The organism is Mangrovicoccus algicola (genome assembly GCF_014903745.1).
GTDB classification, from domain to species: domain Bacteria; phylum Pseudomonadota; class Alphaproteobacteria; order Rhodobacterales; family Rhodobacteraceae; genus Mangrovicoccus; species Mangrovicoccus algicola.
On the sequence record NZ_JACVXA010000022.1, the window covers coordinates 1 to 54,052 of the forward strand.

57 protein-coding genes are annotated in these 54,052 nt (G+C 69.5%); 23 read left to right on the forward strand and 34 right to left on the reverse strand.

Annotation, left to right across the window (positions count from 1 at the left end; all coding sequences use genetic code 11):
• From ICN82_RS09215 to ICN82_RS09235, 5 genes are all read right to left on the reverse strand, one after another.
• The coding region (locus tag ICN82_RS09215) for an aspartate/glutamate racemase family protein (RefSeq protein ID WP_193181926.1) at nt 1–618 on the reverse strand (618 nt) is incomplete at its 3' end.
• Between the two features lies 1 nt (nt 619).
• Entirely contained in the window at nt 620–1,456 is an 837-nt protein-coding gene (locus tag ICN82_RS09220; RefSeq protein ID WP_193181928.1) for an ABC transporter permease, read from the reverse strand.
• 2 nt (nt 1,457–1,458) lie between these two features.
• Nucleotides 1,459–2,319, reverse strand: a complete 861-nt coding sequence (locus tag ICN82_RS09225; RefSeq protein ID WP_193181930.1) for an ABC transporter permease — start codon at nt 2,317–2,319, stop codon at nt 1,459–1,461.
• Nucleotides 2,320–2,500: 181 nt separating this feature from the next.
• Nucleotides 2,501–3,763, reverse strand: coding sequence for an ABC transporter substrate-binding protein (locus tag ICN82_RS09230; protein WP_193181932.1), 1,263 nt, complete (start codon nt 3,761–3,763; stop codon nt 2,501–2,503).
• A 40-nt stretch (nt 3,764–3,803) separates the two neighbouring features.
• Complete coding sequence (locus tag ICN82_RS09235) at nt 3,804–4,775, reverse strand: ABC transporter ATP-binding protein (protein WP_193181934.1); 972 nt, start codon at nt 4,773–4,775, stop codon at nt 3,804–3,806.
• Between the two features lie 266 nt (nt 4,776–5,041).
• On the opposite strand from ICN82_RS09235, the gene ICN82_RS09240 reads away from it, so the two are divergent.
• Together ICN82_RS09240 and ICN82_RS09245 are read left to right on the forward strand one after the other, a co-directional pair.
• Nucleotides 5,042–5,707, forward strand: a complete 666-nt coding sequence (locus ICN82_RS09240; RefSeq protein ID WP_330998981.1) for a GntR family transcriptional regulator — start codon at nt 5,042–5,044, stop codon at nt 5,705–5,707.
• Complete coding sequence (locus ICN82_RS09245; protein WP_193181939.1) at nt 5,704–6,540, forward strand: GNAT family N-acetyltransferase; 837 nt, start codon at nt 5,704–5,706, stop codon at nt 6,538–6,540. The genes ICN82_RS09240 and ICN82_RS09245 overlap by 4 nt, the downstream gene beginning before the upstream one ends.
• 10 nt (nt 6,541–6,550) lie before the next feature.
• Here ICN82_RS09245 and ICN82_RS09250 read toward each other — a convergent pair whose 3' ends face one another.
• Nucleotides 6,551–7,681, reverse strand: coding sequence for an AI-2E family transporter (locus ICN82_RS09250; protein WP_193181941.1), 1,131 nt, complete (start codon nt 7,679–7,681; stop codon nt 6,551–6,553).
• Nucleotides 7,682–7,881: 200 nt separating this feature from the next.
• Between ICN82_RS09250 and ICN82_RS09255 the strand changes: the two genes are divergently transcribed.
• The 4 genes from ICN82_RS09255 (at nt 7,882) to argE (ending at nt 12,322) form a co-directional block, all read left to right on the forward strand.
• Nucleotides 7,882–8,799, forward strand: a complete 918-nt coding sequence (locus tag ICN82_RS09255; RefSeq protein WP_193181943.1) for a formate/nitrite transporter family protein — start codon at nt 7,882–7,884, stop codon at nt 8,797–8,799.
• Between the two features lie 40 nt (nt 8,800–8,839).
• Nucleotides 8,840–9,778 carry a putative zinc-binding metallopeptidase gene (locus tag ICN82_RS09260; RefSeq protein ID WP_193181945.1) on the forward strand — a complete coding sequence of 313 codons (939 nt, stop codon included), beginning with the start codon at nt 8,840–8,842 and terminating at the stop codon, nt 9,776–9,778.
• Nucleotides 9,779–9,988: 210 nt separating this feature from the next.
• Nucleotides 9,989–11,173: a M24 family metallopeptidase gene (locus tag ICN82_RS09265; protein ID WP_193181947.1), complete on the forward strand. Its 1,185-nt coding sequence runs from the start codon at nt 9,989–9,991 to the stop codon at nt 11,171–11,173.
• Nucleotides 11,174–11,176: 3 nt separating this feature from the next.
• Nucleotides 11,177–12,322: an acetylornithine deacetylase gene (gene argE, locus ICN82_RS09270; RefSeq protein ID WP_193181949.1), complete on the forward strand. Its 1,146-nt coding sequence runs from the start codon at nt 11,177–11,179 to the stop codon at nt 12,320–12,322.
• A 72-nt stretch (nt 12,323–12,394) separates the two neighbouring features.
• On the opposite strand, the gene ICN82_RS09275 is transcribed toward argE, so the two are convergent.
• From ICN82_RS09275 to ICN82_RS09315, 9 genes are all read right to left on the reverse strand, one after another.
• Nucleotides 12,395–13,450, reverse strand: a complete 1,056-nt coding sequence (locus tag ICN82_RS09275) for a TRAP transporter substrate-binding protein (RefSeq protein WP_193181951.1) — start codon at nt 13,448–13,450, stop codon at nt 12,395–12,397.
• A 25-nt stretch (nt 13,451–13,475) separates the two neighbouring features.
• Complete coding sequence (locus ICN82_RS09280) at nt 13,476–14,768, reverse strand: TRAP transporter large permease (protein ID WP_193181953.1); 1,293 nt, start codon at nt 14,766–14,768, stop codon at nt 13,476–13,478.
• A complete protein-coding gene (locus ICN82_RS09285) occupies nt 14,765–15,355 on the reverse strand; it encodes a TRAP transporter small permease (RefSeq protein ID WP_193181955.1) in 591 nt (196 codons plus the stop codon). The genes ICN82_RS09280 and ICN82_RS09285 overlap by 4 nt, the downstream gene beginning before the upstream one ends.
• A 90-nt stretch (nt 15,356–15,445) precedes the next feature.
• Complete coding sequence (locus ICN82_RS09290; RefSeq protein WP_193181957.1) at nt 15,446–16,336, reverse strand: aldo/keto reductase; 891 nt, start codon at nt 16,334–16,336, stop codon at nt 15,446–15,448.
• Between the two features lie 170 nt (nt 16,337–16,506).
• On the reverse strand, nt 16,507–17,328 hold the full coding sequence (gene folK / locus ICN82_RS09295) for a 2-amino-4-hydroxy-6-hydroxymethyldihydropteridine diphosphokinase (RefSeq protein WP_193181959.1): 822 nt from the start codon (nt 17,326–17,328) through the stop codon (nt 16,507–16,509).
• Nucleotides 17,325–18,185 carry an aminotransferase class IV gene (locus ICN82_RS09300; protein WP_193181961.1) on the reverse strand — a complete coding sequence of 287 codons (861 nt, stop codon included), beginning with the start codon at nt 18,183–18,185 and terminating at the stop codon, nt 17,325–17,327. The genes folK and ICN82_RS09300 overlap by 4 nt, the downstream gene beginning before the upstream one ends.
• Nucleotides 18,169–18,765, reverse strand: a complete 597-nt coding sequence (locus ICN82_RS09305; protein WP_193181963.1) for an anthranilate synthase component II — start codon at nt 18,763–18,765, stop codon at nt 18,169–18,171. Before ICN82_RS09305 ends, ICN82_RS09300 begins: the two co-directional genes overlap by 17 nt.
• Entirely contained in the window at nt 18,762–20,147 is a 1,386-nt protein-coding gene (gene pabB / locus ICN82_RS09310) for an aminodeoxychorismate synthase component I (RefSeq protein ID WP_226898394.1), read from the reverse strand. Before pabB ends, ICN82_RS09305 begins: the two co-directional genes overlap by 4 nt.
• Nucleotides 20,148–20,238: 91 nt before the next feature.
• Entirely contained in the window at nt 20,239–20,850 is a 612-nt protein-coding gene (locus ICN82_RS09315) for a TetR/AcrR family transcriptional regulator (RefSeq protein ID WP_193181965.1), read from the reverse strand.
• Between the two features lie 141 nt (nt 20,851–20,991).
• On the opposite strand from ICN82_RS09315, the gene ICN82_RS09320 reads away from it, so the two are divergent.
• From ICN82_RS09320 to ICN82_RS09355, 8 genes are all read left to right on the forward strand, one after another.
• Nucleotides 20,992–21,480 carry a (2Fe-2S)-binding protein gene (locus ICN82_RS09320; protein ID WP_193181967.1) on the forward strand — a complete coding sequence of 163 codons (489 nt, stop codon included), beginning with the start codon at nt 20,992–20,994 and terminating at the stop codon, nt 21,478–21,480.
• Complete coding sequence (locus ICN82_RS09325) at nt 21,477–22,535, forward strand: FAD binding domain-containing protein (protein ID WP_193181969.1); 1,059 nt, start codon at nt 21,477–21,479, stop codon at nt 22,533–22,535. The genes ICN82_RS09320 and ICN82_RS09325 overlap by 4 nt, the downstream gene beginning before the upstream one ends.
• The gene (locus tag ICN82_RS09330) at nt 22,528–24,774 is read left to right on the forward strand and encodes a xanthine dehydrogenase family protein molybdopterin-binding subunit (RefSeq protein ID WP_193181971.1); all 2,247 of its coding nucleotides are present in this window, start codon (nt 22,528–22,530) and stop codon (nt 24,772–24,774) included. The genes ICN82_RS09325 and ICN82_RS09330 overlap by 8 nt, the downstream gene beginning before the upstream one ends.
• Nucleotides 24,775–24,882: 108 nt before the next feature.
• Nucleotides 24,883–25,257, forward strand: a complete 375-nt coding sequence (locus tag ICN82_RS09335; protein WP_193181973.1) for a response regulator — start codon at nt 24,883–24,885, stop codon at nt 25,255–25,257.
• A gap of 92 nt (nt 25,258–25,349) precedes the next feature.
• Complete coding sequence (fliF, locus tag ICN82_RS09340; protein ID WP_193181975.1) at nt 25,350–26,999, forward strand: flagellar basal-body MS-ring/collar protein FliF; 1,650 nt, start codon at nt 25,350–25,352, stop codon at nt 26,997–26,999.
• 2 nt (nt 27,000–27,001) lie between these two features.
• Nucleotides 27,002–27,580, forward strand: coding sequence for a hypothetical protein (locus ICN82_RS09345; protein ID WP_193181977.1), 579 nt, complete (start codon nt 27,002–27,004; stop codon nt 27,578–27,580).
• A gap of 1 nt (nt 27,581) precedes the next feature.
• Entirely contained in the window at nt 27,582–27,863 is a 282-nt protein-coding gene (locus ICN82_RS09350; protein ID WP_226898395.1) for a FliM/FliN family flagellar motor switch protein, read from the forward strand.
• Nucleotides 27,853–28,572: a flagellar type III secretion system pore protein FliP gene (locus tag ICN82_RS09355; RefSeq protein WP_193181979.1), complete on the forward strand. Its 720-nt coding sequence runs from the start codon at nt 27,853–27,855 to the stop codon at nt 28,570–28,572. The genes ICN82_RS09350 and ICN82_RS09355 overlap by 11 nt, the downstream gene beginning before the upstream one ends.
• Nucleotides 28,573–28,858: 286 nt before the next feature.
• On the opposite strand, the gene ICN82_RS09360 is transcribed toward ICN82_RS09355, so the two are convergent.
• Nucleotides 28,859–29,392, reverse strand: a complete 534-nt coding sequence (locus ICN82_RS09360) for a YqaA family protein (RefSeq protein WP_193181981.1) — start codon at nt 29,390–29,392, stop codon at nt 28,859–28,861.
• Between the two features lie 26 nt (nt 29,393–29,418).
• On the reverse strand, nt 29,419–30,150 hold the full coding sequence (locus tag ICN82_RS09365; protein WP_193181982.1) for a Crp/Fnr family transcriptional regulator: 732 nt from the start codon (nt 30,148–30,150) through the stop codon (nt 29,419–29,421).
• 87 nt (nt 30,151–30,237) lie between these two features.
• Here ICN82_RS09365 and ICN82_RS09370 point away from each other — a divergent pair, with 87 nt between their 5' ends.
• Both ICN82_RS09370 and ICN82_RS09375 read left to right on the forward strand, forming a co-directional pair.
• Nucleotides 30,238–30,642, forward strand: coding sequence for a hypothetical protein (locus tag ICN82_RS09370; protein ID WP_193181984.1), 405 nt, complete (start codon nt 30,238–30,240; stop codon nt 30,640–30,642).
• 77 nt (nt 30,643–30,719) lie between these two features.
• On the forward strand, nt 30,720–30,893 hold the full coding sequence (locus tag ICN82_RS09375; protein ID WP_193181986.1) for a DUF1328 domain-containing protein: 174 nt from the start codon (nt 30,720–30,722) through the stop codon (nt 30,891–30,893).
• 474 nt (nt 30,894–31,367) lie between these two features.
• Here ICN82_RS09375 and ICN82_RS09380 read toward each other — a convergent pair whose 3' ends face one another.
• Nucleotides 31,368–32,171, reverse strand: a complete 804-nt coding sequence (locus ICN82_RS09380; protein ID WP_193181988.1) for a response regulator — start codon at nt 32,169–32,171, stop codon at nt 31,368–31,370.
• A 79-nt stretch (nt 32,172–32,250) separates the two neighbouring features.
• Between ICN82_RS09380 and ICN82_RS09385 the strand changes: the two genes are divergently transcribed.
• The 6 genes from ICN82_RS09385 (at nt 32,251) to ICN82_RS09410 (ending at nt 36,822) form a co-directional block, all read left to right on the forward strand.
• Nucleotides 32,251–32,415 carry a NepR family anti-sigma factor gene (locus tag ICN82_RS09385; RefSeq protein WP_226898396.1) on the forward strand — a complete coding sequence of 55 codons (165 nt, stop codon included), beginning with the start codon at nt 32,251–32,253 and terminating at the stop codon, nt 32,413–32,415.
• Nucleotides 32,412–32,969: an RNA polymerase sigma factor gene (locus ICN82_RS09390; RefSeq protein WP_193181990.1), complete on the forward strand. Its 558-nt coding sequence runs from the start codon at nt 32,412–32,414 to the stop codon at nt 32,967–32,969. The genes ICN82_RS09385 and ICN82_RS09390 overlap by 4 nt, the downstream gene beginning before the upstream one ends.
• Nucleotides 32,970–32,982: 13 nt before the next feature.
• Nucleotides 32,983–34,752 carry a sensor histidine kinase gene (locus ICN82_RS21615; RefSeq protein WP_193181992.1) on the forward strand — a complete coding sequence of 590 codons (1,770 nt, stop codon included), beginning with the start codon at nt 32,983–32,985 and terminating at the stop codon, nt 34,750–34,752.
• A 76-nt stretch (nt 34,753–34,828) separates the two neighbouring features.
• On the forward strand, nt 34,829–35,755 hold the full coding sequence (locus ICN82_RS09400) for an amidoligase family protein (protein ID WP_193181994.1): 927 nt from the start codon (nt 34,829–34,831) through the stop codon (nt 35,753–35,755).
• A 13-nt stretch (nt 35,756–35,768) separates the two neighbouring features.
• The gene (locus ICN82_RS09405; RefSeq protein WP_193181996.1) at nt 35,769–36,500 is read left to right on the forward strand and encodes a gamma-glutamyl-gamma-aminobutyrate hydrolase family protein; all 732 of its coding nucleotides are present in this window, start codon (nt 35,769–35,771) and stop codon (nt 36,498–36,500) included.
• A gap of 121 nt (nt 36,501–36,621) precedes the next feature.
• Entirely contained in the window at nt 36,622–36,822 is a 201-nt protein-coding gene (locus ICN82_RS09410; protein WP_193181998.1) for a CsbD family protein, read from the forward strand.
• 90 nt (nt 36,823–36,912) lie between these two features.
• Here the strand turns inward: ICN82_RS09410 and ICN82_RS09415 are convergent, their stop codons facing one another.
• From ICN82_RS09415 to ICN82_RS09465, 11 genes are all read right to left on the reverse strand, one after another.
• On the reverse strand, nt 36,913–37,620 hold the full coding sequence (locus ICN82_RS09415; protein WP_193182000.1) for a hypothetical protein: 708 nt from the start codon (nt 37,618–37,620) through the stop codon (nt 36,913–36,915).
• 127 nt (nt 37,621–37,747) lie between these two features.
• Nucleotides 37,748–38,668, reverse strand: coding sequence for a YihY/virulence factor BrkB family protein (locus tag ICN82_RS09420; protein ID WP_193182002.1), 921 nt, complete (start codon nt 38,666–38,668; stop codon nt 37,748–37,750).
• Nucleotide 38,669: 1 nt separating this feature from the next.
• Nucleotides 38,670–38,858, reverse strand: a complete 189-nt coding sequence (locus ICN82_RS09425) for a PLDc N-terminal domain-containing protein (protein WP_193182004.1) — start codon at nt 38,856–38,858, stop codon at nt 38,670–38,672.
• A 102-nt stretch (nt 38,859–38,960) separates the two neighbouring features.
• Nucleotides 38,961–39,590: a DUF3618 domain-containing protein gene (locus tag ICN82_RS09430; protein WP_193182006.1), complete on the reverse strand. Its 630-nt coding sequence runs from the start codon at nt 39,588–39,590 to the stop codon at nt 38,961–38,963.
• 24 nt (nt 39,591–39,614) lie between these two features.
• Nucleotides 39,615–39,989, reverse strand: coding sequence for a phage holin family protein (locus tag ICN82_RS09435; protein WP_193182008.1), 375 nt, complete (start codon nt 39,987–39,989; stop codon nt 39,615–39,617).
• Between the two features lie 8 nt (nt 39,990–39,997).
• A complete protein-coding gene (locus ICN82_RS09440; RefSeq protein WP_193182010.1) occupies nt 39,998–40,888 on the reverse strand; it encodes an alpha/beta fold hydrolase in 891 nt (296 codons plus the stop codon).
• 86 nt (nt 40,889–40,974) lie between these two features.
• Complete coding sequence (locus tag ICN82_RS09445; RefSeq protein ID WP_193182012.1) at nt 40,975–42,225, reverse strand: PRC-barrel domain-containing protein; 1,251 nt, start codon at nt 42,223–42,225, stop codon at nt 40,975–40,977.
• Nucleotides 42,226–42,384: 159 nt separating this feature from the next.
• Nucleotides 42,385–43,995 (reverse strand): phospholipase D family protein, encoded by a 1,611-nt coding sequence (locus ICN82_RS09450; RefSeq protein WP_193182014.1) that lies wholly within the window; start codon nt 43,993–43,995, stop codon nt 42,385–42,387.
• 4 nt (nt 43,996–43,999) lie between these two features.
• Nucleotides 44,000–45,502 (reverse strand): glucosylglycerol-phosphate synthase, encoded by a 1,503-nt coding sequence (gene ggpS, locus ICN82_RS09455; RefSeq protein ID WP_193182016.1) that lies wholly within the window; start codon nt 45,500–45,502, stop codon nt 44,000–44,002.
• On the reverse strand, nt 45,492–46,292 hold the full coding sequence (locus ICN82_RS09460; RefSeq protein WP_193182018.1) for an HAD-IIB family hydrolase: 801 nt from the start codon (nt 46,290–46,292) through the stop codon (nt 45,492–45,494). Before ICN82_RS09460 ends, ggpS begins: the two co-directional genes overlap by 11 nt.
• Entirely contained in the window at nt 46,292–47,407 is a 1,116-nt protein-coding gene (locus ICN82_RS09465) for an NAD(P)H-dependent glycerol-3-phosphate dehydrogenase (protein WP_193182019.1), read from the reverse strand. Before ICN82_RS09465 ends, ICN82_RS09460 begins: the two co-directional genes overlap by 1 nt.
• A 343-nt stretch (nt 47,408–47,750) precedes the next feature.
• Here ICN82_RS09465 and ICN82_RS09470 point away from each other — a divergent pair, with 343 nt between their 5' ends.
• Nucleotides 47,751–48,692, forward strand: coding sequence for a 2-hydroxyacid dehydrogenase (locus ICN82_RS09470; RefSeq protein WP_193182021.1), 942 nt, complete (start codon nt 47,751–47,753; stop codon nt 48,690–48,692).
• Between the two features lie 41 nt (nt 48,693–48,733).
• On the opposite strand, the gene ICN82_RS09475 is transcribed toward ICN82_RS09470, so the two are convergent.
• From ICN82_RS09475 to ICN82_RS09495, 5 genes are all read right to left on the reverse strand, one after another.
• Nucleotides 48,734–49,471: an SDR family NAD(P)-dependent oxidoreductase gene (locus tag ICN82_RS09475; protein WP_330998982.1), complete on the reverse strand. Its 738-nt coding sequence runs from the start codon at nt 49,469–49,471 to the stop codon at nt 48,734–48,736.
• Nucleotides 49,468–50,610 carry a fumarylacetoacetate hydrolase family protein gene (locus ICN82_RS09480; RefSeq protein ID WP_193182025.1) on the reverse strand — a complete coding sequence of 381 codons (1,143 nt, stop codon included), beginning with the start codon at nt 50,608–50,610 and terminating at the stop codon, nt 49,468–49,470. Before ICN82_RS09480 ends, ICN82_RS09475 begins: the two co-directional genes overlap by 4 nt.
• A 10-nt stretch (nt 50,611–50,620) precedes the next feature.
• Nucleotides 50,621–51,997, reverse strand: a complete 1,377-nt coding sequence (locus ICN82_RS09485; protein ID WP_193182026.1) for an FAD-binding oxidoreductase — start codon at nt 51,995–51,997, stop codon at nt 50,621–50,623.
• Nucleotides 51,997–52,914: a dihydrodipicolinate synthase family protein gene (locus ICN82_RS09490; RefSeq protein WP_193182028.1), complete on the reverse strand. Its 918-nt coding sequence runs from the start codon at nt 52,912–52,914 to the stop codon at nt 51,997–51,999. Before ICN82_RS09490 ends, ICN82_RS09485 begins: the two co-directional genes overlap by 1 nt.
• A 103-nt stretch (nt 52,915–53,017) precedes the next feature.
• A complete protein-coding gene (locus tag ICN82_RS09495; RefSeq protein ID WP_193182030.1) occupies nt 53,018–54,049 on the reverse strand; it encodes an L-idonate 5-dehydrogenase in 1,032 nt (343 codons plus the stop codon).
• Nucleotides 54,050–54,052 lie beyond the last annotated feature (3 nt).

Genomic DNA, 54,052 nt, shown 5'->3' on the forward strand with positions numbered 1-54,052 from the left:
CCCCGCCTGCCGCGCCGCCGCGGCCACCCCGTCGATCAGGGGCCTGCCCGCGCGGGCCTCCAGCCGCGCGCGGTGGCGCGCCATGCCCGCACAGCCCAGCACCACCGCGGGCGCAGCCGTCTTCCGGGCGCATTCGGCCAGGCGCTCCAGCATGGCGGGCGCGCCCGCCTCGACCTCCAGAACCGGGATGCCGCTTGCGATCACCGCGCTGCAGATCTCGGCGAAGCCCTGGTCGCGGATATTGGCCTCGATCACGGGGCGCGACACCTCCAGCGTCGTGACGACGGCAAAGCGTCCGGCGCGCAGCGCCGCCATGTGATAGGCCGCCTGGCCGATGCCGATGACCGGGCAATGGGCGGCGGCGCGCATCTCTGCCAGGCCGGTATCGTCGAAACATCCGATCACGATCGCCTCCGCCCCCGCCTCGCGCGCCGCGGGCAGCATCGCCAGCAGCTGCGGGACCACCCGGTCCCCGTCCTGCGGCCCCTGGATCGCGGGCGGACCCCCGGCATTGGTCCAGGCGAGGATCTCCTGCCCCGGCGCCGCCTCGCGGGCGACCTGCGCCATCGAGTCGGTCATCGCCGCGGTGGAATTGGGGTTCAGGTAGAGGATGCGCATCTCACACGCCCTTCCCGGCATCCGATCCCAGGCGCGCCCGCCGCTTTGCCCCCGCCCAGGCCGCCAGCAGGAAGGCCCCGATGATCAGCAGCGAGAACGCCGTGGTCAGCGTCCCCAGCGCATAGATGACCGGCGTGGTCACGTTGGTGGTCATCCCGTAGATTTCCAGCGGCAGGGTGTTGTAGCTGCCCGCGGTCAGCAGCGTGCGCGCGAATTCGTCATAGCTCAGCGTGAAGCCGAACAGCCCCACCCCGATCAGCGAGGGCGCGATGATCGGCAGCACCACGAAGCGGATCGTCTGCCAGGCGCTGGCGCCCTGGTCGCGCGCGGCCTCCTCGTAGGACTTGTCGAAACGGTTGAAGACCGCGAACATTATCAGCAGTCCGAAGGGCAGCGTCCAGGTCAGCTGCGATCCGAAGCCCGAGCTTGCCCAATGCACGCGCAGCCCGAACTGGTTGAAGATCAGCCCGACCCCCAGCGAGACCAGGATCGAGGGGATCACCAGCGAGGCGATGATCAGGTAGAACAGGATGCCCGACCCCGCGAAGCGCTTGCGGAAGGCCAGCCCGCCCATCACCGACACGATGACGGTCGTCACCATCACCATCAGCCCCAGCGCGAAGGAGCGGCGGAACGCGCCCCAGATATCGCCCACCGCCTGTTCCCGGAACAGGTCGCGGAACCAGTGGAGCGAGGCGCCCTGCATCGGAAAGGTCAGCCCGCCGCCGGGCCCCTGGAAGCTGAGGATGCCGATGGTGATGGTCGGCCCGTAGAGGAACAGCAGGAACAGCCCGAAGAAGATCGTGAGCAGCCAGAAGCCGGTGGATCGTCTTTCCATGGTCACAGCTCCTTGCGGATGTCGACGAAGCGCAGAAGGATCGCGATGGTCAGAAGGACTGTGCACAGGAGCACCACCGCCGTCGCCGCCGCCGAAGGGTATTGCAGCAGCGAGATGTCGTTGGAGATCAGCCGCCCCACATTGGCGCGCTGGCTGCCCGACATGAAGCGCACGGTGATGAAATCGCCCATCACCAGCGTGACGACGAAGATCGTGCCGATCATGATGCCGGGCTTGCACAGCGGCAGGATGACATGGATCAGCGTCTGCCAGCCCGAGGCGCCATTGTCATAGGCCGCCTCGACCAGGCTGCGGTCGATGCGCATCATCGTGTTGAAGATCGGCACGACCATGAACAGCGTGTAGAGATGCACGAAGGCCAGGATCACCGAGAAATCGGAATACAGCAGCCATTCCACCGGCTCGTCCACCACGCCCCAGCTGATCAGCATCTGGTTGGCGATGCCGTTGCGGCCCAGGAACGGGATCCAGGAAATCATCCGGATGATGTTCGAGGTCCAGAACGGGATCGTGCACAGGAGAAACAGCGCGATCTGCCAGGACTGGCTGCGCACGTGGAAGGCCAGGTAATAGGCGACGGTGAAGCCGATCGCCAGGGTCAGCGCCCAGGTCAGGAAGGCATAGCGGAAGGTCGCCAGGAACACCCGCCCGGTCACGGAAGAGCCGAAGAGGAACCGGTAATTCTCCAGCGAGAAGGCCGGGATGATGGAAAACTCGGTCGCCTGCCAGAAGCTGACGGTCACGATCGTCGCGATCGGCAGCACCAGGAAGGCGGCCAGCACCAGCGTCAGCGGCGCGGCCTGCAGCCATCCGGCGACATGGCGGTTCTTGAGGATCTGCATCGGGCCTCCCTCGGCTCGGTTCGGGGTCGCGCGCGCCCGCAAGGGCGCCCGAGGGGGGCGCGAGCCCCCCGAGACCCGCCCGTGGCCGCAAGGCCGCGGGCGGGGACATGATGTCGCCCGCGGCGCGGGTGTCCGCCGGATCAGGTCCCGGTCGGTCCCTGTCCCGCGGAGGGCGCTGCGCTCAGCTGGCGATGAACTCGTTCCACTTGCGGACCATGTACTGGTTCTCGTCCATCACCGCGTTCCAGCAAGCGACCGATCCCATGCGGTCGTAGAAGCTGCCGCCGTCGCGGACCTCCCCGGCCTGGGCCAGAACGTCGCCGAAGGGGCTGGTGATCTCGCCCGTGGCCTCCTTGCCCTCGAACCAGTAGCCCCACTCGTTCTCGGACATGAATTCCTTCGACGTCTCGGGCACGGCGGAATAATAGCCCTGGCGCATCAGGAACCCGCCGACCCAGCCCGAGAGATACCAGTTGATGTACTCATAGGCCGCATCCAGCTCCATGCCGGTCAGCGACTTCGACAGGCCGATGCCGCCGCCCCAGCTGCGATAGCCTTCCTCCAGCGGCTGGTAGACGCAGGGGATGCCGCGGGTCTTCACCGCGGTGATGGCGGGCGACCACATCGACTGGATCACCACCTCGCCCGAGGCCATCAGGTTCACGCTCTCGTCGAAGGTCTTCCAGAAGGCGCGGAACTGGCCCGCGCGCTTGGCCTCGGTGAAGATCGCGAAAGTCGCGTCGATCTCCTCGCGGGTCATGTTGCCCTTGTCGCCATAGGTGATCTCGCCCATCGACTCGCAGACCATGGCCATGTCCATGATCCCGATCGAGGAAATGTCCAGAAGCGAGGCCTTGCCCTTGAATTCGGGGTTCAGCAGTTCCGACCAGTTGGAGATCGGCCGCCCGATCAGGTCGGGACGGATGCCCAGCGTGTCGGCATTGTAGATCGTCGGGATCAGAGTCATCCAGTTGGTCTGCTCATCGGCGAAGGCGGTCGAGCCCTGGCCCTCGACGAAGCCCACCGTATGCGGCGCGGTGCCCTGGGCGATCTCGCTTTCCGGGGTCAGCTTGCCATCCTTGAAGATGCCGACGATCTTGTCGTAATTGGCGATCTTCGAGACATCCATCGCCTGCAGGTTGCCGGTCGGCCAGACCTTCTTGCAGATCCAGTACTCGATATCGGCGATGTCGAAACTGTCGGGCTGGGTGGCGGCGCGCTGGGTCACGGCGTCGGAATCCAGCGCCGTCATCTCCAGCGTGATGCCCAGGTCTTCCTTCACCTTGGTCGCCACCTCGTTGAGGTTCGACACGCCGGTGCCGAACTGGCGCAGCACGATGTTCTTCGATTCCTGCGACCAGACCATCGGCGCGGCCAGGGTCGTCGCCGCGGCGGCCGCCCCGGTCTTGAGGACGGAACGGCGGGTATAGCCGACTTTTGCCATTGTCTTCTCTCCTGTTGGTATCTTGTTGTCTCTGGCCCGGTCAGGCGGTCAGGCGGTGCAGCCGGGACGCGTCCCAGCTGAGCCCGACCGCGTCGCCGGGATTTTTCGGGTTCTCGAAGAACCGGGCCTCGGGCACCAGCGCCAGGACCTCCTGCGCGCCCGCCATCGCCGTCACCGCGACATGGGCCCCCTGGTACTCGACGCCGCGCACCACCGCCGGAAGCCCGGCCTCGTCGAGCCGCACGTCATCGGCGCGCAGCGCGAAGCGCGTCCCGTCCAGGTCCATCACGTTATGGCCGCCCATGAACCGGGCGACGAATTCGGTGCGCGGCGCCGCGAAGACCTCGCGCGCGGTTCCGGCCTGTTCGATCACGGCGTCGTTCATCACCACCACCTCGTCGGCCAGCGCCAGCGCCTCGTCCTGGCCATGGGTGACATGGATGAAGGTGATGCCCAGCTCGCGCTGCAGCCGCTTGAGTTCCCCGCGCACCCGGATGCGCAGGAACGGGTCCAGCGCCGAGAGCGGCTCGTCCAGCAGGAGCACCCGCGGCTTGGTCACCAGCGCGCGCGCCAGCGCGACGCGCTGCTGCTGCCCGCCCGACAGCTGCGCGGGCAGGCGTTCGGCCAGGTGGGTCATGTCCACCAGCTCCAGCATCTCGTCGGCGGCGCGGTGGCGGGCGGCCTTGTCGACCCCCTTCATCCGCAGCGAGAAGGCGACATTGTCGCGCACGCTCAGATGCGGGAACAGCGCGTAGGACTGGAACATCATCGCCGTGCCGCGCCGCGCCGGTTCCAGCCGCGACACGTCATGGCCGTCCAGCACGATCGAGCCCTCGGAAATGCTCTCATGCCCGGCGATCATCCGCAGCGTCGTCGACTTGCCGCAGCCCGACGGCCCCAGCAGGCAGACATAGCTGCCATTGGCGAAGACATGGCTGACATCGCGCACCGCAACCGTGCCGCCATAGCGCTTGGTGACATGCACCAGTTCCAGATCCTGTCCCGAGCGCATCGGCCGCCCCCTGTTCCGCTTCCTGATGACAGATCAGGGGAGACCCTGCCCGCTGCGAAGGCTTTTCCGTGACATTGCCCCTGCGGAACATTGATCGCCCAAGCTTTGGACGTTTCCTCGGGGGCGGCGCTCACGATTTGTACAAGTTTCGTATACAATTCGGTCAGCCCATGTATCGCCAGCGCCCGGCCTTGTGCGCCGCCCTGCCCCACGGAAGAGTGCCCCGGGGTTCACCGGAAGGGGCGCGCGTGGCAAGGCAAGAGACAGTGACAGGCAGCGCCGAGGTGGCCGCCAGGCTGGCAGTGGCGATCCACGAACACCGGCTGGCGCCGGGCACCAAGCTGAACGAGGACGAGGTCGGCGAGATCTTCGGCGTCAGCCGCACGGTGGTGCGCGCCGGGCTGCAGCAGCTGGCGCATCAGCATCTGGTGGAGCTGAAGCGCAATCGCGGCGCCTTCGTCGCCAGGCCCGGCGTGCGCGAGGCCCGCGAGGTGTTCGAGGCGCGCAGCCTGCTGGAGCCCACCACCGCGCGCTCCGCCGCGCGCCGCGCGGGCCCCGCCGACATCGCCGCGCTGCGCGATCACATCGAGGCCGAACATGCCGCACTGGCGGCGGGCGATGACGGACGCGCGCTCCACCTGTCGGGGACCTTCCACAACGAGGTGGCGCGGATCGCCAACCAGGGCACGATCGCCGAGTTCATCGCCCAGCTGGTGTCGCGCTCCTCCCTCATCATCGCGCTCTACTGGGAACGCCGCGCCGCGCTGTGCGAAAGCCATGCCCATCATGCACTGATCGCCGCGCTGGAACGCAATGACGAGGCCGAGGCCGAGGCCCTGATGAAAAGCCACCTGCTGGATCTCTACACCTCGCTGGACCTGCGCGACACGCCCCCCGCCCCGCGCACGCTGAAGGAGGCGCTGGACGGATGAGGTTCAGGACCGCAGCGACCCCCGCCGAGATCGCCCTGGTGCTGGACTGGGCGCGGGCGGAGGGATGGAACCCGGGTCTGGAGGACGCCGCCGCCTTCCATGCCGCCGATCCCGGCGGGATCTTCCTGGCCGAGCAGGACGGCGCGCCGGTCGCGGCCATCTCGGTAATCAACCATTCCGACACCTTCGCCTTTCTGGGGTTGTACCTGTGCCTGCCGGCCTTCCGCGGCCGCGGGATCGGCCATGCGCTGTGGACTCATGCGCTTGCCCATGCGGGCGAACGGACCGTGGGGCTCGACGGGGTGGCGGCGCAGGAGGCGAATTACGCCCGTTCGGGTTTCGTCCGTCAGGGAGCGACGCTGCGCATGGCCGGACCCGCTCCGATCGGCGAGGCGCCGGGACTGCGCCCGGCGGGCGGCACCGATCTTGCCGCCATCGCGGCGCTGGACCTGGCCGCGACCGGCGTGGCGCGGCCGCGATTCCTGGCCGCCTGGCTGATGCAGGCCCGCAGCCGCCGCAGCATCGTGCTGGACCGGGACGGCCGCGTCGCGGGGGTCGCCACGGCGCGGCTCTGCGGCGAGGGGTGCAAGATCGGACCGGTCATCGCCCCTGATGCCGATGCCGCCTGGACCCTGATCGCGGGGGCGGCCGCCGCGCTGTCGGCACAGCGGGTGATCCTCGACGTGCCGGAATGGCAGGACGCGCTGACCGGGCGGCTGGCGGCGGCAGGCTTCGCCACCACCTTCGCCACGGCGCGCATGTATCGCGGCCCGGCCCCCGCCCCGGCCGCAGGCGGAACCCAGCACGCCATCGCCACGATGGAGCTGGGCTGAGCCGCGAGGGCTAGCGCGGGGTGTCGTTCTGCGAAAGCCCCTCGCTGAGCGGGTGATAGTCGCCCTCGCCCTGCGCCCGGCGCCGCCGCGCGCGCAGCTTTCGCGGGCTTTCGGTGATCCGGATCTGCCCCGAAACGGCCAGCACCCAGACCAGGATGGGCAGCGCCACGATGCCCCCGACCGGTCCCCAGATCCACAGCCAGACCGTCAGCGTCAGGAAGATCAGCAGCGGATTCAGCGTCAGGCGCTGCCCCACCAGCGAGGGGGTGACGAAATAGCCCTCGGTGAAGTTCATCGCCACATACATCGCCATGGGGGCATAGCTCATCACCCCGTCGAAGGTGACGAACCCCGCCACCAGAAGCGAGGCGGCGAACAGGACGGGCCCCAGGTAGAGCAGGTAGTTCAGCAGGAAGGCCAGGACGCCCCAGGTCGTTGCGGAGGGGATGCCGAGCGCGAAGAGCCCGAGCCCCGTGCACAGCCCCAGCACCGCGTTGATCCCGGTGATCGTCACGAAATAGCGCGATACCGAGGTATCGGCCCAGTAAAGCAGGTCGCGGGTCTTCAGATCGGCCCGCGGCGAGGGAAAGGTGCGGTCCAGCCAGTCATAGATCTGCCGCCGCGTGAGGATGAAGAAGAACAGCGTGGCCAGGAAGACCAGCGCCTGTGCCGCGATCTGCGGCGCGAACAGCACCGCGTCCCAGAAGGAGAACAGCTGTTCGGCCTGTTCCTCGCCCTCGGGCGGCGGGGCGGGCGGGCGCGTCGGCTTGTCGTCGGCGGAGATGGCATTGTTCACCTCCTGCGACATCTCCTGCAGGTTCTGACCCAGCGAGACCAGCCCCTCCAGCGTGTCGCGCGCCTCGTCCACGACCTCGGGGATCTCCCGCACCGCGCCCTCAATGGCCGGCGCCAGCACCAGCACCGCGCCGAAGACCGCCAGGCAGGTCCCGAAGGTCACGGCCAGCGCCACGGCGGCGGAGGGAATGCGGTTGCGCGCGGCGAAATCGACCAGCGGAGAGACGATCACCCCCAGCGTCAGGGCCAGCACGGTCGGGGCGGAAATCGACTTGGTCAGCTTCATCACGATCAGCGTGACGATCAGCACGGCCGCGATGGTCAATGCGTTGCGCGGCAGCGTCATGCCAGCCACCCCCCGCATCTGTCGGGACACGGGGCGCCCGCGATCGTGGCTTGCATCGGATTCTCCTCGGGGTCGGGATGGCGTTGTCGATGGGAACGCCCGGTCCGCGCAGGCGGTTCCGCGCCGCCGCGAAATATGTCACGGAACAATCGCGGACAGGGCGGCGTTTGATCCCCGACGCATCATCTCACCGAGTATCCATGACACCCCAAGACCCCGAGCAGGAGGATGGCGGCCGCGAGGTCAAGCCGGTCCTGCGCCAGCCCGCCGAGATCGAGGAACACGAAACCCTTCCCGATGACGAGGAGGAGGAATCCGTCTCGGAAGCCTCCAGCCTCTCGCCGCGGCTGATCTACGAGGTCGTGCGCCGCGACGGGGACGAGGAGCTCAATCGTCCCGCCAGCGCGCTGATCTGGTCGGGCGTGGCGGCGGGCATCCTGATCTCCGCCTCGGTGATGGCCGAGGCCGCGCTGCATTCCGCCCTGCCCGACGCGCCCTGGCGCGAGATCATCGAGAATGCCGGCTACTCGCTGGGCTTCATGATCGTCATCCTCGGGCGGATGCAGCTTTTCACCGAGAATACCATCACCACCGTGCTGCCCTTCCTGGCCCGTCCGGGGCTGCGCTGCTTCGGCTCGGTGATGAAACTGTGGTCGATCGTGCTGGCGGCCAATGTGGTGGGCGCCTTCGTCGCGGGCTGGTTCCTGTCGCTTGAGGACGTCCTGGCCCCCGAGGTCCGGCTTGCCACGATGGAGATCTCGCTTCACGCGCTGGACCTGCCGCCGCTCGAAGCCTTCCTCAAGGGCATTCCCGCAGGGGTGCTGATCGCCGCGCTGGTCTGGCTGCTGCCGCAGGCCCAGGCCTCAGCCTTCTTCGTGATCGGCGCCCTCACCTGGATGATCGCCATGGGCGGCTTCACCCATGTCATTGCCGGATCGGTGGAACTTGCCATCGTGGTGCTTGACGGAAGGACCGGCCTGCTCCACGCCTTCGGGGCGTGGTGGCTGCCGGTGCTGGCCGGGAACATCCTCGGGGGCACGGCCGTCTTCACCGCGCTGGCCTGGGCCCAGGTCCGCATGGAGGTGCGCACCCGCAACCGGACCGCCGACCCGCTCTGAGCCCGCTTCACCGCCATTCCATCGACGAAGGAACCTTGCCTTGGACGTTCTGCCCTGCCCGACCTGCGGCATCCGGGTCTTTCCCGAGAGCTGCCTTTGCGCCAACGGCCACGAGATCGCCTATGACGCCCGCGCCCGCACCCTGGTGGAGGCCGCCGCCGCCCCGTGCTGCGCCAACCGCGACAGGCTGGGCTGTTCCTGGACCGCCGCGGCGGAGGGAGAGCTGTGCCTGAGCTGCGCGACCACCACGGTCGTGCCCGACCTCTCCGCCCCCGGCGCGGAGGCGCTCTTTGCCGCGACGGAGGCGGCCAAGCGCTGGGTGCTCAACGGGCTGATGCGGCTGGGCTGGTTCCTGGGCGAAACCCCCGAGCTGCCCGAGTTCCGCCTGATGTCCGAGAAGATCAAGGGCCGCCGCCAGGTGGTCATGATGGGACATGCCGACGGGGTGATCACGCTGAACATCATGGAGGCCGACCCCGCCACCGCGATCCGCCGCAAGCAGGAATTCGACGAACCCATCCGCTCGATGATCGGCCATGTCCGCCACGAGACCGCCCATTTCCTGCATGACCGGCTGGGGCGCGAACAGCCCGGCTTCCTGCCCGCCTTCCGCAATCTCATGGGCGACGAGCGCGCCGATTACGGCGAGGCGCTGGAGCGGTATTACGACCAGGGCCCGCCCCCCGGCTGGCAGGACACCCATATCAGCGAATACGCCGCCGCCCACCCGCACGAGGACTGGGCCGAATCCGCCGCGAACGCGCTGCACCTGGAGGACCTGGCCCAGAGCGCGGCGGAACTGGGGATCCGCGTGGAGGGCGAGACCATGCTCGACCGCGCGCAGACCGCGGGGATCGGGCTGAACCACATGTGCCGCGCCCTGGGACAGCCCGACCCCTATCCGATGGTCATCTCGCCGGCGGTGCGCGAGAAGATCGAGTTCGCCCTGTCCTGGCTGGACCGCCGCCGCCGCGGCTGAGCCGCACCGCGGGGCAGCGATGCCGCCCCTGCCCAAGGTTTCGGCATCAAGCCCGCCGCGGTGCGGCGCCGCGAGGGCGGATCCGCTTTGCGGTTGACGCCGCAGGCCCGGCCCCGCCGAATGGAACCGGGCCCGTGCCTTCGCCGACATGTGCGGGCGCCGCGGATGCCGCCCGCAGGGCCCGCGCGCACAAGACGGAACGAGTGACCCATGCCGATTGAGAACGCCCCCTTTTCCCGGGACGAATACGACCGCCGCATCCGGCTGACGCGCGAGACCATGGCCGAATTCGGCATCGACGTGCTTGTCGTGACCAACCCCTCCAACCAGTACTGGCTGACCGGCTATGACGGCTGGTCCTTCTACGTCCACCAGGCGGTGATCCTGCCGCTGGAGGGCGATCCCTGGTGGTGGGGCCGCGCGATGGATGCCGATGGCGCGCGCCGCACCGTGTGGATGGAGGACGACCATGTCCTGCCCTATCCGGACCGCTACGTGCAGGCCGCCGAGACCCACCCGATGGAGGATCTCGCCTCGCGGCTGCGCATCATGGGCCATGGCGACCGGCGCATCGGCGTCGAGATGGAAACCTATTTCTTCACCGCCCGGGCCTTCACCACCATTGCCGAGGGGCTTCCCGGGGCGGACATCATGGATGCCTCGAGCCTGGTGAACTGGCAGCGGCTGGTGAAATCGGAGGAAGAGCTGGCCTTCATGCGCCGCGCGGCGCGGATCTCGGATCTGGTGATCCACCGCGCGGTCGAGCTGGCCGAGCCCGGCATGAAGAAGCACGAGCTGGCGGGCGAGCTGTACAAGACCGCCGTCACCGGCGAGGCCGAGAGCTGGGGCGACTACCCGGCGATCGTGCCGCTCCTGTCGGCCGGCGGCGAGGGGGCGGGTCCTCACCTGACCTGGAACGGCGAGGCGCTGCGCAGGGGAGAGGCGGCGACCATCGCGCAGTCGGGCTGTCACCGGCGCTATCACGCGCCGCTGTGCCGCACCGTCTATCTGGGGCGGCCGCCGAAGGTGATGACCGAGGCGGCGGAGGCGCTCAGCGCCGGTCTGGAGGCCGGGATCGAGGTGGCGCGCGCGGGCAACCGCGCCTGCGACATCGCCCGCGCCCTGGAGGACGAGCTGGCGCGCGCCGGGCTCGCCCATCCGGTGCGCTGCGGCTATGCGGTGGGGTTGAGCTATCCCCCCGATTGGAGTGAACATACCGTATCGCTGCGCGCCTTCGACGAGACCGTGCTGCTGCCCGGGATGACCTTCCATTTCAAGCCGGGCCTGCGCATGGACGGCTGGGGAATGGAGACCACCGAGACGATCCTGATCCGAGAGGAGGGTCCCGCGGAGGCGCTCGGCACCGTGCCGCGCAAGCTTTTCGTCAAGGAGTGATCCATGTCCCTCGATCTCTGCCGCCGCCATCTCGGCGAGCTGATCGCCTTTCCCACCGTCTCGGCGGATCCGAACATGGAAGCGATCGCCTGGATCGCCGAGCGGCTGGAGGCGGCGGGCGCAAGGGTCGAGGTGATGGCCGATGCGACCGGGCGCAAGGCCAATCTCTATGCCGTGCTGGGCGGCGACGGACCGGGGGGGATCCTGCTGTCGGGGCATTCCGACGTGGTGCCGGTGACCGACCAGGACTGGAGCACCGATCCCTTCGCGATGACCGAACGCGACGGGCGGCTCTACGGGCGCGGCGCCTGCGACATGAAGGGCTTCATCGCCGCCTGCCTCGCCTCGCTGGACCGGCTGAAGGCCGCGCGGCGGCCGATCCATTTCGCCTTCACCCATGACGAGGAGGTCGGATGCCTCGGCGCTCAGGCGCTGGTCGAGGTGCTGAAGACCCGCGAGGTCCTGCCCGAACTGGCGATCATCGGCGAGCCGACGATGATGCAGGTGATCGAGGGTCACAAGGGCTGCTGCGAATACACCGTCACCTTCGAGGGCACGGCCGGGCACGGCTCGGCCCCCGAACGGGGGGTGAACGCGGTGGAATACGCGGCGCGCTATGTCGCGCGGCTGCTGGAGCTGCGCGAGGCGCTGAAGGCGCGCGCGCCTGCGGGATCGCGTTTCGATCCGCCCTGGAGCACGATCAATATCGGCGGGTTGCATGGCGGGGTGGCGCATAACGTGATCGCCAGCCGCGCCGTGCTGGACTGGGAAACCCGCCCCGTCGCGCCGGGGGATCTCGACTTCGTCAAGGCGGGCATCGAGGGTTTCGCGCGCGATGTGCTGCTGCCCGAGATGCGCCGCGTCGCGCCGGAGGCGGATATCCTGACCGAGGTGATCGGCGAGGTCGCGGGGCTGGTGCCGATGGAGGAGAACGCCGCCCGCGATCTGGTGCTGAAGCTCACCGGCGGCAATGGCGCGGGGGTGGTGCCTTTCGGCACCGAGGCCGGGCTGTTCCAGTCGCTGGGCATGGATGCGGTGCTGTGCGGTCCGGGATCGATCGACCAGGCCCACAAGGCAGACGAATATGTCAGCCTCGAACAGCTGGGGCTCTGCCTCGACCTGCTGGACCGACTGGCCGCCGCGGGCTGATCCCCCGCCCGCGGCCTTCGGCGCCGGGCCCGGATGCGCCCCCCGGGTCCGGCCCGGAGGGCAGCGGCCCCGTCAGTCCAGCTCGGCGGCGCGCTCTGCCTCCAGTTCGCTGCGCGCGGTCTCCACCGCCGCGGCGAAGGCGTCGAAGATCTCGCCGCCGCGCCCGACATTGGCCCGGAACCAGTCATAGACCGGGTCGGCGGCCTTGCGGAACTCGGCCTTCTGCGCGGGGGTCGGCACGTAGAGGTCGCCCCCGCCCTCGACGAAGGCCTCGTAGGCGGCGATGGACTTGCGCTTGGGCGAGGCGAAGGTCGCCTGCTGCAGCGCGTAGAACCCGTCGACCACCACGCGTTTGAGGTTGTCGGGGAGGTCCTGGAAGGTCTGGTTCGACATCCACCACAGCGCGGCCATGTAGGCATGCCCGTCCAGCGTCAGGTATTGCAGCCCGGCATCGGGGAATTTCATGCCCATGATGTCGGTGATGCCGTTCTTGGTGCCGTCCACGACCCCGGTCTGCAGCGAGGTGAACAGCTCGGGCCAGGGGATCGGCGTCGGCGAGGCGCCCATCGCCTTGACCAGTTCCTGCGGCAGGTCGGCCACCACGGTGCGCATCTTCATGCCGCGCAGATCGGCGGGGGTCTCGATGCGTTTCTGGGTATTGGCGAAATTGCGCCAGCCGCCGGTATTGCCGATGGTCATCAGCCGGATCGTGTCGCCCGAATCCTCCAGCGCCATCTGCCGCATCTTGCGGGTGAATTCGCCCGACAGCACCTTTTCCGCCGTGCGGTCGTCGGGCATCAGGTAGGGCAGGTCCAGAACCTGCACATAGGGAAACAGCCCCGCCACGCCGCCCGAGGTGGACATGAAGATGTCGATCGAGCCGTCCGCCACGCCCTGCAGGCATTCCGCGCCGTTGGAACACAGCTGCGTGCCGATGAACAGCTCCACCTCGATGGCGCCGTTCGAGGCCGCCTCGACATAGTTCTTGAAGACGACGAGCCCGTCGTAATCCTCGTCATTCTCGTTGGAATTGGCGGTGGCGCGCAGCGTGATGTCGGCCGCCGCGGCCGGGAGCGCCGTCCCCGCCAGAAGCGCCGCAACCAGCGCGCATTTGAGGGTGTCGAGCATATCGGATCCTCCCCTTGAGGCTCGGTCAGTCCAGGAACCCCGCCAGCCGCGGGATGGTCAGGCATATGGCAGGAACGAAGGTGATGAGGAAGATCACGGCGATCTCCACGGCAAGGAAGGGCAGGATCGCCCGCGAGATGGCCGCGACCCTCTCGCGGCTGACCGAGGCCGCGACGAACAGAACCAGCCCCATCGGCGGCGTCGCCAGCCCCACGGTCAGGTTCACGCACATGATGATGGCGAAATGCACCGGGTCGATGCCCATCCCGGCAAAGACCGGGCCCAGGATCGGACCCAGGATGATGATCGCGGGCCCGGCATCGAGGAACATGCCGACCACGAAAAGCAGCAGGTTGATCAGCAGCAGCAGAAGATACGGGTTTTCCGTCAGTCCCAGCACCAGCGCGGCCAGCGCCTCGGGCGCATGGCTCAGCGACACGACCGTCTTGAAGGACATCGCCGCGCCCACCAGCAGCAGCACCACCGCCGAGCTCAGCCCGGCGCGGGCGAAGACATCGGGCAGGTCCCGCAGCCGCAGGCTGCGCAGCACGAAAAGCCCGATCACCAGCGCATAGGCCACCGCGACGGCCGCCGCCTCGGTGGGGGTGAAGACCCCGCCCAGGATGCCGCCCAGGATGATGACCGGCGTCATCAGCGGAAAGAACGCCTTCAGGCTTGCCTCTCCGCGCTCGCCCCAGCTGGCCTTGCGCGAGGCGACGGGGAAATCGTGGCGCCCGGCCATCAGCCGCACCACCGCCATCAGGCCCAGCCCCACCAGCACCCCCGGCACGATCCCGGCCAGAAACAGCGCCGCGACGCTTTCGCCCATGACATAGGCATAGATGATCATGATCCCCGAGGGCGGGATGATCGGCCCGATCACCGAACTGGCGGCGGTCACGGCGGCGGCGAAGCGGCGCGAATAGCCCTGTTTCTCCATCGCCGGGATCAGCATCGACCCCAGCGCCGAGGTATCGGCCACTGCCGAGCCCGAGAGCCCCGCGAACAGGATCGAGGACAGGATGTTCACATGCGCCAGCCCGCCGCGCAGATGCCCCATCAGCGCCTGCGAGAATTCCACCAGCCGCAGCGTGATGCCGCCGCGATTCATCAATTCGCCCGCCAGCATGAAGAAGGGGATCGCCATCAGCGGAAAGCTGTCCATGCCGTTATAGAGGTTGCGGTACAGAAGCGTGATGTCGCGGTCCTGCCCGTTCAGCCACAGGATCGCGCCCGGCGCGGCCAAGAGCCCGAAGAAGACCGGCAGTCCCGCCAGCAGCAGCAGCAGGAAGAGCGGCAGGAACCAGATCAGCGTCATTCCGCGCCCCCGTGCCCGGCCCCGGCGATCTCCGGCAGGTCGCCCTCATGCCCCAGCAGCGCCAGCACCCGGCGCAGCATCAGCTCGATATTCACGAGGATCAGCAGCCACACCCCCACCAGGAGCGAGGCCATCATCCAGCTGCGCGGCACGCGGTACCACTGGTCGAGGCCCCAGGAGACCGGCAGGTAGAGCGAGGCGGTGGCGAACCGTCCGCCGATCCCCGTCACCTCCGACAGCCCGATCCGCGCGGCGATCACCAGCACGGCCAGCGAGATCGCCAGGAAGACCAGCTGCAGCGCCTGCACCCCGCGTCCCGGCAGCAGCGTGTCGAACGTGTCGATGGCGACGAAACCGCCCGCGCGGAAGGCCTGTGGCGCCATCAGCCCGGTCATCCACAGCATGCAGAACCGCGCCGCCTCGTCCGGCCAGGGCAGCGCATTGCCCAGCACATAACGGCAGAAGACCTGCAGCAGCGTCGCCGCGACCATCGCCGCGATGGCCAGCACGCCCAGCATCCGCCCCGCGCCCAGCACCGCGCCATTGACCGCGCCCAGAAGGCGCGCCGCCGCGATCAACGGTGTCATCCGAATTCCTCCCGTCGGGGACCTTGCTCGGGTCCCTCTTAGCCGGTCCGCGCGGAAAGCGCCCTACCCCGCGGCGAAAAATCTTCGCGCTCAGGGGACCTCCCGTCCCAGCGCCGCCTGGTACAGCCGGAACCAGTCCTGCCGCTCCAGCCGGATCCGCGCTGCCGCGCCGATCCGGGCGATCCGCGCGGGGTCGGTCGTGCCCAGAACCGGCAGGATCCGCGCCGGATGGGCCAGCAGGAAGGCGGTCGCGATGGCGGCCCGGTCGGTCCCGTGGCGCAGCGCGAGCTCGTCCATCAGGTCGCCCAGCGGGCCCTTCGCGGTCATCAGGCTGCCGCCGCCCAGCGGCGACCAGGCCATGACAGCCTCCTGCCGCCGCTGGTGGAAGGCCAGGTCCCCGTCGGTGAAGGGTGCCGGCCGCGCCAGCGAGATCTCGATCTGGTTGGCGACCAGCGGCGCGGCCATCCGCGATTCCAGCAGCTCCACGTCCCAGGGCCGGAAATTCGACACGCCCACCGCGCGGACCTTGCCCGCCGCCAGCAGGTCATCCAGCGCCTGCCCGGTCTCCTCGTGATCCATCAGCGGATCGGGCCGGTGGATCAGCAGCAGGTCGATCCGGTCGGTGCCCAGATCGCGCAGCGACTGCTCGACGCTGGCATGGATATGGGCGCGGCTGGTATCGTAGTGTTTCACCGCCGCGGCGGCATGGCGGCCGACCGGCGCCACGATCCCGCATTTGGTGACGATTTCCATCCGCTCGCGCAGCCCGGGCCGCGCGCGCAGCGCATCGCCCAGGATCGCCTCCGTTGCATAGCCGCCATAGATGTCGGCCAGGTCCAGGCTGGTGATCCCCTGCGCCAGGCAGGCCTCCAGTTTGGCCGCGACATGAGCGGGCGAGGTGTCGGCCCCGTCGCCGATCCGCCACAATCCGCAGACGAGGCGCGACAGGCTCAGATCGGGGGCAAGGGGGACACGCTCCATCGGCGGCGGCTCCTGCGGCAGGGGGACGGGCGACGCCCGCCCGGGTTGGGCGAAGGGCGGACCGGCCGGAACGCGGTCCCCGGACCGGCATAGCGCGAAACCCGGCCGCCGCGCATCCCCGTCCTTCGGGGGATGCCGGGTTCCGCCGTCCCGGCCTGCCCTGCCCGGGCTCAGAGCTGCTGCACCACCCGGTCGGCCTCGGCGGCCACCCGGCGGCCGCGGATCACCAGGTCGGGGGCGATCTCGGCCAGGGGTTCCAGCACGAAGGCGCGGTTGAACATCTCGCGATGCGGCAGGGTCAGCTCGGCCGTGTCGATCGCCAGGTTGTCGGCATGCAGCAGGTCGATATCGATCATCCGCGGCCCCCAGCGATCCGAGGGCACCCGCCCCACCGCCAGCTCGATGCGCTTGCACAGCTTCATCAGATCCAGCGGCTCCAGCACCGACCAGCCGGTGGCGCAGGCATTGAGGAACCAGTCCTGGTCGATCTTGCCCCAGGGGGCGGTCTTGTGGAATTTCGACACCGCGTCCAGTTCCACCCCGTCCTGGGCCATCAGATGCGCCAGGGCGGTGCGCAGGTTGTGCTCCTTCTCGCCCATGTTGGAGCCCAGCGAGAAGGCGACGCGATAGCGGCGGCGGCGACTGACCTCGATGCCGACGTGATCCAGCATCGCGGCGATCGGCGCGGCGGGCTTGCGGATCGTGACCGAGACGGCCGTGACCAGCGGATGGCGCGCCAGCACGGCGCCCGCGATGCGGTCGCCCAAGGTCTCGATCAGGTCGAAGGGCCCGGCCTCCGACACCTCCTCCGCCAGCCTGCACAGCCCGTCATAGCAGACCGTCTGGCCGTAATCATCCTGCCCCGCCGCGCCCGAGACCGACAGGCTGCAGGCGATGTCGAGATAGAATTTCTGGCCCAGCCGCTTTTCCTCGGGGAAGACGCCGTGATGGGCATGCAGGCACAGGTTGGAGACGAAGACGCGATCGGTCATGGGAGGTCCTCCATGGACGGGACGGCCAGCGGGCCGGTTTCCGGGGCAAGCGCGCGGGCAAGCGCGCCGAACAGGGCATGGGCGGCGGCGGGCAGGGGCGGCTGCGCGCGGCCGTCGAGATGCGTGACCGGCGAGGCCAGGCGCAGCGAGTTGGTCACCAGCAGCGCCGCCGCCCCCGGCAGTTCCGCGGGCTCGACCGGGCGCTCCTCGGCGCGCAGACCGGCCGATGGCGCCAGGGACAGAAGCTCGGCGCGCAGGATGCCGGGCAGGATCCCCTCTGCGGGCGGCGGCGTGACCAGCCGGTCGCCGAGGATCATCATCAGGTTCCCGATGCCGGCGCAGGCGACGCGGCCGCGGGTGTTCAGGAACAGCGGCTCGTCCGCCCCCGCCTCGCGGGCCGCCCGCGTCGCCAGGACGGCATCGAGATAGCCGGGCGTCTTCAGCTGCGCGGCGGGCGAGGTGTCGTTGCGGCGGATCGCGGCGGTGGCCAGGCGCAGCGGCGCGAAGGGCGGGGGCAGCCCCGGCGCGGCAGAGGCGAAGAGCCGCGGCACGGGGTTTTCCGGCGGCAAGACACCGCGCGGACCGGACCCGCGGGTCACGGTGAGCCGGACCGACCCGGCCGCAAGCCCCGCGCAGACCTCGGACCAGGCCTCCTGCGCGCGGGCGCGTCCGAACGGCAGGCCCAGCGTGGCGCAGCCCGCCGCCAGCCGGTCGAGATGGGCGCTGCCGCGCACGACCCGCCCCCGCACGACCATCGCCGTGTCGAAAAGCGCGTCGCCCAGCAGCAGCCCGCGATCGGTCAGGTCGAAAGGCGCGACCGGCCCCTCCAGCAGCCTGCCCTCAGCCCACCAGCGCATCGCGGCCTCCCCCGGCCAGGTCCAGCACATGGCCGATCATCCGGTGCCCGTGTTCGGACAGCACGGATTCAGGGTGGAACTGCAGCCCGAAGGTCGGATGGCTGCGATGCGCCAGGGCCATCACCTCGCCCGCCTCCGAGCGCGCGGTGACGCGCAGATGCGTCTCCATCTGCGGGGTGGGCGCGACGATCAGCGAATGATACCGCCCCACCTGCACCCCCTGCGGCAGGCCGGTGAAGGGCCCGGTACCGTCATGGGCAAGCCGCGAGGCGCGCCCGTGCATCGGCTCGGCCGCGCGGGTGATCCCGCCCCCGAAGACGGCCCCGACGGCCTGGTGGCCGAGACACACCCCCAGGATCGGCAGGCGGCCGGTGAAATGCCCGATCGCGGCCATCGACACGCCCGCATCCTCGGGACGCCCCGGCCCCGGCGAGACGATCAGCGCCTCCGGCGCCAGCGCGGCGATCCCGGCCAGGGTGATCCTGTCGCTCGGCACCACCGAGACCTCGTGGCCCATCTCCGCGCAATAGCGCGCGACATTGTGGGTAAAGCTGTCATGGTTGTCGAGGATCAGGATCATGACGGATTCTCCGCGAAGGGCGCGACCGCCTCGAAGATACGCGCCGCCTTGGCCAGCGTCTCGGCATATTCCGACGCCGGGTCGGACAAAAGCGTCACGCCGCCCCCCGCCTGCAGCACCGCCTCCCGCCCGCGGATCTCCAGCGTGCGGATCGGGATGTTCAGGTCCATGTCGCCGTCGAAGCCCAGATAGCCGATGGCGCCGCAATAGGTGCCGCGGTCGCGCCCCTCGATCGCCCGGATGATCTGCATCGCGCGTTCCTTCGGCGCGCCGGTGATCGAGCCCCCGGGAAAGATCGCGGCCAGCAGGCTCAGCGCATCCTCGCCGGGGCGGAGCCTGCCGGTCACGGCCGAGGTCAGGTGATGGACGGAGGCATAGCTTTCGACGGTGCACAATTCGGGCACAGCGACGCTGCCCGGTTCGCAGACCTTCGACAGGTCGTTGCGCATCAGGTCGACGATCATGACATTCTCGGCCCGGTCCTTGTCGGAGGCGGCCAGGCGGGCGGCGGCGGCGCGGTCGGCCTGCGGATCGGCATGGCGCGGCAGCGTGCCCTTGATCGGACGCGCCTCCGCCCGGCCGCGGCGCAATTCGGCGAACCGCTCGGGCGAGGCCGACAGGACCGCCCCGCCGGGCTCTGCCAGATAGGCGGCGAAAGGGGCGGGATTGGCGCGGCGCAGCGCGGCATAGAGCGGCCGGGGATCGCCATCGAACGGGGCGCGGAAGGCCTGGGAAATGTTGGCCTGGTAGATGTCGCCGTCGCGGATATGCGCCCGCACCCGCTCCACCGCGGCGCCATAGCCCGCCGCATCGAAATCCGACTGCCAGCGGCCCAGCCGCGCGGCTCCGGGCGGCGCGGGCGGCGCCTCCAGAAGCGCGCCGAGCCGGTCCAGCCCAGCCGCCGCATCGCCGCCGCCGAGCCCCGAGGACAAGGCCACCGCGCGGCCCGCGAGCCGGTCGAAGACCAGCAGCAGGTCGTAGAAGGAGAAGCACAGCCGCCCCGGGGCGCCGCCCGGGTCGTCGCGGAATTCGTATTCCACCCGTCCGATCGCCGCCCCGGGAAGGGGCAGGCCCGGAACCGGCGCCAGGCGGCAGGCCGCCAGCCGGTCGCGGAGCGCGGCAAGCGGGCGGCCCGGCACCGGCGCGCCGTTCCAGAAGGCGCGGCCGCCCGCCGCCTCGAACCGGCCGAAGGGCGAGATGCCGATGATGCTCCAGCGTCCCAGCGCGCCGTGATCGCCGCCCGAGTCGAGGAAGGCGAAGCCGGGGCAGTGCCACAGCCGCAGCGCCGCCTGCCACGGATCGAGCGCGCCCAGCTCGCGCAGCAGGGGCTGGCGGCCGGTCTGCATCGCGGCGGGCTGGGACTGGCAGGGCGGGATGGTCATGGCAGCGGCTCATAGGCGGGAACGGGACCGGGAGCAAACCCTAGCTGCGCGAGCCCGCCGATTCCGCCGCCATCGCCGCGGCGGGCGCGGTTCAGCGGCGGGCGGCCCGCGGCGCAGCCGCGGCATCCGGGGTGCAGCACAGCCCGTCGATGAAGATGTCGAGCATCCGCGTCACCGTCTCGCGCCAGCCCTCGCCGTCGCGCGTGTAGCAGATGCCGACCACGACGCGCATCATCTCCTCGGGGGCGATGTCGTCGCGCATGACGCCCTCCTGCCGTCCCCGCTCCAGCAGCCGGGCCGCGGCGGCGCGCATCCGGTCGGCGGCCTCGGCGAAGGTCGGGCAATCCTTGTCCAGCGCCGGGGCCAGCGCCGCCAGCATCCCCTTCTTGGTGGCTACCATGCCGATGAAGCCGCGCATCCAGGCCCGCAGCGCCGCCTCGGGCTCCAGCTCCGTCAGGCTTTCCGCCAGGGCGACCATCTGGTCGGTCTCGCGCAGATAGACGGCCTGGAACAGGGCCTCGCGCGTCGGGAAATGCCGGTAGAGCGTGCCGATCCCGAGCCCGGCGGTCCGGGCCACCGCCTCCAGGCTCGCCTCGGGCCCGCCCTCGGAAAACACCTCGCGCGCCGCCGCCAGCAGGGTCTCGCGGTTGCGCAGGCTGTCCGCCCGCGGCTTGCGGCGGGGTTTCGCCGTGTCGTCGCTCATGTCCCGTCCGTAACCTCTTTGCGCTTGCTAAACGGAGGCATCCTCCGTATAAGAAGGAAGCCGCGCCGGGCCGACATGCTGCTGCCCGCCTGTTCCGCAATATAGCGCGGCCCCCGGAAATCGCTAGACAAGGGAGGTGTCATGACCTTCTCCATCACGCTGACCGTCAACGGAACGCCGCATCATCTGGCATTGGATGACCTGCGGGTGACGCTTCTGGACCTGCTCCGGGACCGTCTGGGCCTGACCGGAACCAAGAAGGGCTGCGATCGCGGCCAGTGCGGCGCCTGCACCGTGCTGGTGAACGGACGGCGGCTCAATGCCTGCCTCGCCCTCGCCGCCCAGCAGGACGGGGCCGAGATCACCACCATCGAGGGACTGGCCCCGGAGGGCAGGCTGCATCCCTTGCAGGCGGCCTTCCTCGAACACGACGCCTTCCAATGCGGCTATTGCACGCCGGGACAGATCATGAGCGCCGCCGGTCTGATCGCCGAAGGCGCGGATGGCGCCGATATCGAGCGCATCCGCGAGGGAATGAGCGGCAATCTCTGCCGCTGCGGTGCCTATCGCGGCATCGCCCGGGCGGTGGCGGCCGCCGCGCAGAGCGAAAACGGGGAGACAGAGGCATGAAATCCTTCGATTACCTTCGCCCCGAAACGCTGGAGGAGGCGCTTGCCGCGCTGTCGGATCCCGACACGGCGGTGCTTGGCGGCGGCACCAACCTGCTGGACCTGATGAAACTGGGCGTGGCGCTGCCGGACCGGCTGGTCGATCTGACGCGCCTGCCGGGGCTCGACCGGATCGAGACGCTGCCCGATGGCAGCTGGCGCATCGGCGCCATGGTGCGCAATGCCGATCTGGCGCGCGATCCCGGCTTTGCCGCGGCCTTCCCGATGGTGGCAGAGGCGCTTCTGTCGGGGGCCTCGGCGCAGCTGCGCAATGCCGCGACACTGGGCGGCAACCTGATGCAGGCGACCCGTTGCGCCTGGTTCCAGGACCCGCAGGCGCGGTGCAACCGCCGCGCGCCAGGCTCGGGCTGCGACGCGCTGGAGGGCGCCAATCGCGGCCATGCCGTGCTGGGCTGGACGCCCGCCTGCATCGCGGTGCACCCGTCGGATTTCTGCGTGCCGCTGGCCGCGCTCGACGCGCAGGTGGAAGTCGCGGGTCCGGCCGGCATCCGGCATGTGCCCCTGGAGACGTTCCACCTGCTGCCCGGCGAGGAGGCCCATCGCGTCACCGCGCTGGAGCCCGGCGAGATCGTGCTGGCCCTGCGCCTGCCCGCGGCCGCAGCCGCCTTCGCCGGTCATGCACGCTATCTCAAGCTGCGCGAACGCACCTCCTTCGCCTTCGCGCTGCTCTCGGCCGCCGCGGCGCTGCGCGTCGAGGACGGGCGCATCGCCGAGGCGCGGCTGGCGCTCGGCGGGGTCGCGGCCCGGCCCTGGCGCTGCCATGCGGCGGAGGTCTTGCTGGAGAGTGCCCCCGCCGCGCCCGACAGCTTTGCCCGGGCCGCCGCGGCCGCCCTGGAGACCGCCGCGCCCTCCGGGGCGAATGGCTACAAGATCGTGCTGGCCGAACGGATCCTGGCCCGCGCCCTGGCCGCCGCGGCCGCAGGCACCCCCGCCGAGATGCCTGCCCTGCCCGGCTCTCTCATGGATGACAGCGACAGGGAGACAGCCCATGCCTGACGATATCGCACCGACCCGCCACCAGCGCCTGGGATCGAATGCGGGCGACCCGCATTCCCGGCTGGACGGCATCGCCAAGATCACCGGCGCGGCGCGCTATGCCGCCGACAACGCCCCCGCGGGGCTGCTCTGGGCGGTGATCGCCGGGGCGCCGGTCGCGCGGGGCCGGGTGGCGAGGCTGGACACCGCCGCGGCGCTGGCCCATCCCGGCGTGACCCATGTGATCACGCCCGAGAACCGCCCGGCCCTGCACAAGGACCCGGATCTGCGCGCCGCGCTCTTCGACTGGAAGCTCGACCTGCTGCAGGACGACCGCATCCGCTATGCCGGGGCGCCCATGGCTCTGGTTCTGGCGGAGACGGCGGAGGCGGCGGCCGAGGGGGCACGGCTGCTGGCGCCCGAGATCGAGGCGGATCCCGCGCGGATCGGCTTCGGGGACGGGCTGGCCTTTGCGGCCGAGACCGTCGGCATCGGCGCGCCCCCCGCCACCGCGGTGGGCGATGTCGAGGCGGGGTTCGCCGCCGCCGCTCAGGTCACCGAGGTGGAAATCGAGACCCCGCCGCAATATCACAACGCGATGGAACCCCATGCCATCGTCGCCCAGTGGCAAGGCGAGCGGCTGGTGATCGACACGCCGAACCAGGCGATCGTGATGTCGCGGCCGAGCTTCGCCGCCTATTTCGGCATTCCGCCCGAAAATGTGCATATCCGCAGCCCCTATCTGGGCGGCGGCTTCGGGTCGAAGGCGATCCTGAACCCGGCGCAGATCCTCGCCTGCCTGGCCGCGCGGGAAACCGGGCGGCCGGTCAAGCTGGTGCTGAGCCGCGCGCAGATGTACGGGCCGACCGGCCATCGCGGCGCCACGCGGCAGAGCCTGCGGCTGGGGGTGGATGCGGCGGGGCGGCTGACGGCGCTGTCGCATCACGCGGTCTCGGCCACGTCAAGCTTCGACGACTTCCTGGAACCGGCCGCCAATGCCGCGCTGAACACCTATGCCTGCCCGGCGATCTCGGTCAGCCATTCGGGCAGCCGCTGGGATATCGGCACGCCGGGGCCGATGCGCGCGCCGGGCGAGGCCACGGGATCCGCGGCGCTCGAATGCGCGATGGACGAGGCGGCCCATGCGGCGGGGCTGGACCCGCTGGACTTCCGGCTGCGCAACTATGCCGAGACCGATCCCGCGACCGGACGGGCCTATTCCTCCAAGGCCCTGCGCGAGTGCTATGCGCTGGGGGCGGAGCGCTTCGGCTGGAAGACCCGGCCGATGCAGCCCGGCCAGATGCGCGATGCGCGGGGCCGCCTGCTGGGATGGGGCATGGGGACATCGCTGTTTCCCGCCCCGATGTTCCAGGCCGAGGCCCGCGCCACGCTGCGTGCCGATGGCAGCGCGGTCGTGGAAACTGCGGCCTCGGACATGGGCCAGGGGGCCTGGACGGCACTGGCGCAGATCGCGGCGGAAGGGCTGGGGCTGGACCTCGCGCAGGTGGAGTTCCGTTCGGGCGACAGCGAACTGCCCGATGCCGGGGTCGCGGGCGGCTCGGGCCATACCGCCACGGCCGGCAGCGCGCTCTATTCCGCCGGGCGCGACGTGATCGCCCAGTTGACGGCGCTGGCCACGGCCGATCCTGCCTCGCCGCTGCACGGGGCGGGCAACCGGGCCGTGGTCGCGGCGGATGGCTGGCTGCGGATCGAGGGCGAGGACCACCGCCGGGAGAGCTATGCCGCCATCCTGGCCCGCGCGGGGCGCGACGCGCTGACCGGCCGGGGCAAGGGGGCGCGCGATCCCGCCCATGCCGAGGCGCGCGCGATGTTCTCGCATGGCGCAGTCTTTGCCGAGGTCGCGGTCGATCCCGCGCTGCTGCAGATCCGCGTCACGCGGCTGACCGGCGCCTTTGCCGCGGGCCGGATCATCAATCCGAAACTGGCCGAAAGCCAGCTTCTCGGCGGGATGATCTGGGGGCTGGGTTTCGCGCTGCAGGAGGAGGCCCTCCATGACCGCCGCAGCGGCCGCCTGCTCAACGCGGACCTGGCGGGGTATCATGTGCCGGTCAATGCCGACCTGGCCGAGATCGAGGCGCTGACCGTCCATGAGGAGGACCGCTTCGTCAATCCTCTGGGCGTGAAGGGCGTGGGCGAGCTGGGCATCACCGGCACGGCGGGGGCGATCGCCAACGCGGTCTGGCACGCGACCGGACGGCGGGTGAGACGGTTCCCGATCCATCCCGAGGACCTGGCCTGACGTCGCGGGGGCGGGTTTCCCGCCCCCCTTAACCTTCCGGCGAGGATTTCGCGGCTAGGCTCCGCGCGCATTGCGCCGGATCGGCGCCCCGCCCGGAAAGGTGCCCCGATGACCCAGCCCGCCATCCTTCTGGTCGATGACGAACCGCTGCTGCTCGACATGACCGCCATGGCCTGCCAGGGCGCGGGCCATCCGGTGCACAAGGCCTCCAGCGGCCGCGAGGCGCTCGACCTGCTGCAGCAGCGGCCCGAGATCGGATTGCTGCTGACCGATATCGGCCTGAGCCGCGAGATGGACGGTTTCGCCCTGGCCTCGGCCGCCCGCCGCCTGCGCCCGGGGCTGCCGGTCATCTTCTTCTCGGGCTATGGCGACCAGGCCGAGCGCCCGGCGGAATTCCGCGAGGACGGGGTGCTGGGCAAGCCCGTCCCCATCGCCGTGCTGCGCAGCGCCGTCGCGGCGCACCTGCCCCCGCCCTCTGGCTGATCGCCCCCCTTGCTTCCGGACACGGCTAACCAGCCATTAACAAAGCCGGTTGTAGGGTGATCCAAGCAATTTTAGGCAAGGTACGCGCAACCATGCAGAACGTGAAATCGCTGATCGAGAACTTCCGTCTCATCCAGAGTTCCCGGCTGATCCTGGCGATTCTGGTGGCGGTTACGGTCGGGCTGGTGATCTTCTCGATGTCGCGCGTTCTGCTGACCCCGCCGAGCGCGCTGCTCTACGGCAGGCTCGATGCCAATGCGATGACCCAGATCACCGCCTATCTCGATACCGAGAACGTCCTCTACGAGGTCCGCGAGGACGGGCTGTGGGTCCCCGGGGAGGAGCGCGACAGGCTGCGCATGGCGCTGGCGTCCCGGGGCCTGCCCAATGCCTCGGTGACAGGCTACGAGATCCTCGACGATCTCAACGGGTTCGGCACCACCTCGCAGATGTTCGACGCGGCCTATCTGCGCGCGCGCGAAGGCGAGCTGGCGCGCACCATCGCCGCCGCGGACGGGATCGACTGGGCAAGGGTGCACCTGTCCAGCGACGCCGCCTCGCGCTGGGGCGACACGGTGGAAGCCTCCGCCTCCGTGCTGGTCCAGACCCGATCCAGCGAGATCCAGAAATACCAGGCCACGGCGATCAAGCATCTCGTCGCCGCCGCCGTCGCCGGGCTTCAGCCCTCGGGGGTCTCGGTCATCAACGCCCAGACCGGCGCGCTGATCGGCGAGGAGCAGACGCCCCAGGCCGGCGCCTTCGACCTGGCCGACCAGCTGAAGTTCCGGGCCGAGCGGATGCTGGACGCGCATCTGGGATTCGGCCGCAGCCGGGTCGAGGTCTCGGTCGAGACCGAGCGCGATTCCGAGCAGATCTTCGAACGCAAGGTCGATCCCAGCCAGAAGGTCGAGGTCAGCACCGAGAACCAGGAAGTCACCATGAATTCCGAGGGCACCGGCAGCAGCGCGGTGACCGTCGCAAGCAACGTGCCCAATGACGATGCCGCGGGCGGCGGCGCGCCCACCAGCTCGCGCAACGAGACCGAAACCAATGCCAGGGTCAATTTCGACTTCTCCGAGGTGCGCCGCGAGGTCGTCCGCAATCCCGGCAGCATCAACCGCATCTCGGTCGCCGTTCTGGTCGACGGCGTCACCGAGACCGATGCCGCCGGGACCGAGACCTGGCGGCCGCGCAGCGAAGAGGAACTGGGCGACCTGCGCGACCTCGTGGGCTCGGCCATCGGCATCAACGAGGAACGCGGCGACCGGGTGACGATCAAGTCGCTGCGCTTCGACGGCGGCCTGGCCACGCTGGAGGCCGGGGCCCCCGCCAGCGGGGGCGGGATCGGGCAGATGCCCTTTCGCATCGCCCAGCTGGCGGTCTTCACCATCGCGGCGCTGGCCATCGCCTTCTTCGTGCTGAAACCGGCCATCCTGGACCGCGCCCGCTACAGCCTGCCGGAACTGGAAGGCGGCGGCGCGGCGGCAGAGGCGGAAGGCAACGCGGACGGAACCGGCATGGCCGAACTGGACGGGTCCGGCGCCTTCGGCGACGATCTCCCCGCCCTTCCGGGGATGATGGACCTGCCGACCTTCGACACGATGGATTTCGACGGGGAGGGCGGCGCCGGGGGCGAAAGGCCCATCGACCGCCTGGTCCAGTCCGTCGGCGCCAAGAAGGAGGACAGCCTTGAAATCCTGCGCGGCTGGCTGGAAACCGGCCCGCAATCCAGACCCGCCTGACCATGGCAGAGAAACTGGTCCTCGAACGGTTCCCTTCTGCCGCCACGGGCAGCGGCGCCCCGCAGGAGGCCGCCGCGGATGACCAGCTGCAGGTCGGCGCCTTCGAGAAGGGCTACCGCTCGGGCTGGGACGATGCCACCGCCGCGCGCAGCCACGAGGAAGAGCCTCTGCTGCGCGACCTGCAGCAGATCGCGCAGCAGCTGGAGGCCGATCACCAGGCGCTGCGCGCCGCGCTGGTCGCGGAATTCGGGGAACTTGCGCTGGCCATGATCCGCCAATGCCTGGCCCCGCTTGCCGACGAGCTCAGCCTGCGCCGGATGCGCCGCGCGGTGGAGGAAATTCTCGAGGAGGCCCCGGCTGCCAAGATCCGCCTGCGCGTGCCGCGCCCGCTTTACGAACGCCTCCTCGACGACCCGGCCTGGGCCGCCAGGACGGAACTGACCGCCGAGGATTGCGCCGAGGACGGACAGGGCCCGATCCGCCTGAGCTGGGCAGGGCAGGAACTGTCCATCGAGACGGGCGCCTTCATCACCGCTCTGGAAAGCCTGCTTTCAGAGCACCTGACGGAAACTGGAGCATGACATGCCGGAGACAAGCACGACCAAAGCGCTGGAACAGATGGGGATTGGCGATATCAGGATCGAAATCCGCGTCGTTCTCGGCAAGGCCCGGCTGTCGCTGTCGGAGATCCTCGCCCTCTCGAAGGGATCGGTGCTGCCGCTGGGACGGTCCGCCGCCGACCCGGTGGAACTTTACATCGGCGACCGCATGATCGGCACGGGCGACCTGGAGGAAGTCTCCACCGCGCAGGGCGGCAACCAGCTGGCGATCCGCCTCGGCGAGATCCGGATCAATGAATCCTAGGCTGTCCGTCTGCCTTCTCGTCCTCGCGCTGCATGCCGGGCCGCTGCGGGCACAGGAGGCCCTCGGCGCCGCCGGGACCCCGCTCTCGGGGGAACTGCTCTCGACCTTCGTCACGATCGGGATGCTGTCGCTTGTGCCGGTCTTCCTGATCTGCTGCACCTGCCTGACCTTCTCGCTGATCGTCTTCTCCATCTGTCGCCAGGCGATCGGGTTGCAGCAATCACCGCCCAACCTGGTGCTGATCTCGATCTCGCTGGCGCTGACCTATTTCGTCATGGCCCCGGAATTCGAGACCGCCTGGGCCGCGGGGATCGCGCCCTTTCTCGACGGCAGCCTCGCCCTGGCGGAGGCGGCGGAACGCACCGCCGCGCCCTTCCGCGCCTTCATGGCGGCCCATACCGAGGAAGGCATCACGCGGATGCTGCGCGAGACCGTCGCGCGCAACCAGGACCGGCCCCCGGAAAGCGTCTCGGACTTCCCGCTCATGGTCACGGCCTTCCTGCTCAGCGAGATATCCCGGGCCTTCCTCGTCGGGTTCTTCCTGATCGTTCCCTTCCTGGTCATCGACCTGGTCGTGGCCGCGATCCTGATGTCGATGGGGATGATGATGGTTCCCCCGGCGGTTGTCTCCCTGCCGTTCAAGCTGGCCTTCTTCGTCGTCGCCAATGGCTGGGCCATGCTGACCGGGTCGATCATCTCCCGCTACTGATCCGGTCCGCGGCGGGCGGGCACGGGCGGTCCCGCGAAACCCGGCCGACCGCATCCGGCCGAAGCGGTGCCGCGACGAGGACGCGATTCTGGCCCCGGCTCGGGAGGCCGGGGCGTGCCGGGCCGGGTCAGCCGGGCACAGCGATGAGGGCGGGGCGTGCCGGGCCGGGTCAGCCGGGCACAGCGATGAGGGCGGGGCAGCGGCATGGCGGGGCGGGGCAGATGCGCCGTCCCGGATGGCTGGCCGGTCCCCCTCCTCGCCCGCCGGCGCCCGGGACCGGGCCGGTTCAGAACAGGAAGGCGTGGCCCGACAGGGCGAGCAATCCCGCCAGCGCGGTGATCCAGACCCAGCGGGGCACATGCAGGGCGGCGAGCCGCGGGCCCAGCAGATGCGCCAGCACCCCAAGTCCCATGTACCGCCCGCCGCGCGCGACGGTCACGGCCACCATCAGCAGCGCGAAGGAACTGCCCAGCATTCCCGCCCCCAGCGAGGCCAGCTGGATCGGAAAGGGGGACACCGAAAGCAGCAGCACGGTGAAGAAAAGCCGGGTACCGTGCAGACGCCCCTCCAGCGCCGCGAATTGCGCGGAAAGGCCCAGCCAGTCGAGCAGCGGCAGGACAACCGGATCGGCCAGCAGCCAGCCCGAAAGGTAGAGGATCGCCGTTCCCGCCAGACAGCCGATCAGCGACCACAGCCCCAGCATGAGCGCATGGGCCGGGCGGGCGATCATCAGCGGAACGAGCACGGCCTCGAGCGGGATGGGCAGGAAGGTCGCCTCCATCGCCGAAAGCACGGCGATGCCGCTGCGGCCCTCGGCCATGCGGATCATCCAGGGAGACAGGCGCATCACAGCAGCGGACGGCGCGGCACAGCCTCGCCCGGATCGGCCAGGGCCAGATCCGCGAGCGTCCCGGGGTCGAACACGCTCAGCCAGCCATCCGACCAGCCCGCCACCTGGAGCTGGCGCAGCCGGGCCAGCGTCTTGTTGGTATGAACCAGCGACAGTCCCAGCGCATCGGCCAGGTCCTGCTGGCGGTGCGGGAAGGGAACGGCCCCGTTGGTGCGCAGCCCCAGCGCGCCCAGCCGCTCCCACACCCGCAGGAAGGCCCAGGCGATCCGCTCGGTGGCGCTGCGCTGGCCGAGGCTGAGCACCTTCTCGCCGAGGAAATGCTCTTCCACGGCGGCCAGCCATGTCAGGTCGAATGCCCGTTCGGGATGGTCGCGGAAGAACGACCACAGGTTTGCCCGTTCGAAGACGCACAGCCGCATGGAGGTCGCGCTTTCGACGGAATGCTTCATCTCGGACATGACCCCCGCCTGCAGGCCCAGGAAATCGCCGGGAAAGACGAAGCTGATGACCTGGCGCCTGCCGTTTTCCAGCACCTTGTAGCGCAGTCCCTGCCCCTCGAGAACGGTGAACAGCTGCGGGCTGTTGGAGCCCTCCATGAGGATGGAGCTGCGCGGGCCCACGGTCAGCTCGCCGCTTTTGAACCGCCCCATCGCCTCGATTTCGGAATCGCTCATCGGCAGGAAGCAGTCGCGCCGCCGGATCGGGCAATTGCGGCAATTCACGGGCATGTCATATTCTCCGGCATATGTCACAGTTAAATGTCAGCGGCCGCGATTGGTTCCATGATGCGGCCGCAAACCGGAGGCCCGCAACGCGTGAACGACAATGCTCCCCTGACCCCGCCCGTGGTGCTGGTGATGGATCGCGATCCGTTCATCCAGTCCGATATCGACATGACCCTGCACGAGGTCATGCCCGACGCCATGGTCCATCTGTGCAGCGATACCGCCGCGGCGGCCTCGCTGATCGATACGCTCGAACCGCTCTCGCTGGCCGTGCTGCGGCTGATGCGGCATGACCGGCTGGATCCGCGCCTGCCCCGCAGGGCCGCGGCGCGTGGCGCGCGGGTGCTGCTTCTGGGCGATCCGATCGACCTGGGCAAGGGCGACGGCAGCGAGGCGCAGATCGCAGACGATCGCATCGCGGTGCTGCCCGTGCCCTTCTCGGCCGGGACCTTCCGCGCGGCGCTGGCCGAACTGGGCTTCCCGGCTTTTTCCTGACCCCCGGAACTCTGTGACGATTTTGGTGTTGACAGGGCAATCGCTTCCTGCGGAGGCGCAACCTGAGGAGAGACACCATGCTGTACTGGGCGCTTGTTTTCCTTGTCGTCGCTATCGTCGCCGGGCTGTTCGGTTTCGGGGGCATCGCCTCCGCATCCGCGGGCATCGCGCAGATCCTGTTCTTCGTATTCCTCGTGCTGTTCGTGATCGCCCTGGTGGCGCGGGCGGTCAGGGGGAACGCGCCGCGCTGACGCCCTTTCGGCGCGGCACGGGGACGGGCGTCTGCACTCGCGCCCGTCCTTCCGTCTTCCGGCCCGGGGCCATGCAGGCGCCGGGCCGTTTTCATGAATGAATTTTTTTCCGGCCAGGGAACCGCGGCCACCCGGTCACGTTACCGGATCGACACGCACCGGCCGACGGGGGGCTTGCAGCTGGAACAAGCACGGCATTCCACCACGGCATGACCCGGGCCTTGCCAAGGGTCATGAAAAGGTTGCAAAGCGCCCGCATGATCCGCTGCAGCGCATCGACGATATTCCGCGGCGCCCCGGGCGGGCCCGCGACATGGAACGACCCTTTGTTACAGGTGGGGTTGTGAGGGCCGGGCGGAAACGTCCGGCCCTTTCCTTGCGGGTCTACCCCGGCGAGGGCGCGCATGATCCCCCGGCAGCAGAAAGGGGACCCGCGCGGGTCCCCTTCCGGCATCGATGCGGATCGCGATGCGGCTAGAAGCTCAGCTCTTCCGTCGAGGAGAGGAACAGCGCCTGGCTGATGGCCGACCGCACCTGGTCCTCGTTATAGGGCTTGGCGATGAGGAAGGCCGGTTCGGGGCGTTCGCCGGTCAGCAGGCGTTCGGGATAGGCGGTGATGAAGATCACCGGAAGCTCGCCGAAATGCGCGAGCAATTCGTTGACCGCATCGATCCCGGAACTGTCATCTGCCAGATGGATATCGGCGAGGACCAGGTCGGGCTTGTCGGATTTGCCCAGATCGACGGCGGTCTTCGCGGTGCGCGCGATGCCGGTGACCTCGTGGCCGATGCCCGACACGATCCCTTCGAGGTCCATCGCGATGATGGTCTCGTCCTCGATGATCATGACGCGGCCCGCGGCACGATCCGCCATCTCGTCGCGGGCCTTCTCGATCAGCGCCTCGACGGTTTCGGGGGTTTCCTCCATGATCTCGGCGACCTGAACGGCCGAGAATTCCTCGATGCTCGACAGCAGCAGCGCCTCGCGGGTGCCTGCGGTGAGGTGATCCAGACGGCGCTGCGCCCGGGCGAGGCGCCCGGTCTCGTCATTTTCGATATGCCGCCCCGAGCTGGCCCAGATGGCATGGAACGTCCGGTAGAGCCCGACACGGGCCGAGGAACTTCCGGTGACGCTGGAGGCGTTCTGCAGAACCGCCTCCAGCGTCGCCACCGCATACTGGTCTCCGCTGCTCTGGCTGCCCGTCAGCGCACGCGCGTAGCGGCGCAGGTAGGGAAGTTCCGCCGCAACCTGATCTGCGAGATTGATGTCCTGGCTCATTTCTTCCAACTTTTTTTTCGATGCACTCGGGAACCGAACCCCATGCCGGGCGTTTTGTTCCGCGCGGCCAAGAAAAATATTGCACGAGGACGAGATGGCGACCCCACAACCGGACAAGGAAACGGTTCAGAAGCAGATCGACGACAATCTTCGCAAGATCTTCGACGAGACTGCCAACCAGCCGATTCCAGATCAGCTCAGCCAGCTGCTCCAGCAGCTGCGCGAGCAGGAGACCCGCAAATGAGCCACCCCGATCCCCGGGAGGAACTGATCGCGCTTCTGCCTTCGCTGAGGGCCTTCGCGATGAGCCTGACCCGTCAGCCCGCGGCCGCGGACGACCTGGTGCAGGATACCGTGCTGAAGGCATGGAGCAATTTCGACAAGTTCCAGGTCGGCACCAATCTGCGCGCCTGGCTGTTCACCATCCTGCGCAACACCTATTACTCCGATCGCCGCAAGAAGGTGCGCGAGGTCGAGGATGGCGACGGCGTCCTGACCGCGCAGCTTTCCGAGAAGCCTGCCCATGACGGGCGCCTGGCCATGCGCGACTTCCGCGTCGCCTTCAACCAGCTGACCGACGAACAGCGCGAGGCCCTGATCCTCGTGGGGGCCTCGGGCTTCTCCTACGAGGAGGCAGCCGAGACCTGCAACTGCGCCGTCGGCACGATCAAGAGCCGGATCAACCGCGGCCGCGCACGCCTTGCGGAACTGATGCATCTGAGCGAGAACGAGGCGATGGAAATGACCGATCCCGCGACCATGGCGGTCATTTCCGCCGGGCGCACAGCGACCGCCTGAGGACCCCCCCGACGTGCCACACAGTCATGTGAAGTTTCACCGGCGCCTGACCGTCCGGCTGATGCTGTTCCTCTCGCTGGCGCTGGTGCCGGTGGGCCTACTTGCCGTGCTGCAGACGCATGAGGTGGTCAACCGCATCAACACGCAGACAGAAGAACGGCTGGCGGATCAGACCCGCTCGGCCGCGCGGCAGGGGCGCGAACGCATCCTGTGGGCCTTCGGCGCGGCCAGCGGGCTTGGCCAGGCGGTGGGCACGGACCCTGCCGAGGCCGGGCGCTGCGTCGCGGCAATGGAGGAATTCGTCGCCGACAATCCCCGCGTCGCCTCCGCAGGGCTGGTCCTGCCCGACGGCCGCGTGCTCTGCGCCTCCACCGGCGAAACCTATGATGTCTCGGATTGGGACATGCTGCCCGACCTGTTCGCCGACCCCCGCCCCTATGTCAGCTATTCGGTGAACCCGGTCGTGTCGCACAAGCCGGTGCTGATCTCGGTCGTGCCGGTGATGGATGACGGTCAGCCTGTCGGCCTCGTCTTCGTGTCCCAGGGTCATGCGACCTTCGACGCGGTCGCCGACGAGCATGGCGAGGCGGTCTTCAAGACCTTCAACAACGAAGGAATGGTCCTCACCAGCTCTGACGGCGACGAGGAGACGGATGCGCTCCTACCCGAGGGAAGGACGCTGGCGGAGCTTGCCGCGGAAGGGCCCGCGACCTTCCGTGCGACCAGCAATTCCGGTGTGCCGCGCGTCTATTCCGTCAGCCCGATCATCGACGGGACCGCCTATGCGATCGGCATCTGGTCGCCCGCCGCCTCCTCGCCGGGGCTGGTGGGCATGGCCGTGTCGATCCCGCTTTTCCCGCTGCTGATGTGGCTGGCCAGCCTGCTGGTGGCCTATGTCGCGGTCGACCGGCTGGCGCTGCGCCATATCCGGCGGCTGCGCTATGACATGCGCCGCTTTGCCCGCAACCGCAGCCTGCCCCAGGGCGCCACCTCCGACATGCCCGCCGAGATCGCGGAAATCTTCGACACCTTCCAGACCGCCAGCGAAACCATCCTGCGCGACGAGGCGGAACTGGAGATGGTGCTGCATGACAAGAACGTGCTGCTGAAGGAAGTCCATCACCGGGTGAAGAACAACCTTCAGCTGATCTCCTCCATCATGAACATGCAGATGCGCAAGCTGCGCGCGCCCGAGGCGAAGCAGGCCCTGAAGCGGCTGCAGGCCCGGGTCCTGTCGCTGGCGACGGTGCACCGGACGCTGTACCAGGCCGAGAACCTGGGCGCCGTCCAGGCCGGGGCGCTGCTGGGGGATCTGGTGGAGCAGCTTCAGGAATTTGCCGGGGCGGGCCAGCAGAGCGGAATCGAGACCCAGTTCGATGCCATCCGGCTCTATCCCGACCAAGCCGTGCCGATCAGCCTTCTGGCCACCGAGGCCGTCACCAACGCGCTGAAATATGCGGGCAACCACAAGGGCCAGCCGGGGTTCATCCGGGTCCGGCTCTCGGCCGAGGAAGACGGGCATGCCTGCCTGGTGGTGGAGAATTCCAAGGGGCCGGTCCCGGTCCTGCCGGGCGATCCGGTCAGCCCCTCGGGACTGGGCACGAACCTGATCCGCGCCTTTGCCGCGCAGCTTGGCGCCCAGGCCGAGATCGAGGAGGACGAGACGCGGTTCCGGCTGTGCTGCCGCTTCATGATCCAGGGGTTCCGCGAGGAGCCCGACGAAAGCGACCTTCCCGGCGGCGGGCCGGCGGAAGAGGACGAGGAAGAGTTCCGCAACATCTGACCCGGCCGCTTTGCCGCAGCCCCGTCCGGGAACCGGCGGGGTTGCGCCGCGTTCGCCCCGCATGGCACATTTGGACATGCTCGAGCTTCCCCCAAGCGACGCCCCGCCCGGACGCCGGATCGGCGTCGAGATCGAATTCTCAGGCCTCGACGAGGACCGCATCGCGGCGCTGGTCGCGGATCACCTCGGCGGGCAGATCAGCCGCCCGGGCCTTTACGAACGAAAGGTTTCGGACACCCGGCTGGGCGATATCCGCATCGAGCTGGACACGTCCTACAAGAGCCAGATCGCCAGCGCGCCGGACCTGGTGGGCAGCATCGCGCATCGTCTCGTGCCCGCCGAGATCATCACCGGGCCCCTGCCCGAGGACCGCCTGAAGGAGCTCGACGAGCTGGCGCAGATGCTGCGCAAGGCCGGGGCGGAGGGGACCCGCACCAGCCTGGTCAACGGGTTCGGCGTTCATTTCAACCCCGAACAGGAAGATCGCAGCGTCGCCGCCATCCTTCCCGTGATGCAGTCCTGGGCCGTTCTGGAACCCTGGCTCCGCCAGCGCGAACCGATGAGCATGGCCCGCCGCGCCCTGCCCTTCACCGCCCCCTGGCCCGAGGCCCTGCGCGCCGAGCTGCTGTCCTTCGATGCCGGATCCACCTCGATGGACAGGCTGATCGACGCCTATCTCGACCACGCCCCCTCGCGCAATTTCGGGCTGGACGTGCTGCCCCTCCTGCGCGAGATCGACGCGCCGCGCATCCTCGCCCGGCTGGGGGACGAGGCCCCCGGGGCCCGCCCCACCTGGCATTTCCGCCTGCCCTCCTGCCGCATCGACGAGGAGGGCTGGACCGTCACCGGCGAATGGGAGAAGTGGCTGACCGTCGAGGCGCTGGCCGCGATGCCGCGGCTTCTCGAGCGCACCGGGCGCGACTGGATGATGAATTTCCGCGGCCGCCCCTTTTCCGAAAATGCCTGGGTCGAGCGGCTGGACCGCACCCTGCGCGACCACTGAGCGGGGCCGCAGCATGACCAGACCCGTGATCGGCGTCACCGTCTCGCGGCGCTCGGGCTGGCGGATCTATCCGCTGGTCGCCTTCAACATCTGGCTGGCCGGCGGCCGGTCGCAGCGCTGGCAGGCGGGCCGCCCGGCCGATGTCGATGCGGTCGACGGCATCGTGATCGGCGGCGGGGACGACATCTCGCCGGATTTCTACGGCGGGGAATTCGTCACCTCCGCCCGTCTGGACCCTGACCGCGACCGGCTGGAACGCAGCCTGGTCGCGGCGGCATGGGCGCAGAACACCCCCATTCTCGGCATCTGCCGCGGCGCGCAGATGATGAACGTGGCGCTTGGCGGCACGCTGCACCAGGATGCCTACAAGGTCTACACGACCAGTCGGCATGTCTGGACGGTGCTGCCGCGCAAGACCGTGCAGACCGCCGAGCAGTCGCGCCTGGCGCGGCTGATGGGGCGCAAGGGCATCCGGGTGAATGCGCTGCACAGCCAGGCGGTGAAGGATCTCGGCGACGGGCTGGTGATCGCCGCGCGCGACGAGGGCGGCATGATCCAGGCGGTGGAAAGCATCCGCGACCCTTTCGCGCTCGGCGTTCAGTGGCATCCCGAGCACCTGTTCTACCTGCGGACCCAGCGGCGCATCTTCCGCGCCCTGGTCACGGCGGCGCGGGCCTACCGGCAGCGCAATCACCAGATCGGCGCCGTGGCCGAGGAAGCCGCCGCCGATCCCCTGCCGGGCTGAGCGCCGCGCCATCCCCCGTGCGGGATGGCGATGACAACCGCGTGCGCGGGCCTCGATGCCGGAACCGCAGCGCCTCTTGCGACGTTTCCTTCCCGAGTGGTCAACTGGAAAGGAGCACATCATGAACTGGGATGTTGTCGAAGGAAACTGGTCGCAGTGGAAGGGCAAGGTCATGCAGGAATGGGGCGAGCTCACCGATGACGAGCTGACCCGCGCCAAGGGCGACCGCGAGGAGCTCAAGGGGCTGCTGCAGGAGAAATACGGCCTGGCCAAGGACGATGCCGAGGCACGCATCGACGAGTTCCTGCGCAAGGCTTCCTGATACGGGGCCGGCGGCGTGATTGCCGCCGCTTTCCCTCTCCGGCCCCCGGGCGCTCCGGCGCATCGGGGGCCGTTTCATGCGCGGTCCCGCTCAGGCGGCGCTGCTGTCCTGCGGGCGCCGCGCCGTGGCGTGTCGGCTGGGCAGGAAGCGCACGCCTTCCAGCGCGGCCTCGAAGACCGCGTCGGGGGTCTCGTGCAGGTATCCCGGAAGCAATGTCTTCACGATCCGGTCGACGCCGGTAAGGAACTGCGCCGTCGTCTCGGCACAGGCATCGCGGTCGCGCACCAGCGCCAGATAGCCGCCCAGCCCGGCCTGCATCCAGCCGCGCAGCGCCACCGGCGTCATGTCTCGGGGCAGGTCCCGGCCCAGGTTGCGGTCGATCACCACGATCCCGCCCTCCAGCCAGACGACATGGAAGGCCCCCGTCGCCAGCCCCCATCCGCGGCAGACCGATCCGAGACCGGCGCGCAGGCCCTCCATCTGGGGCCCCTCGCCGAAAACCGCGAACCCTGCCGCGCCGGCGGCACGGCGGATCGCCAGCGGCGCCCGCGCCACCTCACGGCAGGCGATGCGCAACCGTGCGGGCATGACGGGATCGGGTTCGGGATACCAGGCGATCATCGCGGTATCGAACCCGCTCTCCTGCCCCGGCTGCACCGTGGCGCCCGTTCCCACCGCCATCGGCCCGCCGGGATCCGGGAAAAGCCCCGACAGCGGAGCCGGGCAGAGGCCATGGTGATAAAGCGGCAGATGAATGTTCTGCATCCGCGGGAAGGCTTGGGGAGGGGAATGGGACATCGGGATTCCGGCAATCGTCAGGTCAGGCACAGTCTTCGTCAAATTGACTATCAGACGTTTAAAATTGGCCCTAACCTTTTGCCGGCATTTGGTTGACGGGGCGCGTTCCGCACGCCCCGCCGCGCGGTCACTCCACGGGCATGTAGGTATCTGCCGCTTCGGCCCCGCGCTGCCCGATAGGGCGCGACCGGCCGACGGTGCTGTCCTGCAGCGTGTGGCGCTCCAGCTCGGCATTCACCGCCGCGCCCAGCAGCACGACCAGGGCGCTGATGAAGAACCACATCAGCAGGGCGATCACCGCGCCGAGCGAGCCATAGACCTCGTTATAGGAGGCGAAGCGTTCCAGGTAGAAGGTGAACCCGACCGAGGCCGCCGTCCAGACCAGCGTCGCCAGAAGCGCGCCCGGGCTGAGCCAGGCGACGCGGGCCGAGCGCCGGTTCGGGCCGATGCGGTAGACCAGCCCCAGCGACAGGACGATCAGCCCGATCGCCACCACCCATTTCGCCAGCCGCACCAGGATCTCGGCCAGCGCCCCGACGGGCAGCAGCGCCAGAACCAGCGGCAGCACGACCAGCAGCGCCAGCACCGCGGCGGTCAGCAGCAGCAGCAAGGCCGTCAGCGCCAGCGAGACGGCGATGTCGCGCATCCCGCTGCGGTTCTTCTCGCCATAGACGGCATTCAGCCCGCGCGTCAGGGCACCGACGCCGGCCTTCGCCGACCACAGCGCCACGACCAGCGACACCGCCCCCGCCCAGCTGAGCGCGGAAGGCGGCGCATTGACCAGCGACGCCACCTGTCCCGCGATCAGCTCATAGGCGGTCTCGGGGGCGAATTGCTGCAGAAGCGACAGCTGCGATTCGATCCGGACGGGATCGGCGAAGACCCCCCAGACCGAGACCAGGGCCGTGATCGCGGGAAACAGCGAAAGCAGGCTGTAGAACGCCACCCCCGCCGCGATCAGCGTCAGGTTCTTCTCGTCGAGCTGGGCGAAGGCGCCGGTCAGGGCCGCGCGCCACATCCCCGCCTTGTAGCGCGGCAGCAGCGTCATCTCAGACCGCGCCCCCGGCCCGGCGGGGCCCGGCGAAGATCCAGATGAGGAAGCCGATCAGCGGCAGGATGAGGATGAGCAGCACCCACAGCACCTTGCGGCCGGTCGAGGCGGAAGACAGCACGACGTTGTAGACGGCCCAGATATCGAGGGCGAGCAGGATCAGGGCACCGAGGCCGGACAATTCCATGAAGAGATACTCCTTTGATGCCGTCGCGGCATGGCAGCCGCGACGGGAACGGGGTCGGATCGGCGGGGGCGGCTGCGCCCGCGCCGCGGGCGGGCCGCCGCGTCAGTGGCGGGCGTTGGGCCGCAGCGCCTCCTTCAGGTCGTCGGGCGTGGCGCGATCCATGGTCTTGGCCAGGTCCTCGGCAAGGTCGCCCATGCGCGCCTCCGCCTTCGACAGGTCGGTGCCGCGCAGGGCCCGTGCCGCCGCGCCGATGGCCAGCACGCCTAGCCCGTAGACCAGCGGCCCGCGCGCGGCGCGCAGGCGCTGGCGACGGCGTTCGGCACGGCGGCGTTCCTCGGCATCGCGCTGGAATTCCAGCGCCTCGAGCCGGGCCTTGAGCACCTTCACCAGCGACTCGGTATCCTTCTCGTCGATGCCGAGCGCATCCTCGGCACGGTGGCGGAACCGGGCGAGACGGGTTTCGGGCTCGGGCTTGGACATCAGCCGCGACGCGCCCCACAGCGCCAGAGCCGCCCCGGCCCCGATCGCCGCGGCCCGGCCGGGATTGGCCTTCGCGGCCTTCACCGCCAGCCCGCCGGCATCCTTGCCGTAGGTCGAGGCAAGCGTCGCCGCCTCCGCCCACAGATTTCCCTTGCCCAGCCGCGCGGAAAGCTGTTCCAGCGTGTCTGCAAGCGCCTCGCGCTGCGCGCGGATCTCGCGCTCCAGCTCTTCGGGGGTCAGTCCTTTGGCCATGATACGTCCTCCGGGTTTGCAGGATCAGCGGCGACGGCCGCGCCGCCGGTCCCGTCTCGTGTTGAAACCGATGGAGCGCAGCAGAAGCGCCCCGGCCAGCAGGCAGGCCAGCGCGGCCAGCCCCATTGCAGCGGCGACCATGCCGGTCGCCTGCGCCGCATCCCATCCGCGCGCCACCAGCGTCTGAACCGCCAGGCTGGCGCCGAAATTCATTGCCGTCAGACCCAGCACCGCGGCGAAAATCGCCAGCACCACCGCGATCGCCACATGGCGCAGCGCGCGGGAGATCTCGGCCTTGACCAGGTCCACCTCGCCGCGGACGATGCCCGCCCCCTGGCGGAACAGCGCCCCGACCAGGCTGCCTTCGTCCTCGGTGGTCTTGCCGTGTTCTTCGTCCATGGGTTCCCTCATATCGCGACCGCTTCGAAACGCCGATCAGAGTGACGCTGCGCAAAGCCGGGATCAACCGCGGCGGCCCCGTGACGGTTGCGCCAGGCGAGGAAGACACGGGCGAAGGCGGCCGGCGTCTCCAGCATGGGCAGATGGCCGCTGCGCAGCACGGTGGCCGAGGCGCCGCGCGCGGCGGAAATCAGCGCCAGCTGGTGCTGCGGCACGACGACCGGGTCCCGGTCGCAGATGATCGCGTGGACCGGACGGTCCAGCGCATGCAGGTCGGCGGTCATGTCCTTGGCGCCGATCCACTGGCCGAACCGGTAGATCTGCGCGGGATCGGCGGCGACGAGATCGGCGCGCACGCCGTCGAACATCTCCAGCCGCGCGCCGGGGCGCCGGGTCACGCCGGCAACGCCGCGGCGGAACCCGTCGGGCCGGGCCAGCCAGCGGGCCATCATCCAGCGGAAGCCCATGGGTCCGAGGATGGGCAGCCGCGCCAGCGCGCCCTGCATCCCGCGCCCGGCGACCCGGCCGCTGAACAGCGGCGCCACCGCGCAGATATCAGAGACCAGATGCGGCGCGCGCCGCGCCAGCGCCAGCGCCACCATCGCCCCCGTGGAATGTCCCACCAGCCGCCAGGGCTCGCCCGGGCGCAGCCGCTCCAGCAGCGCCGCGTAGCTGTCGAGGAAGGCATCGTCGCGCAGCAGATCCTCCAGCGCGGCGCCGCTGCAAAGCCAGGGTGCATGCCCCGGCAGCGGCAGCGCCACCGCATCGCGCCCCGCCCAGAGCCGCGGCGGCAGCGCCTGCCACATTGCCGGGCTTTCCAGGAAACCATGGAAAAGCGCGACGGGCGGGCGGGCGGCGGGGCCTTCGGCAAGGGTCAGATGGGGGGGCAGCGGGATCATCGGCGGACCATGCGGAAAACGGAAAAAACGGAAAACGGGACGGAAGGCGGGCGGCCCCGGCGGGGCCGCCCGGGAAGGGTGCGGGATTACCCTTCGTATTCGGGCATCTGCTTCAGCTCATCCTCGGTCGCGTTGACCTGGATGCGCAGTTCATCGCCGCCATCGAGCTTCTCGATGTTCAGCTGATCGAAGCCGAGCTGCACGCGCTTCTCGCCCAGCCCAAGGAAGCCGCCGACATCGACGATCGCCCCCTCGACCTTGCCGTCGGCGGACATCGCCGCCTCGTGCACCTCGCCGATGCGCTTGTCATTCAGGTCGAAGACCCGCGCACCCTGCAGCTGCTCGGCGCTCAGCGTGGCCGTATCGGCCTCGCTATAGGCTTCGCCCTGGGCCACGTCGCCATTGGTCGCGGCCTGTTCCAGTTCCTGACCGGCCTCCTGCATTTCCTGGCCCGCGGTGGCGGCGGCGCCGGTCGCGGCCCCGGCAACGGCATCGCCGGCGTTATCGGCGGCCTCGCCCATGGAGTCCGCGGCATCGTCCAGCGCGGCCTCGGCCTCCTCGGCGGCGCCTTCCATGCCCGTCTGGGCACTGCGCGCGGCCTCGGCGGTTTCGTCACCGGCCTGCTCCATCATCGCATCCGCGTCGCCCTGGGCGGTCTCTTCCTCGCTCCAAGCGGCATCCCCGGACTGCTCGCCGACGGCCGCGGCCTGATCCTGCGGGACAACGCCGGTCGCGCCGTTCTCGGACTCGGGCACGGCCGTGGTGCCGGCATCCGCCGCATCCATCCCCTCGCGCTCATCCGGATCCTCGTAGGCCGGCGCGTTCTCCAGGGTCTGGCGGGTGGATTCGAAGACCACGAACCAGTCCTCGCCATTCTCGCCGTCCGGCATGAACTGAAGCTTGTCCATCGACACGGCGACTTCCTTCTCGCCGATCCCGAGGAACCCGCCGACATCCACGAGGATCGCCTCGATCTCGCCGTCCTGGTTCATCAGCACATCGCCGATCTCGCCGACATCCGTGTAGTTGTCGCGGGGATCCGCGGGGGTCCCGGCATCCGCGGCCACCTGGTCGGCGGCCGGATCCTCGGTCCCGGTGCCGGTGGCGGCGGCCGGGTCCTCATTGCCGGTGCCCATCGGCGCGGCGGCCGGGTCCTGGGCAGCGGCGGTATCCTCGGGCTCCTGCGAATAGAGACGCGCACCGATGAATTGCGACGCGCGCACTTCCTCGCCCGTGGGGTTGTAGGCAAAGCCGCTCATCTCGTCTGCAGTCTGCGCGCTCAGCGGCGCGGCAAGGACCAGGGCCAGAGCGGTCGAGGCAACGGTAAACTTGGTCATCTCTCTCTCCCAGAGTTCCAGATCGTCGTCTGTGCGATCGGGGGAGAAACAGGATTGCGGGCGGAAAAGTTCCTCGATAGCCGTTTGAAATAAATCATCTTTGCGCGGGAACCCGCCCAACCCCCGGCGCGTTCGGGCGCGCGGGGAGCGGGCGGCGGCTCAGACGGCCTCGTCGGGAAAACCCGGAAGCTCGGTCGCGAAGGCATCTGCCTGCGCCCAGGGATAGGGCATCACGAATCCCTTGCGCGCGGCCGGATCGCGCCCGGCATTGGCCCGCGCCCGGGCGCGCCAAAGCTCCGCGCGGGTGCGGAACAGCTCCCCATGCGCCTCGAAGCTCTCCGCCCCGATCCAATGCGCCATGCAGCGGTCGCGCAGCCGCCGGACATCGCCCGGCCGCTTAAGCGCCACGCCCGCCTCCGTGTCCCAGCGCAGGGATCGGCCATTGAGATTGGCCGACGAGACGAAGCCGATGGTTTCGTCGAACACCGAAACCTTGGCATGGACATAGACCTGCGGCGCCCCGCCGACGGTCACGCGTTCGCCGGATTGCTCTTCCGCCGCCGGGCGCGGCTGGACCGGGCAGATCGCATAGAAGCGCCTGCCATAGGCGCGGGCCAGAACCTTGAGGCAGCGCACCTGCAGCGCCTCGGCATGGCGCATGCCCAGGCCGTGATCGCTGTTGAAGGCGACATCCTCGGGCGCGGCCGGCAGCACCGTGATCAGCTGAAGATCCGGCACCTCGCGGCCCCGGCGCGCCAGGGCCCGGGCCAGACGCAGATCGCGCAGGAACTGGGTCTCCAGATAGATGAACCGCTCGGCCCGGGAAATGGCCTGCAGATGCGCCTCCAGAAGCTCCGTCACCAGCGGGCGCGGCCCGAAGAAGGGCAGCGACACGTCGCGCGCCGCCGACATGGTCCGCAAGAGCGCGCGGGACGGCCCAGGCGCCTGGCGGCCTGCCGTCTCGTCGAGGAACCGCTCCAGATGGGCCTGCGCCTCCTTCGCCACCGGCCCGTCCAGCAAAAGCTGCACGTCATGCCAGGTATCCGAGGCGGGGCGGTCATGCTCGGGCGTGTCCCAGCGCCGGTCGTCGAGGTCGAGCCCGCCGATATAGAGCCGGGCCTGGTCGAAGACGGCCAGTTTCTGGTGGTGGGTCGCAGGCAGCACCTCCGGCAGGATGAACCGTTTCACCCGCAGCCTGCCGCCGCGCTGCTCCAGATAGGTGGCGATGCCGGGGCTTTCCTTCAGCGCGGCCTCCCGCGCTTCCGGATCCATCGTGTTCAGCGACTCCGCATGACCGGCCAGGTGCTTGCGGATCATCGGCAGCAAGGCCAGCCGCGGCAGCAGCCCCATCCGCGCCGGATGCGCGGCAAGGCGCACCCGCAGCCGCCCCGCATCCCCGGCGGCATGCCGCCCCACCGCCTCCAGCGCGGCGGCATGGGCATGGGCGGTGCGGTGCAGGGCGGGCCGGGCGATCGCGTCGAAATCCGACAGGATCAGCGAGACATGCACCCCCCGCGCCAGCACATGCGCAATCAGCTCGACCCAGGTCTCGCCGACCGCGCGGGCCCTCTCGCCGCGCAGCCGCGTCGAGGGGTCGAAGATGCGGAAACAGGCATGGATCTCGCGTTCGGCATCCAGGAACTGGTCCTCCAGAACCGGAAAGGCCTCGGCGGCGGTCACGCAGATGTGGACATTGCCGATCTCGCCCCCGTCCACCGGGGCAGGCGCGGGAGGCACCGGCCCCGCCTGCCCGTTCGCCGCGCCATCCATCGCCCTACTCCGTCCCGGTCATCGACAGCACGCTGCCGAACCCGTCGAAGCTGCGCATCTGCTCGGCCGCCCAGGCCTCGACGCTGTGGCGGTGGGTCGCCGCGCGCAGCGAGGCCATGCGGTGGCGCCGGGTTTCCTCGTCCATGGCCAGGGCGCGCTGGATCGCGGCATCCATGGAGCGATGCGAGAAGGGATTGGTCAGCACCGCATCCGACAGCACCACCGCCGCCCCGGCGAATTCCGACAGCACGAGGCAGCCGTCGCCGTCGCTGCGCGCCGAGACATATTCCTCGCAGACCAGGTTCATCCCGTCCGCCAGCGGCGTGATCCAGGCCACGTCCGCCACCTGGTAATAGGCGATCAGTTCCTTGAAGGGCACCGGGTTGGAGATGAAGGCCAAGGGCTGCCACTCGAAGCTGCCGTAAAGACCGTTGATATGGCCCGCCAGCGATTCCAGCCCCGCCTGCACTTCCTGATAGGCGGTCATGTTGGCATTGGCCATGACCGAGACATGCATCAGCCGGACCTTGCCGCGCAGGTCGGGCCGCGCCTTCAGCAGCCGCTCATAGGCCTGCAGCTGCTCGATCCCGCCCTTGGTGTAATCGGTGCGCCCCACCGACAGGATCAGCCGGCAATCGCCCAGTTCCTCGCGGATCGCCGCGACCCGGGCCGCGGTCTCCTCGGACTGGGCGAGATCCTCGATATACTGGACATTCACCCCCACGGGCGAGGTCGCCACGGTGATGTCGCGGTCGCGATAGCGCAGGCTGTGCGGCACGCGCCGGTCCGACAGCGCGCCGCCATCGGTCATCAGGCTCTCGGGCACGTCGCGCCGCCCGGTGACCTCGACATCAAGCAGAGACTGCGCCGCGCCGACGAAATTCTCGGCATAGCGCGGGATGTGGAACCCGACCACGTCGCAGGCCAGCAGGCTCTGCATGATCTCCTTGCGCCAGGGCAGCACGTTGAACATGTCGGCCGAGGGGAAGGGCGTGTGATGGAAGAAGGCGATGCGCAGGTCGGGGCGCAGCGCGCGCAGATAGCCCGCCACCAGCCACAGGTTGTAATCGTGGATCCACACCACCGCGCCGGGATTGGCCTCGGCGGCAGCCGCCTCGGCGAATTTGCGGTTCACCTCCTGGAAGGTCGGCCAGTCGACCGGGTCGTAATTGTAGCGTTCCTTGAAATTGTGGAGGATCGGCCAGAAGGCCTCTTTCGAGGTGATGTGGTAGAAACTCGACACCTGCTCCTTGGTCAGCGGCAGGCGGCTGACCGTGTATTTGCCATAGGCGTCGTCGATCTGGATCACCTTCTCGAATCCCGGGTTCTCGGGATCCTCGGCCTGCTTCCATGCGATCCAGGCGCCGGTGGGCACGTTGCCGAAGAGGCTTTTCAGCGTCGGCACGATCCCGTTCGGGGACTTGTTCTCGCGGTACTCGACCTTGCCGTCGACCTCGACTTCCTCGTAGGGCTGGCGGTGATAGACGATGACCAGATCACTTGGCATGGGCGGTTGCTCCCGTCGGGTGCAGATCGAAATGGGTGATGGCCTCGGCAATGCCCGCGCAGCCATGGCCCGTGGCATGATAGAGCCGCGGGTGGTCGCCCCCGGCCAGGGCATCCTTCAGCGGCGCCTCGGAATTGCCGACCGCGACGGCAGGCACCCCCGCCGTCAGCAGCGAATAGTCGTTCAGCGTGTCGCCCGCCGCCAGCACGCGGCCCTCGGCGATGCCCAGATGCGCCATGAGCCGTTTCAGCGACGGCCCCTTGGAGATGCCCCTGGGCAGCACGTCGAAATAGCGGTTGTCGGAGATCAGCCAGTCATGGCCCATCTCCTCCACCGCGGCCTTGGCGCCCTCGTCAAATTCCGCCGCATCGAGGTCGTAGCTGACGCGATAGCGGAACGGCGTGGGCTGCAGGCGCAGCCCCGGCCAGCCATCCAGCCGCGCCCGCACCGCATCTCCGGCATCGTTCCAGATCGCCGCGATCTGCTCTTCCAGCTCTTCGATCGGCTCCACCCCGTCCTCGGGCGAGACCCGCGCGATGGTCGTGCCGACATCGCCCACCGCGAAATCGGGCCAGGGCGTGCCCTCGGCCTCGACCAGCCCGGCGATGAATTCGGGGTCGCGGCCGGTGACGAAGATCAGCCCGACCGTGTCGCGATTCTCCTCGATCCAGTCATAGAGCGCGCGGCGGGCCTCCGGCGATCCGCCCAGGAAAGTGCCGTCCAGGTCGGTGGCCAGCACCATCGTCTTCTCGGCAATTTCGGGCAGGGCCACTCGGTCTTGGATAGTCATTATGCCTCCAGGCTCACGGGATGGGGGATTTCGACGGACATCGCCGCCGGTTCGGCTTCCAGCGGGCGCGACCACAGCGCCGCGAAGCTCTCGCGCAGATCCGCGCCCTCGTGCAGGATGCGGTAGACGGTATCGCAGACCGGCAGGGTCAGGTTCAGCCGCCGCGCCAGGTCATGCACCGAGCGGGCATTGCGTTCGCCCTCCACCACCACGGGCTTGCCGTCGAAGCACGCGGCGCGGGCCTTGCCCTCGCCCAGCTGCAAGCCCAGGCTCATGTTGCGCGAGGTGCGCGAATTGCAGGTCAGCGTCAGGTCGCCCACCCCGCCCATGCCCAGCACCGTATCGGTGCGCCCGCCGAGGGCCAGCGTCACCAGCTGGATCTCGGCCAGGCCGCGGGCGATCAGCGCGGCGCGGGTATTCTCGGCAAACCCCACCCCGGTCATCATCCCGCAGGCGATGGCGACGACGTTCTTCATCGCGCCCGCGGTTTCCAGCCCGGCAAGGTCGTCCGAAAGATAGGGGCGGAAGCTCTCGCAACCCAGCGACACGGCCAGCCGCGCGGCGGGGCTGTGCTCGGGATGGATGCGGTCGATGGTGCGGAAATCGAAGGCCAGCGTCGCCGCGGTATAATCGCCGCGGGCCGCCTCGGCCGCGAAGGTCGGCCCCGAGAGCGCGCCGACGGCATGACCCGGAAGCTCCTCCTCGACGACCGAGGACATCAGCAGGCCCGTATCCGCCTCGATCCCCTTGGCGCAGACCACGATCGGCGTCAGCCGGTGCAGCAGCGGGTTGAGCTGGCGCGCCATGTCGCGGATCGAATGCGACGGCGTCACGAGGAAGATCGCCTCGGCATCCCGGACCGCCCCGGCCAGATCGGTATAGGCTGCAATGCCCTCGGGCAGCGGGATGCCGGGAAGATATTTCTCGTTCCGGGCGGAGTCGTTGATGCCGCGCGCCACGTCCGGGTCGCGCGCCCAGATCGTCACCTCGCGTCCGGCGCGGCGGGCAATGGCCGCGATGGCCGTGCCCCAGGACCCGCCGCCGAGAATGGCGACACGCGAATACGGGCGGATGGAACTCCGCCTGTCCTGCGCATCGGGTAGCTCATGCTGCATGAAAGTCTCCTTTGCCATGCGCTAACGCTGCAGTCGCGAAAGGGTTCCGGCCGGAGAGGCGAATTCCGACGGCCTCCCATCCGCAGGACTGCGGGACAGGCCGGATATTCTGCGTTTTGCGCATGGGTCGGATCTACAGGCTCCCGCCCCGGGGGTCAACGAAACCGCCTGTTCGGGACGCATTCATGCGAAAAGCGCTGCAAATTTAGGCAGACAATGGCGCCGCTTGCCAAATCCTCACCTCCGGCGGACGGCGCGATAAGCGCTTGAAAATGGTATACCATTGCGGCTAGTCCTGTCCCTGCCGCGCCAGGCGCGGGTCATGGCCAGCGGAGGAACCCCCATGAGCGACACTGTCCTGCTGATCTGCGGACCTTTCACCCCCGAGGAACGCGGCCGCCTGGAGGGCGCCCATGCCGCGCTGCATATCGGCGGCCCCGACGAGATCGCCGCCCTGCCGGAAGCGGCGCGCGCCACGATCCGCGCCGTGGCCTACAAGGGGCATCATCCCTTCGGCGAAACCCAGCTGGCGGCCCTGCCCGCGCTGGGGATCGTGGCGAATTACGGCGTGGGCTATGATGCGATCGACGTCGCCGCCGCCTCGGCGCGCGGGGTCAAGGTGACCAATACGCCGGATGTGCTGAATGACGATGTGGCCGATCTGGCGGTGGGCATGATGCTGGCCTTCTCGCGGCGGCTGGAGGATGGCGCGGTGCTGGTCCGCTCGGGCGACTGGGCGCAGCGCGCGCTGCCGCTGAACCGCAAGTTCTCGGGCGGGCGCGTGGGCATCGTCGGGCTGGGCCGGATCGGCCGCGAGATCGCCGACCGCCTGGCCGCCTTCAAGATGGAGATCCACTATACCTCGCGCAGCCGCAAGGACACGCCCGGCTGGACCTGGCATGCCGATCCGGTGGCGCTTGCCGCCGAGGTCGACTGGCTGGTGATCGCCCTGGTCGGCGGCCCCGAGACGCAGAACCATGTCGGGGCCGAGGCCCTGGCAGCGCTGGGATCCGAAGGGGTCGTGGTCAATATCTCGCGCGGCACGACGGTGGACGAGGCGGCGCTGCTGGAGGCCCTGGAACAGGGCACGATCCGCGGCGCAGCGCTGGACGTGTTCCTCAACGAACCCGATATCGACCCGCGCTTCCGCAGCCTCGACAATGCCGTGCTGCAGCCGCATCAGGGGTCGGGCACGGTGGAAACCCGTCGCGCGATGCTGGGGCTTCAGCTGGACAACATCACCGCCTTCCTGGCGGGCCGCGCCCTGCTGACCGCGGTGAACTGAGCGGGTCGCGGTGCCGCCCGCCCGGCGGCACCGCCGGCGCGTCACAAGGCGCCCGCATCCACCATCAGATCGGCCGCGGTGATCATCCTCGCCGCGTCCGAGGCCAGGAACAGCACCGCATCGGCCAGGTCGCCGGGCTGCAGCAGGTCGGGCAGGCATTGCCGCGCGCGCAGGCCCTCGATCTTCTCGGGCGTCACCCACAGCTCCTTCTGCCTCTCGGTCATCACCCAGCCGGGGATCACCGTGTTGACCCGGATCCGGTGCGGCCCCAGTTCGCGCGCCATGGTGCGGGTCAGCCCGTGCACCGCCGCCTTGGCCGTGCCATAGACCGGCAGTCCCGGCGTGCCCTGGATCCACGACCCCGAGCCCATGTTGACGATCGACCCGCCCCCGGCCGCGATCATCCCCGGCGCCACCGCCTGGATGGCGAAGAACTGGTGGCGCAGGTTGGTGGCCATGCGCTCGTCCCAGTAGTCCGGCGTGACCTCGGCCCAGCCGTGGCGGTCGTCGCGCGCGGCATTGTTGACCAGCACCGTGGCCGGACCGCAGCGCTCCGCCAGCCGCGCCACCCCCGCCTTCAGCGCATCGAGATCGCGCAGGTCGCAGGGCTCGAAGGCGGCGCCGGTCTCCGCCGCGATCGCCTCGCCAGCCGCGGCGTCGAGATCGAGGATCCCCGCCACCGCCCCCGCCGCCGCGAAGGCGCGCGTCATGGCCGCCCCGATCCCCGAGGCGCCGCCCGTCACCAGGACGGAGCGTCCCGTCAGTCCCGGCGCGCTCACAGCAGGCCCCGCCCGGCCAGGTTGCGCATCAGCGCCGCGGTACCGAAGGTCCATTCGGGGCATTCGGTGGACAGCCGCACGGTATTGCGCAGCGCGCCCAGCTTCGCCTCGGTGATCGTCACCACGTCGCCGGCCTTGTGGGTGAAGCCCTGCCCAGGCGCGTCGCGATCCTGGATCGGCGCGAAGAGCGTGCCGAGGAACAGGAAGAACCCGTCGGGATACTGGTGATGGCGCCCGATGGTCTGGGCCGCCAGATCGGCCGGGCTGCGGCTGATCTTCGACATGGAGGAATGGCCGTCCAGCACGAACCCGTCCTCCCCCTCCACCTTCAGCGCCAGTTCCGCGCCTTCCACGTCGGCTAGCGAGAAGCCGTCATCGAAGAGCCGCAGCAGCGGGCCGATGGCACAGGCGGCGTTGTTGTCCTTGGCCTTGCCCAGAAGCAGCGCCGAACGCCCCTCCACGTCGCGCAGGTTGACGTCATTGCCCAGCGTCGCGCCCAGGATGCGGCCGCGGCTGTTGACGGCCAGCACGATCTCGGGCTCGGGGTTGTTCCAGGTGGAGACCGGGTGGATCCCGACATCGGCGCCCCAGCCCACCGCGCTCATCGGCTGCGCCTTGGAGAAGACCTCGGCATCCGGACCGATGCCGACCTCAAGGTATTGCGACCACAGCCCCTCGGCCTGCAGCACGCGCTTGACCTCCATGGCGGCCCCGGATCCCGGCACGATCCCCGACAGGCTGTCGCCGATCACGGCGCCGACGCGGGCGCGGATCTCCTGCGCGCGGTCGGCATCGCCCGCGGCCTGTTCCTCGATCACCCGCTCGACCATCGACTCGGCAAAGGTCACGCCGCAGGCCTTCACCGCCTGCAGGTCGCACGGCGCCAGCCAGCGCAGCGCATCCTCCCCCGCCGCCGCGGCGGCCAGATCGGCCAGGGTGCAGACCGTCTCGCCCGGGGCGTCGCGCAGATGCGCCGCCGGATCGTCAAGTTCCAGAAGGTCGCGCATGGTCGGCACCGCGCGCGAGGTGATGTCGATCACCGCCTCGCCGCGCAGGGCCACCAGCGCCGGGCCGATGCCCGGGCGCCAGATGCGGCCCGCCAGCAGGGCGGAAGGATCGGGATTGGAAAAGGGCAGCATGGAGCCTCCGTCAGTCTGCCCCCGGCAGGAGCTTGCCGGGATTGAGGATGTTGCGGGGATCGAGCCCCGCCTTGATGGCCTGCATGATGCCGAGCGCCTCCCCGTGCTCGGCGGCCATGAACTTGATCTTGCCCAGCCCGATCCCGTGTTCGCCCGAGACCGTGCCGCCGAGCGCCAGCGCCGCCTCGGCCAGCGCATCGGTGAAGGCATGGACCCGCGCGACCTCCGCCCCGTCATCGGGGTCGAAGCGCACCGCGCAGTGGAAATTGCCGTCGCCCACATGGCCGACGATCGTGGCCACAAGGCCCAGCCGCGCCAGATCCGCCTGCGCCCCGGTCACCGCCTCCGCCAGGCGCGAGATCGGCACGCAGATATCGGTGCTGACCGTGCGCTTGCCCGGCGCCAGCGTGGCCGAGGCGTAATGCGCATCATGGCGCATCTTCCACAGCCGCGCGCGGTCCTCGGCCCGGTCGGTCCAGGCAAAGCCTCCGGCCCCGAATTCCGCCGCGATCTCGCCGAAGGCCTCGGCCTGTTCGCGCACCCCCCCGGGGCTGCCGTGGAATTCCACGAAAAGATGCGGCTCTTCCGGCAGTCCCGCCTGCGACAGGGTGTTGAAGCCGCGCACCATCATCTGGTCGGCGAATTCGATCCGCGCCATGGCAATGCCCGACTGGATCGTCAGGATCACGCAGTTGACCGCGTCCTCCACCGTGGCGAACCGGCAGGTCGCGGCCGAGACCGCCTCGGGGATGCCCTGCAGGCGCAGGGTCAGCTCGGTGATGATGCCGAGCGTGCCCTCCGATCCCACCAGCAGATGCGCCAGGTCGTAGCCGGTGGAGGATTTGCGCGCCCGGCTGCCCGCGCGGATGACGCGGCCATCGGCCATCACCGCCTCCAGCGCCAGGACGTTTTCCCGCATCGTGCCATAGCGCACCGCGGTCGTCCCCGAGGCGCGCGTGGCGGCCATGCCGCCCAGCGAGGCATTCGCCCCGGGATCGACCGGGAAGAACAGCCCCGTCGCGCGCAGCTCCTCGTTCAGCGCCTCCCGCGTCAGGCCGGGCTGCACCACGACATTCAGGTCCTCGGCATTCACCGCAAGGACGCGGTTCATCCGGCCCGTGTCGAGGCTGATCCCGCCCTGCACCGCCAGGTGATGCCCCTCCAGCGAACTGCCCGCGCCATGGGCCGTGACCGGGCAGCGATGCGCGTGGCAGGCCGCCAGGATCGCCGAGACCTCGGCAGTCGTCCCGGGGAAGGCCACCGCATCGGGCAGCGCCTCGGGAAACCAGGTCTCGTTGGCGCCATGGGCGGCGCGCACGGCCTGCGACAGGACCAGCCTGTCGCCCAGGACCGGCCGCAGCGCCGCGATGGCGCCCGCGACATCCATCACCTGCCCCAGCGCAGCACAAGCGGATCGAGCGGGCGCAGCAGCTCGATCAGCATGGCGCGGGTATCGGGATGCAGCGGCGGGATCGGATGGCGCGAGAAATCGGACTTGATCACCCCGCCCTCGACCATCGCCGCCTTGCAGGAGCGGAACCCGCATTGGCGGTTCTCGTGATTGACCGCGGGCAGGATGCGGGCATAGCCCTCCACCGCCTTCTGCCGGTTGCCCGCCAGGAAATCGCGCAGCACCGGGCCGATCAGGTCGGGGATCATCCCCGAGGTCATCGTCCCCGTCGCCCCCGCATCCAGATCCGCCAGCAGCGTGATCGCCTCCTCGCCGTCGAAGGGCCCCTCGATCGCGGCGCCGCCCTCGGCGATCAGGCTGCGCAGCTTGGCGGCGGCCTGCGGGCATTCGATCTTGAACAGCTTCACCATCTCGATCTCGCGCGCCATCTTCACCAGCAGGGGCACCGGCAGATCGACGCCCGACAGCGGCGCATCCTGCACCATGATCGGGAGGCCCACCTCGCCCACGGCGGCGAATTGCTCGAAGGTCTGCTGGGCCGTGCCCTTCATCAGCGCGCCGTGATAGGGCGGCATCATCATCACGATGGCGGCGCCGCAATCCTTCGCCAGCCGCGCGCGCTCCACCGCGATCTGCGTGGCGTAATGGCTGATCGTCACGATCACCGGCACGCGTCCCGCGACATGCTCCAGGCACAGGCGGGTCAGGGTCTCGCGCTCGGCATCCGAGATCAGGAACTGTTCCGAGAAATTGGCCAGGATGCAGATGCCGTCGACCCCCATGTCGATCTGGCAGTCCAGCACGCGCTTCATCCCCTCCAGGTCAAGCGTGCCATCCTCGTGAAACGGTGTCGGCGCCACCGGCCAGATGCCGGTATAGGGCGTGTCGGTCATGTCGGTCTCCTCTCTCATGGGCAGGCGGCCTCCCCCGGCCGCGCAGCATGGCCCCCCGGGCGGGCGGAGCCACGCGCGCGGGGGGCCATGCAAGGGATCAGGGTCAGGCGAAGTCCAGCTGCACCTTCATCGCGCGGGCCTTGTCGGCGGCGGTCTCGAAGGCGGGACCGTATTCCGCCAGCGGCAGCGTATGGGTCAGAAGGAAGCCCGGATCGATCCGCCCGGACTGCATCATCGCCACGGCCAGCGCGAATTCCTCGTGGAACCGGAACGATCCGCGGATCTCCAGCTCCTTCGCGATGACCGGCAGGATCGGCAGGGTCATCTCGCCGGACATGCCCAGCTGCACGATCACGCCGCGGGGCGCCAGCGCGCCGATCCCGGCGGCCAGCGCGGGCGCAGCCCCCGAGCATTCGAAGAGCACGTCGAAAGACCCCTTGCCGCGGCTGTCGGGTTCCAGCGCCTGCGGATCGGCGGCGGTGTTCAGCAGCCGCGTCGCCCCGGCCGTGGCGGCGAATCCCAGCGCCCGGTCCGAGATGTCGACGGCCGTGATCTCGCCCGCCCCCGCCGCCCGCGCGGCAAGGATCGCCAGCACGCCGATCGGCCCGCATCCCGTCACCAGCACGCGCCGCCCCAGCATGTCGCCCGCCCGCTTCACCGCGTGCAGCGCCACCGAAAGCGGCTCGGCCAGCGCCGCGCGCGCCGGGTCCAGCCCGGCGGCAGGCACGCATTGGGCGGCCAGCGCCACCATTTCCTGCCGGAAGGCCCCCTGGATATGCGGGAAGGGCATGGCCGAGCCGTAGAAGCGCATGTTCTCGCACTGGTTGGGCAAGCCCTTCAGGCAATAGCCGCAGCCGCCGCAGGGCCGCGAGGGCGAGACCGCGACCAGGTCGCCGACCGCCAGCCCCGTGACGCCCTCGCCCAGTTCGATCACCTCGCCGGCCACCTCGTGACCGAGGATCATCGGCTCGCGCAGCTTCACCGTGCCGAAGCCGCCATGGCTGTAATAATGCAGATCCGAGCCGCAGATCCCGCCGCGCCGGATGCGCAGCCGCACCTCGCCCGCGCCGGGACGGGGACATGCCGCCTCGGCCAGCCGCAGGTCCTTCGCCCCATGGGCATAGAGCGCCTTCATCTT

Bases quoted from the DNA above. Each gene is read 5' to 3' on its own strand.
- ICN82_RS09220 (WP_193181928.1), bottom strand. From the start codon at position 1,456: ATGGAAAGACGATCCACCGGCTTCTGGCTGCTCACGATCTTCTTCGGG.
- ICN82_RS09225 (WP_193181930.1), bottom strand. From the start codon at position 2,319: ATGCAGATCCTCAAGAACCGCCATGTCGCCGGATGGCTGCAGGCCGCG.
- ICN82_RS09230 (WP_193181932.1), bottom strand. From the start codon at position 3,763: ATGGCAAAAGTCGGCTATACCCGCCGTTCCGTCCTCAAGACCGGGGCG.
- ICN82_RS09235 (WP_193181934.1), bottom strand. From the start codon at position 4,775: ATGCGCTCGGGACAGGATCTGGAACTGGTGCATGTCACCAAGCGCTAT.
- ICN82_RS09245 (WP_193181939.1), top strand. From the start codon at position 5,704: ATGAGGTTCAGGACCGCAGCGACCCCCGCCGAGATCGCCCTGGTGCTG.
- ICN82_RS09250 (WP_193181941.1), bottom strand. From the start codon at position 7,681: ATGACGCTGCCGCGCAACGCATTGACCATCGCGGCCGTGCTGATCGTC.
- ICN82_RS09255 (WP_193181943.1), top strand. From the start codon at position 7,882: ATGACACCCCAAGACCCCGAGCAGGAGGATGGCGGCCGCGAGGTCAAG.
- ICN82_RS09265 (WP_193181947.1), top strand. From the start codon at position 9,989: ATGCCGATTGAGAACGCCCCCTTTTCCCGGGACGAATACGACCGCCGC.
- argE (WP_193181949.1), top strand. From the start codon at position 11,177: ATGTCCCTCGATCTCTGCCGCCGCCATCTCGGCGAGCTGATCGCCTTT.
- ICN82_RS09275 (WP_193181951.1), bottom strand. From the start codon at position 13,450: ATGCTCGACACCCTCAAATGCGCGCTGGTTGCGGCGCTTCTGGCGGGG.
- ICN82_RS09280 (WP_193181953.1), bottom strand. From the start codon at position 14,768: ATGACGCTGATCTGGTTCCTGCCGCTCTTCCTGCTGCTGCTGCTGGCG.
- ICN82_RS09285 (WP_193181955.1), bottom strand. From the start codon at position 15,355: ATGACACCGTTGATCGCGGCGGCGCGCCTTCTGGGCGCGGTCAATGGC.
- ICN82_RS09290 (WP_193181957.1), bottom strand. From the start codon at position 16,336: ATGGAGCGTGTCCCCCTTGCCCCCGATCTGAGCCTGTCGCGCCTCGTC.
- folK (WP_193181959.1), bottom strand. From the start codon at position 17,328: ATGACCGATCGCGTCTTCGTCTCCAACCTGTGCCTGCATGCCCATCAC.
- ICN82_RS09300 (WP_193181961.1), bottom strand. From the start codon at position 18,185: ATGCGCTGGTGGGCTGAGGGCAGGCTGCTGGAGGGGCCGGTCGCGCCT.
- ICN82_RS09305 (WP_193181963.1), bottom strand. From the start codon at position 18,765: ATGATCCTGATCCTCGACAACCATGACAGCTTTACCCACAATGTCGCG.
- pabB (WP_226898394.1), bottom strand. From the start codon at position 20,147: ATGACCATCCCGCCCTGCCAGTCCCAGCCCGCCGCGATGCAGACCGGC.
- ICN82_RS09315 (WP_193181965.1), bottom strand. From the start codon at position 20,850: ATGAGCGACGACACGGCGAAACCCCGCCGCAAGCCGCGGGCGGACAGC.
- ICN82_RS09320 (WP_193181967.1), top strand. From the start codon at position 20,992: ATGACCTTCTCCATCACGCTGACCGTCAACGGAACGCCGCATCATCTG.
- ICN82_RS09325 (WP_193181969.1), top strand. From the start codon at position 21,477: ATGAAATCCTTCGATTACCTTCGCCCCGAAACGCTGGAGGAGGCGCTT.
- ICN82_RS09330 (WP_193181971.1), top strand. From the start codon at position 22,528: ATGCCTGACGATATCGCACCGACCCGCCACCAGCGCCTGGGATCGAAT.
- ICN82_RS09335 (WP_193181973.1), top strand. From the start codon at position 24,883: ATGACCCAGCCCGCCATCCTTCTGGTCGATGACGAACCGCTGCTGCTC.
- fliF (WP_193181975.1), top strand. From the start codon at position 25,350: ATGCAGAACGTGAAATCGCTGATCGAGAACTTCCGTCTCATCCAGAGT.
- ICN82_RS09345 (WP_193181977.1), top strand. From the start codon at position 27,002: ATGGCAGAGAAACTGGTCCTCGAACGGTTCCCTTCTGCCGCCACGGGC.
- ICN82_RS09350 (WP_226898395.1), top strand. From the start codon at position 27,582: ATGCCGGAGACAAGCACGACCAAAGCGCTGGAACAGATGGGGATTGGC.
- ICN82_RS09355 (WP_193181979.1), top strand. From the start codon at position 27,853: ATGAATCCTAGGCTGTCCGTCTGCCTTCTCGTCCTCGCGCTGCATGCC.
- ICN82_RS09360 (WP_193181981.1), bottom strand. From the start codon at position 29,392: ATGGCCGAGGGCCGCAGCGGCATCGCCGTGCTTTCGGCGATGGAGGCG.
- ICN82_RS09365 (WP_193181982.1), bottom strand. From the start codon at position 30,150: ATGCCCGTGAATTGCCGCAATTGCCCGATCCGGCGGCGCGACTGCTTC.
- ICN82_RS09375 (WP_193181986.1), top strand. From the start codon at position 30,720: ATGCTGTACTGGGCGCTTGTTTTCCTTGTCGTCGCTATCGTCGCCGGG.
- ICN82_RS09380 (WP_193181988.1), bottom strand. From the start codon at position 32,171: ATGAGCCAGGACATCAATCTCGCAGATCAGGTTGCGGCGGAACTTCCC.
- ICN82_RS09390 (WP_193181990.1), top strand. From the start codon at position 32,412: ATGAGCCACCCCGATCCCCGGGAGGAACTGATCGCGCTTCTGCCTTCG.
- ICN82_RS09400 (WP_193181994.1), top strand. From the start codon at position 34,829: ATGCTCGAGCTTCCCCCAAGCGACGCCCCGCCCGGACGCCGGATCGGC.
- ICN82_RS09405 (WP_193181996.1), top strand. From the start codon at position 35,769: ATGACCAGACCCGTGATCGGCGTCACCGTCTCGCGGCGCTCGGGCTGG.
- ICN82_RS09410 (WP_193181998.1), top strand. From the start codon at position 36,622: ATGAACTGGGATGTTGTCGAAGGAAACTGGTCGCAGTGGAAGGGCAAG.
- ICN82_RS09415 (WP_193182000.1), bottom strand. From the start codon at position 37,620: ATGTCCCATTCCCCTCCCCAAGCCTTCCCGCGGATGCAGAACATTCAT.
- ICN82_RS09420 (WP_193182002.1), bottom strand. From the start codon at position 38,668: ATGACGCTGCTGCCGCGCTACAAGGCGGGGATGTGGCGCGCGGCCCTG.
- ICN82_RS09425 (WP_193182004.1), bottom strand. From the start codon at position 38,858: ATGGAATTGTCCGGCCTCGGTGCCCTGATCCTGCTCGCCCTCGATATC.
- ICN82_RS09430 (WP_193182006.1), bottom strand. From the start codon at position 39,590: ATGGCCAAAGGACTGACCCCCGAAGAGCTGGAGCGCGAGATCCGCGCG.
- ICN82_RS09435 (WP_193182008.1), bottom strand. From the start codon at position 39,989: ATGGACGAAGAACACGGCAAGACCACCGAGGACGAAGGCAGCCTGGTC.
- ICN82_RS09440 (WP_193182010.1), bottom strand. From the start codon at position 40,888: ATGATCCCGCTGCCCCCCCATCTGACCCTTGCCGAAGGCCCCGCCGCC.
- ICN82_RS09445 (WP_193182012.1), bottom strand. From the start codon at position 42,225: ATGACCAAGTTTACCGTTGCCTCGACCGCTCTGGCCCTGGTCCTTGCC.
- ICN82_RS09450 (WP_193182014.1), bottom strand. From the start codon at position 43,995: ATGGATGGCGCGGCGAACGGGCAGGCGGGGCCGGTGCCTCCCGCGCCT.
- ggpS (WP_193182016.1), bottom strand. From the start codon at position 45,502: ATGCCAAGTGATCTGGTCATCGTCTATCACCGCCAGCCCTACGAGGAA.
- ICN82_RS09460 (WP_193182018.1), bottom strand. From the start codon at position 46,292: ATGACTATCCAAGACCGAGTGGCCCTGCCCGAAATTGCCGAGAAGACG.
- ICN82_RS09465 (WP_193182019.1), bottom strand. From the start codon at position 47,407: ATGCAGCATGAGCTACCCGATGCGCAGGACAGGCGGAGTTCCATCCGC.
- ICN82_RS09470 (WP_193182021.1), top strand. From the start codon at position 47,751: ATGAGCGACACTGTCCTGCTGATCTGCGGACCTTTCACCCCCGAGGAA.
- ICN82_RS09480 (WP_193182025.1), bottom strand. From the start codon at position 50,610: ATGCTGCCCTTTTCCAATCCCGATCCTTCCGCCCTGCTGGCGGGCCGC.
- ICN82_RS09485 (WP_193182026.1), bottom strand. From the start codon at position 51,997: ATGGATGTCGCGGGCGCCATCGCGGCGCTGCGGCCGGTCCTGGGCGAC.
- ICN82_RS09490 (WP_193182028.1), bottom strand. From the start codon at position 52,914: ATGACCGACACGCCCTATACCGGCATCTGGCCGGTGGCGCCGACACCG.
- ICN82_RS09495 (WP_193182030.1), bottom strand. From the start codon at position 54,049: ATGAAGGCGCTCTATGCCCATGGGGCGAAGGACCTGCGGCTGGCCGAG.